57 protein-coding genes and 1 riboswitch (1 of these 58 only partly in view) are annotated in these 54504 nt (G+C 65.4%); of the genes, 22 read left to right on the forward strand and 35 right to left on the reverse strand.

Annotated elements, in window-relative coordinates; genetic code table 11:
* Positions 1-468: the final stretch of an AMP nucleosidase gene (locus tag ABIC76_RS03665; RefSeq protein ID WP_102066143.1), read on the forward strand. It extends 1014 nt beyond the left edge of the window; the window shows 468 of its 1482 coding nt (coding positions 1015-1482); its start codon lies off the left edge, out of view; it ends in the stop codon at positions 466-468.
* A 16-nt stretch (positions 469-484) separates the two neighbouring features.
* Here ABIC76_RS03665 and ABIC76_RS03670 read toward each other — a convergent pair whose 3' ends face one another.
* Complete coding sequence (locus tag ABIC76_RS03670) at positions 485-1402, reverse strand: LysR family transcriptional regulator (protein WP_102065845.1); 918 nt, start codon at positions 1400-1402, stop codon at positions 485-487.
* A gap of 206 nt (positions 1403-1608) precedes the next feature.
* Between ABIC76_RS03670 and ABIC76_RS03675 the strand changes: the two genes are divergently transcribed.
* Complete coding sequence (locus tag ABIC76_RS03675; protein WP_354533006.1) at positions 1609-3102, forward strand: M20/M25/M40 family metallo-hydrolase; 1494 nt, start codon at positions 1609-1611, stop codon at positions 3100-3102.
* Positions 3103-3150: 48 nt separating this feature from the next.
* Here the strand turns inward: ABIC76_RS03675 and ABIC76_RS03680 are convergent, their stop codons facing one another.
* The 11 genes from ABIC76_RS03680 to ABIC76_RS03730 all read right to left on the reverse strand — a co-directional run bounded on the left by ABIC76_RS03680 (position 3151) and on the right by ABIC76_RS03730 (position 12561).
* Complete coding sequence (locus tag ABIC76_RS03680) at positions 3151-4677, reverse strand: carotenoid oxygenase family protein (protein ID WP_354533007.1); 1527 nt, start codon at positions 4675-4677, stop codon at positions 3151-3153.
* Positions 4678-4696: 19 nt separating this feature from the next.
* Positions 4697-5137, reverse strand: a complete 441-nt coding sequence (locus ABIC76_RS03685) for a DUF2141 domain-containing protein (RefSeq protein ID WP_354533008.1) — start codon at positions 5135-5137, stop codon at positions 4697-4699.
* 224 nt (positions 5138-5361) lie between these two features.
* On the reverse strand, positions 5362-5583 hold the full coding sequence (locus tag ABIC76_RS03690) for a hypothetical protein (protein WP_354533010.1): 222 nt from the start codon (positions 5581-5583) through the stop codon (positions 5362-5364).
* Positions 5584-5680: 97 nt separating this feature from the next.
* Entirely contained in the window at positions 5681-6472 is a 792-nt protein-coding gene (locus tag ABIC76_RS03695; RefSeq protein WP_316882357.1) for a phytanoyl-CoA dioxygenase family protein, read from the reverse strand.
* A 125-nt stretch (positions 6473-6597) separates the two neighbouring features.
* Complete coding sequence (locus ABIC76_RS03700) at positions 6598-7605, reverse strand: glycosyl transferase family 90 (protein ID WP_354533011.1); 1008 nt, start codon at positions 7603-7605, stop codon at positions 6598-6600.
* 373 nt (positions 7606-7978) lie between these two features.
* Positions 7979-8302, reverse strand: coding sequence for a copper-binding protein (locus ABIC76_RS03705; RefSeq protein WP_354533012.1), 324 nt, complete (start codon positions 8300-8302; stop codon positions 7979-7981).
* A 37-nt stretch (positions 8303-8339) separates the two neighbouring features.
* The gene (locus ABIC76_RS03710) at positions 8340-8828 is read right to left on the reverse strand and encodes a cupredoxin domain-containing protein (RefSeq protein ID WP_354533013.1); all 489 of its coding nucleotides are present in this window, start codon (positions 8826-8828) and stop codon (positions 8340-8342) included.
* A gap of 47 nt (positions 8829-8875) precedes the next feature.
* Positions 8876-10174 (reverse strand): multicopper oxidase domain-containing protein, encoded by a 1299-nt coding sequence (locus ABIC76_RS03715; RefSeq protein WP_354533014.1) that lies wholly within the window; start codon positions 10172-10174, stop codon positions 8876-8878.
* Positions 10175-10176: 2 nt separating this feature from the next.
* Positions 10177-11586, reverse strand: a complete 1410-nt coding sequence (locus tag ABIC76_RS03720) for a TolC family protein (protein WP_354533015.1) — start codon at positions 11584-11586, stop codon at positions 10177-10179.
* 9 nt (positions 11587-11595) lie between these two features.
* Positions 11596-11934 (reverse strand): hypothetical protein, encoded by a 339-nt coding sequence (locus ABIC76_RS03725; RefSeq protein ID WP_354533016.1) that lies wholly within the window; start codon positions 11932-11934, stop codon positions 11596-11598.
* Positions 11935-12030: 96 nt separating this feature from the next.
* Complete coding sequence (locus ABIC76_RS03730) at positions 12031-12561, reverse strand: DUF2946 family protein (protein WP_354533017.1); 531 nt, start codon at positions 12559-12561, stop codon at positions 12031-12033.
* 44 nt (positions 12562-12605) lie between these two features.
* Between ABIC76_RS03730 and ABIC76_RS03735 the strand changes: the two genes are divergently transcribed.
* Entirely contained in the window at positions 12606-13109 is a 504-nt protein-coding gene (locus ABIC76_RS03735) for an acyl-CoA thioesterase (protein WP_354533018.1), read from the forward strand.
* 159 nt (positions 13110-13268) lie between these two features.
* On the opposite strand, the gene ABIC76_RS03740 is transcribed toward ABIC76_RS03735, so the two are convergent.
* The 5 genes from ABIC76_RS03740 to ABIC76_RS03760 all read right to left on the reverse strand — a co-directional run bounded on the left by ABIC76_RS03740 (position 13269) and on the right by ABIC76_RS03760 (position 16654).
* Complete coding sequence (locus ABIC76_RS03740; protein ID WP_354533019.1) at positions 13269-14078, reverse strand: alpha/beta fold hydrolase; 810 nt, start codon at positions 14076-14078, stop codon at positions 13269-13271.
* A 12-nt stretch (positions 14079-14090) separates the two neighbouring features.
* Positions 14091-14423 (reverse strand): hypothetical protein, encoded by a 333-nt coding sequence (locus ABIC76_RS03745; protein WP_102065833.1) that lies wholly within the window; start codon positions 14421-14423, stop codon positions 14091-14093.
* 128 nt (positions 14424-14551) lie between these two features.
* Positions 14552-14953, reverse strand: coding sequence for a carboxymuconolactone decarboxylase family protein (locus ABIC76_RS03750; protein ID WP_206272953.1), 402 nt, complete (start codon positions 14951-14953; stop codon positions 14552-14554).
* Between the two features lie 32 nt (positions 14954-14985).
* Positions 14986-15768, reverse strand: a complete 783-nt coding sequence (locus ABIC76_RS03755) for a sulfite exporter TauE/SafE family protein (protein ID WP_102065831.1) — start codon at positions 15766-15768, stop codon at positions 14986-14988.
* A gap of 97 nt (positions 15769-15865) precedes the next feature.
* A complete protein-coding gene (locus ABIC76_RS03760) occupies positions 15866-16654 on the reverse strand; it encodes an NAD(P)H-dependent oxidoreductase (protein WP_354533020.1) in 789 nt (262 codons plus the stop codon).
* Between the two features lie 87 nt (positions 16655-16741).
* Between ABIC76_RS03760 and ABIC76_RS03765 the strand changes: the two genes are divergently transcribed.
* A complete protein-coding gene (locus tag ABIC76_RS03765) occupies positions 16742-17635 on the forward strand; it encodes a LysR family transcriptional regulator (protein WP_354533021.1) in 894 nt (297 codons plus the stop codon).
* A 23-nt stretch (positions 17636-17658) separates the two neighbouring features.
* Here the strand turns inward: ABIC76_RS03765 and ABIC76_RS03770 are convergent, their stop codons facing one another.
* Positions 17659-18114, reverse strand: a complete 456-nt coding sequence (locus tag ABIC76_RS03770) for a hypothetical protein (protein ID WP_102065828.1) — start codon at positions 18112-18114, stop codon at positions 17659-17661.
* A gap of 313 nt (positions 18115-18427) precedes the next feature.
* Positions 18428-18508: riboswitch (cyclic di-GMP riboswitch) on the forward strand.
* A gap of 62 nt (positions 18509-18570) precedes the next feature.
* Here ABIC76_RS03770 and ABIC76_RS03775 point away from each other — a divergent pair.
* The gene (locus ABIC76_RS03775; RefSeq protein ID WP_102065827.1) at positions 18571-19425 is read left to right on the forward strand and encodes a spherulation-specific family 4 protein; all 855 of its coding nucleotides are present in this window, start codon (positions 18571-18573) and stop codon (positions 19423-19425) included.
* A 122-nt stretch (positions 19426-19547) separates the two neighbouring features.
* Positions 19548-20630 carry a calcium:cation antiporter gene (locus tag ABIC76_RS03780; RefSeq protein WP_354533022.1) on the forward strand — a complete coding sequence of 361 codons (1083 nt, stop codon included), beginning with the start codon at positions 19548-19550 and terminating at the stop codon, positions 20628-20630.
* A gap of 75 nt (positions 20631-20705) precedes the next feature.
* Here ABIC76_RS03780 and ABIC76_RS03785 read toward each other — a convergent pair whose 3' ends face one another.
* Together ABIC76_RS03785 and ABIC76_RS03790 are read right to left on the reverse strand one after the other, a co-directional pair.
* Positions 20706-22085, reverse strand: coding sequence for an FAD-containing oxidoreductase (locus ABIC76_RS03785; RefSeq protein ID WP_354533023.1), 1380 nt, complete (start codon positions 22083-22085; stop codon positions 20706-20708).
* Between the two features lie 165 nt (positions 22086-22250).
* Complete coding sequence (locus tag ABIC76_RS03790) at positions 22251-22685, reverse strand: hypothetical protein (RefSeq protein WP_316890138.1); 435 nt, start codon at positions 22683-22685, stop codon at positions 22251-22253.
* 197 nt (positions 22686-22882) lie between these two features.
* Between ABIC76_RS03790 and ABIC76_RS03795 the strand changes: the two genes are divergently transcribed.
* On the forward strand, positions 22883-23392 hold the full coding sequence (locus ABIC76_RS03795; RefSeq protein ID WP_354533024.1) for a DUF1697 domain-containing protein: 510 nt from the start codon (positions 22883-22885) through the stop codon (positions 23390-23392).
* Between the two features lie 16 nt (positions 23393-23408).
* On the opposite strand, the gene ABIC76_RS03800 is transcribed toward ABIC76_RS03795, so the two are convergent.
* Positions 23409-24269: a c-type cytochrome gene (locus ABIC76_RS03800; protein ID WP_354533025.1), complete on the reverse strand. Its 861-nt coding sequence runs from the start codon at positions 24267-24269 to the stop codon at positions 23409-23411.
* A gap of 91 nt (positions 24270-24360) precedes the next feature.
* Positions 24361-25698, reverse strand: a complete 1338-nt coding sequence (locus ABIC76_RS03805; protein ID WP_354533026.1) for an aminotransferase-like domain-containing protein — start codon at positions 25696-25698, stop codon at positions 24361-24363.
* Between the two features lie 87 nt (positions 25699-25785).
* On the opposite strand from ABIC76_RS03805, the gene ABIC76_RS03810 reads away from it, so the two are divergent.
* Both ABIC76_RS03810 and ABIC76_RS03815 read left to right on the forward strand, forming a co-directional pair.
* Positions 25786-26388 carry a DJ-1/PfpI family protein gene (locus tag ABIC76_RS03810; RefSeq protein ID WP_354533027.1) on the forward strand — a complete coding sequence of 201 codons (603 nt, stop codon included), beginning with the start codon at positions 25786-25788 and terminating at the stop codon, positions 26386-26388.
* Between the two features lie 74 nt (positions 26389-26462).
* The gene (locus ABIC76_RS03815; protein WP_102065819.1) at positions 26463-26930 is read left to right on the forward strand and encodes a lysozyme inhibitor LprI family protein; all 468 of its coding nucleotides are present in this window, start codon (positions 26463-26465) and stop codon (positions 26928-26930) included.
* 5 nt (positions 26931-26935) lie between these two features.
* Here ABIC76_RS03815 and ABIC76_RS03820 read toward each other — a convergent pair whose 3' ends face one another.
* Entirely contained in the window at positions 26936-27727 is a 792-nt protein-coding gene (locus ABIC76_RS03820; RefSeq protein WP_354533028.1) for a 5'-methylthioadenosine/adenosylhomocysteine nucleosidase, read from the reverse strand.
* 83 nt (positions 27728-27810) lie between these two features.
* Positions 27811-28497 (reverse strand): DJ-1/PfpI family protein, encoded by a 687-nt coding sequence (locus tag ABIC76_RS03825; protein ID WP_354533029.1) that lies wholly within the window; start codon positions 28495-28497, stop codon positions 27811-27813.
* A gap of 100 nt (positions 28498-28597) precedes the next feature.
* Here ABIC76_RS03825 and ABIC76_RS03830 point away from each other — a divergent pair, with 100 nt between their 5' ends.
* The 4 genes from ABIC76_RS03830 to ABIC76_RS03845 all read left to right on the forward strand — a co-directional run bounded on the left by ABIC76_RS03830 (position 28598) and on the right by ABIC76_RS03845 (position 31634).
* A complete protein-coding gene (locus tag ABIC76_RS03830) occupies positions 28598-29533 on the forward strand; it encodes a GlxA family transcriptional regulator (protein WP_206273981.1) in 936 nt (311 codons plus the stop codon).
* 141 nt (positions 29534-29674) lie between these two features.
* Positions 29675-29833, forward strand: a complete 159-nt coding sequence (locus ABIC76_RS03835) for a hypothetical protein (protein WP_180815225.1) — start codon at positions 29675-29677, stop codon at positions 29831-29833.
* 5 nt (positions 29834-29838) lie between these two features.
* Entirely contained in the window at positions 29839-30762 is a 924-nt protein-coding gene (locus ABIC76_RS03840) for an SIR2 family protein (RefSeq protein WP_354533030.1), read from the forward strand.
* Complete coding sequence (locus tag ABIC76_RS03845; RefSeq protein WP_354533031.1) at positions 30759-31634, forward strand: DUF72 domain-containing protein; 876 nt, start codon at positions 30759-30761, stop codon at positions 31632-31634. The genes ABIC76_RS03840 and ABIC76_RS03845 overlap by 4 nt, the downstream gene beginning before the upstream one ends.
* A gap of 28 nt (positions 31635-31662) precedes the next feature.
* On the opposite strand, the gene ABIC76_RS03850 is transcribed toward ABIC76_RS03845, so the two are convergent.
* Positions 31663-33003 carry a sensor histidine kinase gene (locus ABIC76_RS03850; protein ID WP_354533033.1) on the reverse strand — a complete coding sequence of 447 codons (1341 nt, stop codon included), beginning with the start codon at positions 33001-33003 and terminating at the stop codon, positions 31663-31665.
* Entirely contained in the window at positions 33000-33743 is a 744-nt protein-coding gene (locus ABIC76_RS03855; RefSeq protein WP_027679497.1) for a response regulator, read from the reverse strand. The genes ABIC76_RS03850 and ABIC76_RS03855 overlap by 4 nt, the downstream gene beginning before the upstream one ends.
* Positions 33744-33950: 207 nt before the next feature.
* On the opposite strand from ABIC76_RS03855, the gene ABIC76_RS03860 reads away from it, so the two are divergent.
* From ABIC76_RS03860 to ABIC76_RS03870, 3 genes are all read left to right on the forward strand, one after another.
* Entirely contained in the window at positions 33951-35720 is a 1770-nt protein-coding gene (locus ABIC76_RS03860) for a cytochrome c biogenesis protein DipZ (protein ID WP_354533034.1), read from the forward strand.
* Positions 35721-35924: 204 nt separating this feature from the next.
* Positions 35925-36341, forward strand: coding sequence for an organic hydroperoxide resistance protein (locus ABIC76_RS03865; RefSeq protein WP_102065813.1), 417 nt, complete (start codon positions 35925-35927; stop codon positions 36339-36341).
* Positions 36342-36429: 88 nt separating this feature from the next.
* Positions 36430-36984 carry a thioredoxin family protein gene (locus ABIC76_RS03870; RefSeq protein WP_354533035.1) on the forward strand — a complete coding sequence of 185 codons (555 nt, stop codon included), beginning with the start codon at positions 36430-36432 and terminating at the stop codon, positions 36982-36984.
* Between the two features lie 34 nt (positions 36985-37018).
* On the opposite strand, the gene ABIC76_RS03875 is transcribed toward ABIC76_RS03870, so the two are convergent.
* The gene (locus tag ABIC76_RS03875) at positions 37019-37822 is read right to left on the reverse strand and encodes an enoyl-CoA hydratase (protein WP_354533036.1); all 804 of its coding nucleotides are present in this window, start codon (positions 37820-37822) and stop codon (positions 37019-37021) included.
* Between the two features lie 277 nt (positions 37823-38099).
* Between ABIC76_RS03875 and ABIC76_RS03880 the strand changes: the two genes are divergently transcribed.
* Positions 38100-39026 carry an MASE4 domain-containing protein gene (locus ABIC76_RS03880; RefSeq protein ID WP_354533037.1) on the forward strand — a complete coding sequence of 309 codons (927 nt, stop codon included), beginning with the start codon at positions 38100-38102 and terminating at the stop codon, positions 39024-39026.
* Between the two features lie 26 nt (positions 39027-39052).
* Here the strand turns inward: ABIC76_RS03880 and ABIC76_RS03885 are convergent, their stop codons facing one another.
* Positions 39053-39493, reverse strand: coding sequence for an addiction module antidote protein (locus ABIC76_RS03885; RefSeq protein ID WP_081785360.1), 441 nt, complete (start codon positions 39491-39493; stop codon positions 39053-39055).
* Between the two features lie 5 nt (positions 39494-39498).
* Positions 39499-39795 (reverse strand): type II toxin-antitoxin system RelE/ParE family toxin, encoded by a 297-nt coding sequence (locus ABIC76_RS03890; RefSeq protein WP_354533038.1) that lies wholly within the window; start codon positions 39793-39795, stop codon positions 39499-39501.
* 162 nt (positions 39796-39957) lie between these two features.
* Here ABIC76_RS03890 and ABIC76_RS03895 point away from each other — a divergent pair, with 162 nt between their 5' ends.
* The 3 genes from ABIC76_RS03895 (at position 39958) to ABIC76_RS03905 (ending at position 42563) form a co-directional block, all read left to right on the forward strand.
* Complete coding sequence (locus tag ABIC76_RS03895) at positions 39958-41109, forward strand: ABC transporter substrate-binding protein (RefSeq protein WP_354533039.1); 1152 nt, start codon at positions 39958-39960, stop codon at positions 41107-41109.
* A 181-nt stretch (positions 41110-41290) separates the two neighbouring features.
* A complete protein-coding gene (locus tag ABIC76_RS03900; protein WP_354533040.1) occupies positions 41291-41809 on the forward strand; it encodes a hypothetical protein in 519 nt (172 codons plus the stop codon).
* Between the two features lie 121 nt (positions 41810-41930).
* On the forward strand, positions 41931-42563 hold the full coding sequence (locus tag ABIC76_RS03905) for a hypothetical protein (protein ID WP_354533041.1): 633 nt from the start codon (positions 41931-41933) through the stop codon (positions 42561-42563).
* On the opposite strand, the gene ABIC76_RS03910 is transcribed toward ABIC76_RS03905, so the two are convergent.
* Entirely contained in the window at positions 42560-44725 is a 2166-nt protein-coding gene (locus ABIC76_RS03910; RefSeq protein WP_354533042.1) for an EAL domain-containing protein, read from the reverse strand. The genes ABIC76_RS03905 and ABIC76_RS03910 overlap by 4 nt on opposite strands.
* Positions 44726-45011: 286 nt before the next feature.
* Between ABIC76_RS03910 and ABIC76_RS03915 the strand changes: the two genes are divergently transcribed.
* Positions 45012-46088, forward strand: a complete 1077-nt coding sequence (locus ABIC76_RS03915) for an FUSC family protein (protein ID WP_354533043.1) — start codon at positions 45012-45014, stop codon at positions 46086-46088.
* Between the two features lie 46 nt (positions 46089-46134).
* Here ABIC76_RS03915 and ABIC76_RS03920 read toward each other — a convergent pair whose 3' ends face one another.
* The 3 genes from ABIC76_RS03920 to ABIC76_RS03930 all read right to left on the reverse strand — a co-directional run bounded on the left by ABIC76_RS03920 (position 46135) and on the right by ABIC76_RS03930 (position 50606).
* On the reverse strand, positions 46135-48432 hold the full coding sequence (locus ABIC76_RS03920) for a LamG-like jellyroll fold domain-containing protein (RefSeq protein ID WP_354533044.1): 2298 nt from the start codon (positions 48430-48432) through the stop codon (positions 46135-46137).
* A gap of 177 nt (positions 48433-48609) precedes the next feature.
* A complete protein-coding gene (locus ABIC76_RS03925; RefSeq protein ID WP_102065802.1) occupies positions 48610-49155 on the reverse strand; it encodes a hypothetical protein in 546 nt (181 codons plus the stop codon).
* Between the two features lie 401 nt (positions 49156-49556).
* A complete protein-coding gene (locus tag ABIC76_RS03930) occupies positions 49557-50606 on the reverse strand; it encodes a helix-turn-helix domain-containing protein (protein WP_354533046.1) in 1050 nt (349 codons plus the stop codon).
* 355 nt (positions 50607-50961) lie between these two features.
* Between ABIC76_RS03930 and ABIC76_RS03935 the strand changes: the two genes are divergently transcribed.
* A complete protein-coding gene (locus tag ABIC76_RS03935) occupies positions 50962-51411 on the forward strand; it encodes a helix-turn-helix domain-containing protein (RefSeq protein WP_354533047.1) in 450 nt (149 codons plus the stop codon).
* 153 nt (positions 51412-51564) lie between these two features.
* Here ABIC76_RS03935 and ABIC76_RS03940 read toward each other — a convergent pair whose 3' ends face one another.
* Positions 51565-52077: a GAF domain-containing protein gene (locus ABIC76_RS03940; protein ID WP_354533048.1), complete on the reverse strand. Its 513-nt coding sequence runs from the start codon at positions 52075-52077 to the stop codon at positions 51565-51567.
* Between the two features lie 24 nt (positions 52078-52101).
* Positions 52102-53655, reverse strand: a complete 1554-nt coding sequence (locus ABIC76_RS03945) for a methyl-accepting chemotaxis protein (RefSeq protein ID WP_354533049.1) — start codon at positions 53653-53655, stop codon at positions 52102-52104.
* Between the last annotated feature and the right edge of the window lie 849 nt (positions 53656-54504).

A 54504-nucleotide genomic window follows, 5' to 3' on the forward strand; every position in this document is an offset into this window, starting at 1 on the left:
CTCGACCAGGATCTGCCCCCTTGGGTGCCCGTGCCGCCCATCGCCGAGATCCAGGTGGCGCTGCAGGAAGCGGTGGCGCGCATCACCGGGCTCTCGGGCGCCGACATGAAATCGCGCATGCGCACCGGCACGGTGGTCTCCACCGACGACCGCAACTGGGAGCTGAAGTATCAGGCGCTGTACAGCCGCTTCAACCAGTCGCGCGCGATTGCCATCGACATGGAAAGCGCGACCATTGCCGCCAACGGCTTCCGCCTGCGCGTGCCCTACGGCACCCTGCTGTGCGTATCGGACAAGCCGCTGCATGGCGAACTGAAGCTGCGCGGCATGGCCAACCTGTTCTACCGCCAGCGTGTCAGCCAGCATTTGGACATCGGCATGGAAGCCGTGCGCCTGTTGCGCGAAAGCGGCGTCGAGGCGCTGCACTCGCGCAAGCTGCGCAGCTTTGACGAACCCGCGTTCCGATAGCGCGGGTGAGCACCGGTTAGCGCGCGGGCTGCTCCGGCAGCGCCTCGCGCAGGAAGTCCAGAAACACCCGCACCACCTCGGGCAAGGTGCGGCCCGCCAGGGTCTGCAGTTCCACGGTCCGCCCACGCATGCCGCGCTCGCGGATTTCCGCGGCATGCAGCTCACCGCGCTGCACGCGCTCGCGCACGGTGATCTCCCCGGCAATGCCCAGGCCGCCTCCTTGCAGCACGAAACTCAACAGCCCGTCGAAGCGGTTGCTGACCAGCACCGGCTCGAACACGAGCCCGCGCTGACTGCAGCCCATGTCGAACAACTGGCGCACTGTGTTGTCCGGCCCGGAAAGCGCAATCGGGAATGGGTGCATCTGCGCCAGCGTCACGCTGCTGAACTTCGCCAGCGGGTGGTCGGGCCGCATGATGGCAAACACCGAGCCACGCTGCTGATACGCCACGCGGATGCCGTGCACGGCGGCACGGCTGTAGGTCAGCCCGATGTCCACGTCGCCACGCAAGACGGCCTCGGTCACGCGCATGGGCTCTTCGGCGCGCAGATCGAACTGAATGCCGGGATGCCGCTCGCGAAACGCCACGATGGCGCGCGGCACAAACTCGATCGCAAAGCCATCGGAACACGCAATGCGCACACGGCCGCGCTGCAGCCCTTGCAGGCGTTGGATATCCGACACCACGCGCTCCGCTTCCAGCGCTCCGCGCAGGGCATGCGCGGCAAGCAGCTCGCCGGCTGCGCTGGGTCGCATACCGCGCGGTTGACGTTCGAACAGCGGCACGCCGAGCAGCTCTTCAAGCATCGCCACCTGCCGGCTGATGGCGGAGGCGCTGACATGCAGGCGCGCGGCCGCCTCCGTCAACGAGCCCGTGCGCACGACCTCCAGAAAATAGCGGAGGGACGTCTCCTGCAGGCGATGAGATGACATAGGCGACGTAGGCGTGAGGCCCTTCTGCTTTGCATGAAACGCAAAGATATCCCAAGAAAATTCTAATGGTCAAAAAGGTGCGGTATGCGCAGACTCACCCGGAACTGTTCGACCAGCGGAGTGTCCTGATGTCCCCTCAGCAAGCAGCACGTCCATCTGCCGTCCCCCGCGCTTGCCATCGCCTCCTGGCGTTGGTGCCGACCCTCATGCTCGGAACTGCCGGCCTCGCTTGCGCCGCCGAGCTGTCTTCGGCAGACGCCGAGCGCCACGCGCAGGCAACCTACCGCGAATACTTCGAGCTGCTCTCCCTGCCCAACGACGCCATCGTGCCGGAAGACGTCCGCAAGAATGCCGATTGGCTGGAGCAGGCGTTCCGCAAGCGTGGCTTCACGACACAACAGTTGGCGAACAACGGCAAACCGATGCTCTACGCCGAGCTGCCGAACCCCGATGCCGCACGCAAGACCGTGCTGTTCTACATGCACCTGGACGGCCAGCCGGTGATTCCCGCGCAGTGGGCGCAGAAGAGCCCTTGGACGCCCGTGCTCAAGCACAAGACCGCTCAGGGCAACTGGGAAGAGATCGACTCGGCGCAGCTCTTCAGCGGCCCGCTGGACCCGGAATGGCGCGTTTTCGGGCGGTCGTCCGCCGACGACAAGGGCCCCATCATGATGATGCTGGCCGCCATCGACGCACTGAAAGCAAACGGCGCTCAGCCGGCCGTCAACGTGAAGATCATTCTCGACAGCGAGGAGGAGAAAGGCTCGCCGTCGATCAGCAAGGTCATGCAGGCAAACCGCGAGCTGCTGCGCTGCGACGCCATCGTCATCCACGACGGCCCGATGCATGCGAGCAACCTGCCGACGCTGGTCTTTGGCAACCGCGGCGCGGCCGAAGCGAGGCTCACCGTCTACGGTGCCAAGGTGCCGCTGCACAGTGGGCACTACGGCAACTACGCCCGCAACCCGGCCCAGCAGTTGGCCAACCTGCTGGCATCGATGAAGAACGACGCGGGCCGGGTGACGGTGCCGGGCTATTACGACCACGTGAAGATCAGCGCGGCCGACCGCAAGATCATGGCGGCGGTGCCCGACGACCAGGCCGCGCTCAACAAGCGCCTGGGCATTGCGCATGCCGACAAGGTCGGCGCCAATTACCAGGAGGCGATGCAGTACCCGTCATTGAACGTGCGCGGCATGGCGTCTGCGGCGGTGGGCGACAAGGTGGCGAACATCGTGCCCGACAAGGCCGTCGCCGAACTGGACCTGCGCACCACGCCCGACTCCACCGCAGGCTACCTCGGCAAACTCATTGAGCAGCACATCGAGCGCCAGGGCTACCACCTCGTCAAGAACGCCCCGACCGACGAAGAGCGCAGCCGCTACGACAAGCTGGCCACCTTCACGTATCAAAGCGAAGGCGCAGATGCCGCGGGTTCACCCATCGACTCGGCAGTGGGCACATGGGCCTACAAGTCGCTGACCGACACCTTTGGTGCGAACCCGGCGCCGGTCCGCATTCGCATGATGGGCGGAACGGTCCCCACGGCGGAAATCGTTGGCGTGCTGCAGGTGCCGTTCGCGATCATTCCTCTGGTCAATGCCGATAACAACCAGCATGCCGCGAACGAGAACCTGCGGATGGGCAACTACGTGAGCGGCGTGCGCACGCTCTACGGCCTGCTGACGCACCCGCTCTGACAGGCGGGCGCTTTAAGCGCTTTAAGCCCTTTAAGCCCTTCAACCCCTCTAAGCCGCACGAAACAAGCCATGCAGCCCGAGCGGCGCGACGCCGTTCAGGCTCGCCGTGGCGACGGGCCCTGCAGCAACATGCTGTGCATCGAAGGCCGTCAGCTTCGTGCAGCCGGCATCCACATCGAAGACCGTGCCGATCAGCCAGCCCTCGCCTTCGCGGGCGCTGGCCGATGCCGGCACGAACACGTGTTCCTCCACCAGCGTGCGGTGGCCGAAGCGGTATTGCTCGGTCTGCCCTGAATCGATGTCGACGCGCATGATGGTGTCAAAGGCGTGCAGCGCCTGCGGGCCGCCATCCGACGATGGCGCCGTGTGGGCCACCATGAACAACGCGCGATGGCGTTGCGCGGTGCGTCGCGTGTCGATCTTCGGGAATTCAGCAACGTGGTCGGTGCTGAACTGCTCGGCGCGGCCCGTTCGCAGATTCAGTTGCACTTGCGTCAGACGCGCGCCGGGCGATGGGCGAATTTGCCCGCGCATCAATTCACGCAGCGACGTGGTGACGACCGAGGCATCGTCCGAGCGGATGTAATCGAGATGGATCTCCTGTCCATCCGGCGACGACCACGCATTGCCCAGGTGGAAGACAAAGCCCGCCGGCAACGCCAACCAGCGCATGCGCGTGACGTCGTCCTTATCCAGCACCAGCACGCGCATGCCCAGCTCCGGCCGCCAGACATGTGAATCGAGAAACGACATGCCGGCGTGCGAGCGTTCAACGTCGTACACGAACGGCGGCAGCAGAAACACCAGATGGCGCTGCGTCACGGCAAAGTCGTGCACCATCGCCACGTCCGGCACCTTGATGGACTCCACGCGCTTGAGTGCGCCGTCTGCACCCACGCAGTAGACGGTCAGCAGACCGGCCGCGCTGCTCACGCCAAAATTCCACAGCGTGCCGTCGGGCTCGACCTTGGGGTGGGCGGAAAACGGCATGCCCTTGTAGTCGTCGCGCCAGATCTGCACGCCCAGCGTGCGCAGCGAATCCGGATCGACACGCGTGGCCGAGCCGCCTTCCCACAGCGCGAGCATCTCGTCGCCATGCATCACCAGGCTGGTGTTGGCAACGTTGATGCTGTCGGGCGAGGCCACCGGCTCCATCTCGGGGTTGGCGGTGCCGAACGTCGCGCGCAGCGGCCGGCCGGCGGTGGTGTCGGCGATGAACTTGTCGGTGCGCACGAACACGCCGCGGTGCGTCACGCCCTGATCGCTGATGTCGTAGCGCTGGATCATGCCGTCGCCATCAAACAGATGGTGATAACGCATGCCGCCGATCTCGTGCCGCGCTGGGCCGTTTCGATAAAAGGCGCCGCGCAACGCAGGCGGGAAGACGCCCTCCACCTTCAGCGCGCGGGTCGGCATGTCGGCGCCGACGCCCTGGTAACCGGCCAGCCATGGAGTTTGCGCACGTCCTGCGGCAAACCCGGCAGCCCACGGGTCGGGGGTGGCGGCCATTACGTCGGTCAAGGTCAAACCAAAGGGTGCGGCGCCCAAGGCCGCAAGAAAGGATCGGCGTTGCATGACGGGCCCTCGCTCAGCATCAGTGCAAGTGAATCGTCACGCGCTGGTCGCCCTGCACGTCGATGGCGGCATCGTCAAATGCGGGCGGCCCGAAACGGCCACGTGCATCCCGGCTGAAGCCGTAGGGCTCGATGGGAATGCCGGCCGGGTTGGTGCCAAGTTTGCCGTCGTTGTTGGCGTCATGGAAGACCGACAACGCGTAGCGCCCCGCCGGCAGATCCGGATAGACGAAGGTGACGTTGCTGCCGGACACGCTTTCGAGCGCCGCAATGTCAGCGCGGACGGCCGAATCGGGCTTCAGCCAACCGGCGGTGTCGCGGAACATCGCCGCGCGCACCGCGCCTTGGCGCCCTTGTGCGCCCTCCACTACCACGGTCAGCGTCGCGGCGGATGCGCTTGCGGCGAGCATGGTCGCCAACAGGGCCAGCGCAATGCGCGGCAGAGAAAGCATCGCAGTCATGAACGTCTCCTGAGTGGCCGGCGATGCGTTGATCGGCCGGCGGTCAGGAGGCAATGTAGTCGGCTGCCTTGCTGCAGTCAGCGAGCATGCGACGAAGTGCGGATGCCGGGGCGCAAACGGTCGCTTGCGGGCAATGAATGAATCACAGAAAGGTGAGCGACTCACGCCGGACGTGCTGACTAAAACGCCCGCCGGGGCGGGCGGGCGTTTCGTGGTGTGGGCTGCTAATGCGGCAAGCTGGACAGCCGATGGTCGGCCAGCAACACGCTAGCGCTCAAGGCGAGCTGAGCCGAGATGAATCCCTCCGGCATCTCAACGGCTTCCCAATCACACACAATGTGGCCTGCACGGCAGATCTGGAAGCGGGCCGTCCAGCGATGATCGTCGCGTTGCAGCGGATCAACGAAGATGACATGCGTGCCATGTGTCACTTCCTGAATCGGCATTGTGGTTCCCCGTCGTTGGTCATCGAGCATCCACCTTAGCAAAGCCCCATGACACAAATCTGTCCGCCGCCCACCTACAAATGGGGGAGGGGGCACCTCACCCGACCAGCGGATCGGGCCGCGCAGACGAGCGCGTGCCGGGCAGCGGATGGTTATTGGGGCCGTAATAGGTAAATACTGCCGAGAATTTGACCGCCCCCGTTTGGTTGGCGCGTGCAGCGTGAAAGGTGTTGCAGTGGAAAAGCAGGACATCGCCGGGCAGCAGCGGCACGGGGCGCGCGGTATCGATCAATGCGCGGTTTTCCGGCAGCTCCTGACGCAGAAACAGCTTGGCGTCGAACCGGTCGGCGGGCAGGTCAAGCTTGTGGCTGCCTGGAATGACCCACAGACAGCCGTTATCGACGGTCTCTTCCACCAGGGCCAGCCACGACGACACCAGTTCGTTCCGTTCGAACGACCAATAGCGGCTGTCGCGGTGCCAATGCGTGGCGGTGCCAAACGCGGGATGCTTCGTCATCACGCAATTGTGGTGCGCAAGCGAAAGGTGCACGGGGCCACCGATCAGTTGCGCAATCGCGCCGGCTACGCGTGGGTCGCGCGCCCATTCGGTATACGGCGTGCCGCGTGAATCGGCGTCGAGCAGGCGGCGCACTGTCTGGCCGCCCTCGGCGTCGCGCGAAAGGGGTGCGCCGGCATAGCCGACGTCGGTTTCCAGCTCCACCGGCGCCGCAGCGCGGGCCAGCCCGTCCTGCGCAGCCGCAAGCAACGCGGCGGTCACCTGCTGGCTGACGAAGCCGCGCAACACGACGTAGCCGTGCTCCTTGAAGAAGGCTTGTTGCTCGTCGGAAAGCGGGTGTGCGTGGGTGGCGGTGGGGGCAGACGCGGACATGGCAACAGGAGCGTACGGAGACGGCGAAAGACAACGAGTGTAACGCGCCGCCGTATGCGTTGCAGGCCCGACATACGGCGGGCCTGCTCAGGATCAAACGTGGGGTGTTCTGTCCTGCTGGAGCCTTACCAAAACGCCTGCTGGCCGGACAACCGGAAATACTTTGCGATCACCATCAAACCGAGCAGGCGCTCCTGGTCGCGATCCATGAACTGCGCCACCCACCGGTTGGCGTTGCGGACAATCGCCAATGCATCGCCGGGGTATTTCCGGTAATGCTCCATTTTCTCCTGAAGATCGGAATAATCGTCTTTCAGCAGAACATAATGCACATCGGGAATCAACCTCCCCTCCATGAACCACGTCTCATACCGGGGACGCCGCATGAAGCACAGCGAATTGGATGCCATGATCCATTTCAAATTCGTCGCAACGTCGTTTCCTTCGACGCTCACAATGAATTGATATTGCAATTGCTCCGCAATCGTCATGGGCGCTTTGTAAGTCGCCTTTCCAATTTCCGATTTCCGAGTATCGCCGATGTTGACGTGCGGCAGGTCATGGCACCGCTCCACAAAGGCTTGGCGGTGTTCCTGATGGCAAGGGCCACGGAACACCGCCATGGGCTTCTTGTCGTGAAAGTCGATCGTGTCGCGCGCCAGCGAAAAATGCCGGATGGCGTCGAGCTTCAAGAGAATGCCATTATGGGCGCTGCTCTTGATCGGCCGGCTTTTTACGAACGCCGGGTGGTTCGGCTCGGCCGTCACGTCGCCGCAGTCGTAGTCAAAACTGTAGCCCGGGCCGAAATAATCCATCAGGTCGACAAGATCATAGAAATAGGTGCTCCCGATTTCACAATCCTTGTCGACAATGGTGCTGGTAGAGGATTTCAGCAGGAACTTCGAATACTCCACGGCATTTCGACTCGGGTCGAATGTCTCCGAAATCGAGTTGTAATAGCTCAACCGATCAAAGACGTCCTGCATACGCCGCTGGCCATTTCTGCTTTTCAGAAGTCTCTCGGCCTTTCCATTTTTTGTAGCGGGCGCGAGAAAATGGCTTGAGGCATTCGAAAAGTAATACCAGAATTTTCTTGCAGAGACCCTGCTCAAGCGGTATTTGAGATGACGCATGAACCAAAAGATGCCGCGGAAATTAAACTCTGGGCGTCACTTTTCGGGGGAAAGTTCCGAGCCCATGTACAGAATAGGTGGCGCGTGAGCCACTTTTGTGTGCCGCTGATGCACGGTGTCGCCGATCGCGCTTCCTTTTTAGACAGCGCGGCGGCCCGGTGATGCTTCGCATCGGCGGCGGCCCTCACTTTACCGTAAGAATCTTGCGACTCATTCCAATTGTGGGCATCAGTCCGCCGGCTCCCGTACAGGGCCCGTTGCCCGCCGCATGACCGTTGTCATGGCGTCACACTTTTCAGCCACCCAGGCTGGAGCGCTTTTCCCTCTGACGGCATTGAAGACACGGGCAGGCGTGCGCCCGCCCGCCTTCGTGTTACTGCGGCACGTCCAAAACCGTTACGGTCAATGCACCGTTCACTTTCTCGGCGATAAACCGCACTTTGCTGCCGACCTCCACCTTGGAAAGCATGGCCGGATCCTGGACGCGGAAGACCATCGTCATGGGCTCCATGCCCAGGTTGTCGAGCGGGCCATGCTTGATGGTCAGCTTGCCGGCAGCGGTGTCGATCTTCTTGATCTCGCCTTCGGACATGGGGGTGGCAGTGGTGGCTGCAGGTGCGGAAGCAGCATCCTCGGCTGCGTGGACGAACGGTGCGCCGGCCAGCAGCGCAGTCAGTATCAGGGCGTGGCGAAACATGTGAGGCTCCTTGTCGAACGACACGATTGGGGCGGGGTCAGGACTTGTTGCCGCGCACCTGCACGGCGCCGCGCATGCCGGCCTCGAAATGGCCAGGCTGCAGACAGGCAAATTCCACCGAGCCGCTACGCGTGAAGCGCCAGACGATCTCGGCGCGCTGGCCTGGGTCTACGGTGACGGCGTTGGCGTCGGCATGCTCCATCTCGGGGTGCCGGCGCATCTGCTCGGCGTGGGCGACGAGGTCGGCCGGCGTGCCCAGCGTCATCTCATGCCGTACCTGGCCGCTGTTGACGACTTCGAAGCGGATGGTCTCGCCGCGCTGAACGCTGATCTGCGCGGGCGTGAAGCGCATGGTGTCGGTCATGTCGACGCGCACCGTGCGCGTGATCCGGGCGGCGTCGCCGGGTTCACCGATGGCGGCATCGCCATGGTCATGCCCGCCGGCGTGATCGCCGGATGCGTGCGCGATGGCGGCCATCGACATCAGCGCGGCCAGGAAGGTGGAACGGATCAGATTGCGTTGCATGTTTGGTCTCGGTCTACGTTTTGTATGAGATGTGGATTCAGCGTCGATCAGTCGTCGATGCCGGTACCCGTGTATTCGTAGGCAACGGTGCCCTTCGGGTGCTTGTACCAACCGGGGTCGGCATAGCTGTTGCGCGGCAGATCGCGGCGCACCTTCATCACGGTGAACATGCCGCCCATTTCGATGGCGCCGAACGGGCCCTGCCCCGTCATCATGGGCAGCGTGTTGTCGGGCAGCGGCATTTCCATCTCGCCCATGTCGGCCATGCCGGCCTGGCCCATGCCCATGTAGTCGGGCACCAGCGCGTTCATCTTCTTGGCGAGGTCTTTTTGCTGCACGCCGATCATGGTCGGCACGTTGTGCCCCATCGCGTTCATCGTGTGGTGCGACTTGTGGCAGTGGAAGGCCCAGTCGCCCGGGTTGTCGGCAATGAACTCGATGGCGCGCATCTGGCCCACGGCAATGTCCGTCGTCACCTCCGGCCAGCGCGCGCCGGGCTGGACCCAGCCGCCATCGGTGCCCGCCACTTCGAACGTATGGCCGTGCAGATGCATCGGGTGGTTCGTCATGGTGAGGTTGCCCATGCGGATGCGCACGCGGTCGCCCAGACGCACGGGCAACGGGTCGATGCCGGGAAAGACGCGGCTGTTCCACGTCCACATGTTGAAGTTGGTCATCTCGGCCACGCGCGGGGTGTAGGAGCCGGGGTCGATGTCATACGCGGCGAGCAGGAAGACGAAGTCGCGGTCGACGCGATGCTGCGTCGGGTCTTTCGGATGCACGACGATAAAGCCCATCATGCCCATCGCCATCTGCACCATCTCGTCGGAATGCGGGTGGTACATGAAGGTGCCGGACTTCTTCATCTCGAACTCATAGACGAAGGTCTTGCCGGTTGGAATGTGCGGCTGCGACAAGCCGCCCACGCCGTCCATGCCGGCGGGCAGGATCATGCCGTGCCAGTGCACCGTGGTGTGCTCGGGCAGCTTGTTGGTGACGAAGATGCGCACGCGATCGCCTTCCACGCATTCGATCGTCGGGCCGGGGCTCTGGCCGTTGTAGCCCCAGAGATGGCCCGTCATGCCGGGTGCGAATTCGCGCTCGACGGGCTCGGCCACGAGGTGGAACTCCTTCCAGCCGCCGCGCATGCGCCACGGCAGCGTCCAGCCGTTGAGCGTGACGACGGGGTTGTAGGGCCGGCCGTTGGGCGGCGCAAGCGGCGGCTGCGTGGCGGGCTTCGATTGCAGCGGTGCTTCGGGCAGCGAGGCCGCGCCGGCGCGCGAGACCATCGCTGCGCCCAGCATGGCCGCGCCCGTGCCGCCGAGAAATTGACGTCGGGAAACCATGTTCAATGTCCTTGAGGAGAGTTCGGCGCTGCGGTGGCCGCATTCGCTTCAGCCGGCGGCAGCTTGCCGCCCAGCGCCATCTGCAGATCGGTCTGCGCAATCCAGTAACCGCGCAGTGCGTCGATGTAGCCGTTCACGGCATTCACCTGCTCGCGCGCATCGGCCAGCAGTTCGAACACGCTCACGAGCATGCCGTTGTAGCGCAGCAGCATCTCGTCGGAGATGCGCTTGCGCACGGGCACGACCTCGTCGCGGTAGTGACGCGTGAGGTCATATGCCGTCTGGTAGCGCACGTACGATTCGCGCACTTCCGAACGCGCACGCACTGCCGTGTCGGCAAGCTGGTCGGCCGCCTGCATGTAGATCGCCTGCGCGCGCGCCACGCGGGCGCCGCCCCAGTCGAACAGCGGGATCTCGATGCTGATCTCGTAGCCCGTTTCACGTGGCTCGTTGGATTTGCTGTTGCGCACGTAGCCGAGGTCCAGCACGTTGATGAAGCGCGTGGCCTGCGTGAGCCCCAGCGACGATGCCAACCCCTCGACCTGCAACTTGCCCGCCTGGATATCGAGCCGGTTGCGCAACGCATAGGCCTCGATCTGCTGCAGTTCAGGGCGATCCTTCGGCAGGTCGGGCAGCCGTTCCGGCAGCTTGAAGTCGGTATCTGCGCCCCACACACCCAGCAGGCGGATCAACGCTTCGCGCTCGGCCTGCGCCTGCTGCCGCGCGCGCGCCAAGGTGGCGGTGGCCTCTGCATAGAAAGCGTGCTCACGCGCGCGATCCAGCTTGCTGAAGTTGCCCGCAGACGCCAGGCGCTTGGCGAACTCGGCCCCGGCTTCGGCAGCTTGCTGAACCTGCTCTGCATAGCGTGCAGATTGCTCCGCAGCGACGGCATTGACGTATGCGCGGCGTGTCTCTGCGGCCACCTGCAACATCTGGTTGGCGACCAGCAGCTTGGTCTGCTCGAAGTAACGGCCTTCGATGCGCGTGGCCATCGGCAGCGTCAGCAGGTTCAGGAACGACAGCGAGAACGTGCGCTCGATCGACACGTCGTCGCCGCTGCGCGTGCGCTTGAAACTGAAGCCGGGATTCGGCAGGCGGCTGGCTTGCACGAGCGCGGCTTCCGATAGCCCCAGCTCCGCATACGAAGCCTGCAGGCCACGGTTGTTCAGCAGCGCGATCTGCACGGCGCTGTCCATCGTCAGCGGCTGGGCCAGCAGCTCGCGCGTGCGTTGCGCGGCGCTGTCGCGTGCTTCCGGTGAACGCTGCCAGGTGGCGTCCTTGCCGAGCCGGTCGCGCGCCACATCGGCAACGGTCTTGAAGCCGCTGTCTTGCGTGACGGTGGCGCAGCCGCTCAGCAACAGTGTGCCCGCCAGCGCGCACACGGCGAGTCGGCGGTTGGAGAGTTTGAGCATGGCGCCTCCTCAGTGGTGGTGCATGCCGGGCATGGAGTCCGCGCCAGGCTTGTTGGAGGAGGCGGCCGGGGCGCTGGCGGGCATGCTGTGTCCCGCGTGGCCGCCATGCGCGGCGGCGCCCGGCTTGGGGCCCACGGCTGCGTTGGTCTCGCGCCAGGGCACAGGACCGGTATCGCGATACGCGTGGTAACTGTCGAATGTGCGCGGCGCGGCGACGGCCGGCACAGCGGCGTCCGCGTTCAGCGGATCAGGCGGAGATGCCGCCGGCGCAGATGCGGCACCCTGCGCGACTACCCATGGCACCAGCGCCAGCAGCGCGGCGGCCGCGAACCATCGTGTGAAAAGCATGAGAAACCTCGATCAAGCGTGATGACGTACGGCCGCATGCGGTGCATGGAGCCGTCAAACCAGAGGCCAGCCCGTTCTATGGACGGACTGGTGGCGTCAAACGCGAATCGAGGGTGGACGTTGCAGCGCTTCAGGAATGAAGCTGCGGAAGGAAACAGCGGGGCCGCGCGGCGCAGCGGCCGGCAGCTTGATCAGCGGCACGCCAAGGCTGGCGGCCAGGGGAACGACCGAACCGAGCGAACACGTCGCGCAGATCGGGCAGGTCTTGCAGTGCGACTGTCCCGGCGCTTTCGACTCGGCACCGGCGGCCATGGCGTCTTCCTGCTCATGGCAGGCATCGGACAGGACGGCGCCGTCATCCGGCGTTGCCAGGGCAACCATCGCGTCGTCCATTTCCATTGCACCGCCGCGCGCCATCATGGCCGTCGCGGCAAACCCTTGCAGGGGCAGTGCCAGGACGACCAGCCAGAGCAGGAGGCGGGTCAGCAATCGGTGCATGGAAAACAGGAGGGGCCTGAAAATCGGTTGCGGCGCAAACCGGTAGTGTAGCGCGATGCCATCAAATTTCACGCAATGCAGCACAACGTGCGCCGCGCACGGCACAATGGCTGCCTGCTGCGTACCCATTTCTGCGCGCCCTGCTTTCCCCATCATTCCTGCTTCAACGCCCCATGAATACGCAATCCCACCAGCTCAGCATGACCGTGCTGATGACGCCCGACATGGCGAATTTTTCCGGCAACGTACACGGCGGCCACATCCTCAAGTTTCTCGATCAGGTCGCGTATGCGTGCGCGAGCCGCTATGCCGGCCGCTATGTCGTCACGCTGTCGGTAGATCAGGTGGTGTTCCGCCAGCCGATTCATGTCGGTGAACTGGTGACGTTCCTCGCATCGGTCAACTACACCGGCCGCACCTCGATGGAAATCGGCATCAAGGTGGTGACGGAGAACATCCGCAACCAGGTCGTGCGCCATACCAACAGCTGCTACTTCACGATGGTGGCCGTGGACGACGACGGCAAGCCGGCCGACGTGCCGCCGCTGGTGCCCTCCAACGCCGAAGAACAGGAACGCTTCGAAGCCGCGCAGCAGCGCCGCGCCCTGCGCCAGGAAATGGAAGCGCGGCACAAGGCGATCAAGGCAACCTACGGCCCGTCCGGCACGCGCAACTAAGCGCGCGTTGAAATCGGCAGTGCCGCGACACCCGCGTCGCGCCTGCCTGCCTACGCAGTCAGCAAGGAACTGCGACCCGCGTGGTATCGCGGTCGCGCATTGTTATCCACAGGCTTACCCACTGTTTCTGTGGATAACGCGTGCGGCCCCCAACGCAACTTACGGCTGAGGCAACGCGTGCAGAAATGCGAGCACGGCCGCATTGAACAACGCGGGGCGCTGCAACGGAGCGAAATGGCTCACGCCCGGCAACGACACAAACTGCGCATCAGGAAGGGTCCTCGCCAGATAGTGTGCGTGCTCGGGCCGGATGAACTCGTCGTGTTCGCTCTGCACGATCGTCACCGGCACGCGCGTCGCGGCAAGCTCCGCGCCCGTGGCGTTGGGTTGCGTCTGCATCATTTCGGTGACGGCCGCGACGAATGCATCGAAATCGTCGGGCGTGGATGAGAGCGCGGTGTAATCCTTTCGATGGCGCTCGAAGCAGCGATCGATGACCGGCGTGGGCGAAAAGGGCCTGGCGCCGGTCGGGTCCATGTTGCAGCCAAAAAAGAACACGCCCGTGGCGCGTTCCGGCGTCTGCATGGCGAGGGTGAGTGCAACGCAAGCGCCGTCGCTCCAGCCGATGATGGCGGCGCGATCGATGTGCAATGCGTCCATGACGGCCCGCACGTCGGAGGCCATGCGCGTGTAGGCGTAAGGCTGCGCATCGCGCGTGCTGCGGCCATGCCCACGGCTATCGATGACGATGGGCCGGTAGCCGGCGCTCATCAGTACCGGGAGCTGATACCCCCAATTGCCGCTATGGCCGAGCCCGCCATGCAGCAGGATCACCGGCGTGCCGGCGCCGAAGGTGGCATACCAGATGCGGGCGCCGTCGTGCTCGACATGGCCTTCTTCAACGGCGGCCGGCAGCGGTTCAGCACCGTGGGCCGCAAACCGGGTCAGATCGTCGTCGAAAGGACCCATGTCGATCAGATGTCACGCCGCGTAGCCAAGCGCCGCAAACTGCTGCTTGAACCACCAGTAACAGAGCGCCGCAGCCGCCGCAAAAATGGCCACGAGCACCCAGCCGAGCGGCGTGAGGCGCTTGCGTTCGGCGTCACGATAGGCCAGCTTGTCGCCGCCCACCAGAAACGCCAGCCCGAACACCAGACACCCCGGCACGAGCACCATCGCCTTGAGCGAGTAACGCACCGTCGGCGCGCCCGCCTGCGCCTGATGCAGCGGGCCGAGGATGAAGAACCAGCCGATCACCGCGCCGAGGACGAGGATCAGCACGCCGCCCAGGCGGGTCTTGAGGTCTTGAGACATGGGAGTTCCGAGGGATGGATTGGCCAGCGCCACATCGGCGCCGGCGTGATCCCGCGAGAATAGGGAAGCCGCATCGGCCATGCAACTTGTGTTAAGCCCGTTAACACAAGCCGCCGTCCCGCGTCGGACTAGCGCGCCGCTTCGTCTTCGACTTGGATGCCGAGTTCATTGAGCACTTCGCGCGCGGATCGAAACGCTTCGATGGCCGCTGGCGCGCCGGCATAGATGGCGCTATGCAGTAGCACTTCGCGGATCTCCACCGCCGTTGCGCCGTTGTTGATGGCCCCGCGCACATGGCCCTTCAGCTCAGTGCTGCGGCCCAGGGCGGCGAGCATCGCGCAGGTGCACAGGCTGCGCGTCTTGAGGTCGATGCCGTCACGCTGCCACGTGCTGCCCCAGGCGTGTTCGTTGAGCCAATCCTGCAGCGGTGCAGAGAACGCATCCAGCCCGCTCATCGCGCGTTCCACGAACGCGTCGCCCATCACCTGCGCGCGGCGTGCGCGCCCGGCCTGCTTGTCTTGTTCCGACACGATGCCCTCCTCCGTTCTGAAAAATCAGTCAGTCAAGCTGGCTTGACCAGCAGCATCATCAACGCGGTACCCAGCAGCACGGCGCAGAAGGCCAGCCGCAGACGCCGCGCTGAAAACCGATACGCCAACGCCACACCCCACGACACGCTGGCAATACCACCGGCGGCCAGCGGAATGCCCGTTCCCCAATCCACATGGCCCGCATGCGCATACGTTGCAAGCGCGATAAGCGAGCCGGGCACCACCAGGGCGAGCGCCATGCCCTGGGCGCGTGTCTGCGGCATACCGAAGAACGTCACGAGCGCCGGCACCACCACCAGCCCGCCGCCCACCGTGAAGATGCCCGACATCGCCCCGCTGGCAACGCCCATCAATGGCAAGGCTGCGGCCGGCATGGCGCGTGGGGCGGCGTGCGCCGCATCACCGGCATTCGGCTTTTCTTTGAGCTGTGAGGCAAAGTACACCGCCAGCGCGATCAGGAATACGGCAAACGCCGTATGCAGCAGATGGGCGTCGAGCCCCGCGGCAAAACGCGCGGCAACGTAGGTCGCCGCCATCGAGAACACGCAGATCAGCGCGACGGAACGCAGATGCACCGGATGCCGCTGGTGATACCGCCAGAAGCCGATCAGCACGTTGGGCGCAATCATCACCAGCGCGGTGCCCTGCGCCAGATGCTGGTCCATTCCGTACAGGTAGCCGAGCACCGGAATGGCGATCAGCCCGCCGCCAATGCCGAGCAAACCGCCTGCAACGCCAAGGCCCATGCCGAGCAGCAAATTGACCAGACCCGTGAGAACCGCGTGAGACGCCATGCCGACAAGAAAGGAGGGACGAGAAACAAACGCGGCGGCGCGCTGTATCTGCTACAGCGCGCCGCCGGAAGTGAAGCCCAGATTGTAGCGCCCGCCGTTACGCCGGGGTCTCGGCAAGGTGCGCAGCGAAGCCCGATTTTCCGGGTGCGATTTCGGCCCGCAGCGTGAGCGCCGGGATCTCGTAATCACCGGCGTTCTGCCGACGGAACGGGATCGGCGAAGTGGTGAACAAGGTGTCGAGCCGCTCGCCCAGTGCGCGCGTCGTCTGCGCAAAGCGCGCCTCGTCCATGCGGCCCGTGCGGTAGCTCACGAACGGCGGCACCACATCGAAACCGGGGTAGTACAGGATGCCGTGCTGGATCGGGAACAGGATGTCGTCGATCGGGCCGTTGATGCCGCGTGGGCTGTAGTGCGACTCCCACCCGCCGGTCGTCACGATCAGCATGGCGCGTTTGCCGGCGAGTGTGCCTTCGCCGTAGCGGTCGCCCCAGTGGGTGTCGGAGTGCTCGCCAACGCCATAGGCGAAGCCGTACGCATAGACGCGTTCGACCCAGCCCTTGAGGATGGCCGGCATCGAAAACCACCACAGCGGAAACTGCAGGATCACAGCATCGGCCCAGCGCAGCTTGGCTTGCTCCGCGGCGATGTCCGGGGCCTGCAGGCCGTTCTCGAAGGCGTACTTGGAATCCAGCGACGGGTCGAAACGCGAGCCCACCGGCGCGACACTGCTGTCGCTGGCATCAAGCACGGCCTTCCATTGCATGGCGTACAGATCCGACACCTGTACGGTGTGGCCGGCGGCCTGCAGACGCTCGACGGCAAAGTGCTTGAGGGCACCGTTGAGCGACTTGGGTTCAGGATGGGCGTAGACGATCAAGACATTCATGGTGGCAGCTCCAAATGAGGAATTGGCTCCAGAATGCGGTCCACCCAGGTATATTGGAAATGAATTGTTCATATTCCAGGCATAGTCATGAATAATCTCAGACGGTTGGACCTGAACCTGCTGGTGACACTCGATGTGCTGCTGACCGAGCACAACGTCACGCGTGCGGCGGAGCGGCTGAACTTCTCGCAGCCTTCCGTGAGCGTGCATCTGGCCAAGTTGCGCGCCATCTTCGGCGACCCGCTTTTGCTGCCGGGCCCGCGCGGTATGCGCCCCACCGCCCGCGCTGAAAGCCTGCGCGAGCCCCTGCGGCTGGCGCTGGAAGCACTGGAGCAGGCGGTCGCGCCCGCCAGCCCGTTCGACCCGGCACATGCCACCAACACGTGGCGCGTGGCGGCCACGGATTACGGCGAATCCACCATCGCGCTGCCGGCGCTGAACACGCTGCGATCAAGCGCACCGGGCACGCGGCTCGCCATACTGGAGCTGGTCCCTACTCGCCTGGAAAAGCAAGCCGAGCAAGGGGAGATCGATCTCGCGTTCCACACCACAGACGGCGCGCCACCGGGCCTGCGCCGCCGTACGCTCTTCACTGAACGCTATGTGCTGATCGGCCGCGCAGGGCACCCGCGCCTGAAGCGCAAGCCCACACTGGCGCAGTTCTGCGCGCTCGATCACGTGATCGTGTCGCCCGATGGCGGTGGCTTCTTCGGCGTGACAGACGAAGCCCTGGCGGCAGCCGGTGCCACGCGGCGCGTCGTGCTCTCGGTGCCGCACTTCCTGTTTGTGATGACAGCGGTGGCGAGCACTGACATGGTCGCCATGCTGCCAGAGCGGCTCGTGCGCGGCGCCAGCGCGCTGCAGGTGGTCGAACCGCCGGTGGAGGTGCCCGGCTATGAGATGTCGATGCTGTGGCATGAGCGCGTGCATCGAGACCCCGGACATCAGTGGTTGCGGGATGTGATTGCAGGCGCGGTCTGAAGAACCGCGCCGCCGCCGTTCCCCTACTTGCACTGCTGCTTCTTGATAGACACCTCCTCCAAATCTGCGGCGGTGTAGAGCGCCGGCACGTTCGGGTCGCCGGCAGCCGTCATCGCCGCGTGCAGGTTCGCCAAGGCCTGGAGGTGGCCGGGCTCGCCGCTTGCAAAGCGCTGCTGCTCCGATTTCGATGCGCCGTACATGCCGTTGCACAGCAGCGCCTTGCGGAAGATTTCCAACACCGCGATCCGCGCAAAGTATGTCTCGCGCCGCTCCGACGCAGTGGCGGGCGCGTGGTTGATCTTGGCGTAGTGGTTGGTGCACTGCGTGCCGAGAATCGGGTAAGCCTCCTTGATGCCGTCACAGGAGGCGACCTTCGCGGGCGGTGCAGCCAATGCGGCGGCGGCCGCCAGCGATGCGATCAGGGACACCAACGCCAACAACGCGATGCGGATGACGGGCACATTCGAGCGGATGTTCATTGCAGGTTCTCCTCAGTCAGATACGTGGGCAAGAAACACAGCGGCAACCGGTAGCGCTGCGTGAACTGACGATACGGGGGAGGTCTGTGGCGGCGGAATGCACCAGACGTTCTGGCGCAGCCCAGGGGAAACGCGGCATGGGAGAAATGGGCCAAGCCGCCCCAGGTGCATTTGACGGCGATGGTTGATTGCCATGGCAACGCGCAACGTGGGCTGCCCACAACGCTTCATGCGGCTGCCAGCCCGTTTGCGCAATCTCCGTTTGCCGGGCTGGCGCGGCCCCGGTAGAGTCTTTCCCCAATGGGTTCACACCCAGAGGTCTGGGCAAAACCGGAGTGATCCGGCGACGCAAAGCTATAGGGACTTCGCTGGACGAAGTCAGCCAGTTGCCCGCCAACCCGCAACGGGAGCGGGCCTGATGACACACGCAAAGAACGGCGTGGTCGGGGGCACATAATGAAAACGATACAAACGGGGGGGCGTTCGCCCGCATCCGCCACGCTGGCCGTGGCATCGCAAACGGGCAACGCAAAGCGCAGGTTCGCGCGGGCCGCCTATGCCGCATTCGCCCTGGTGTCGGGTGCGCTGATGGGCGCATCGCATGCCAGCGCTGAAGGGCTGCTGGTGCCGTCGTACATCTATCCGTCAGGCACAGGCGCAACGCAGTGGAGTGCGCTGGCCACAGCGGCAACGTCGGTACCCACCACGGTCATCCTCAACCCGAACAGCGGCCCGGGCACCACGCAGGATGCCAATTATGTTGCCGCCGTCGCCAAGGTCCGTGCCGCGGGCGGCAAGGTGATCGGGTACGTCTCCAGCTCGTACGCCAACCGGTCGTTGTCGGCCGTGGTGCAGGACATCAACACCTACCAGGCGCTGTATCAGGTCGACGGCTTCTTCATCGACGAGATGACCGCCGACAGCACGACCGCGCACATCCAGTTCTATCAGTCGGTCTACAACTACATCAAGGGGCTGTCGCCCAACTACACGGTCACGGGCAACCCGGGCACCAATGTGCCGGAGATCTACGCCAGCCTGCCGGTGGCAGACCAGCTCGTGGTGTTCGAAGACAGCGCCAAGCACTACGCCAGCTATGCGCCGCTGGCGTGGCAGGCCAACTATCCGAAGGCGCGCTTTGCGCACATCGTCTACGCCGCGTCGGCCACGCAGATGCAAACGTTCGTTCGTAACGCGTCAGGCAAGGGCGCTGCTGCGGTGTTCATCACGAACAAGACGTTGCCGAACCCGTATGGCGCGCTGCCGACTTACTGGAGCCAGGAGGTGTCTGCCACGGCCGTTGCCCCGTGACCGCGCGGGCGTGACGCACGCCGCATGTGCGGGCTGATGCTCCGCACATGCTTTATATTCGGGCCACACTGCATCCCCCCTTCGCCGCCTGCCGGCGTCGAGGCAACAACAAGGAGAACCCCGTGGCCCTTTCTTCCAACAAGCTGCCCCCCTGGACTATCGCCGCCCCGCTGCTCGCGTGGGTGGTGCTGGTCGGCGGCTCGTTCATGACGCCCCCCGGCTGGCTCATCGCACTGATGGCGCTGGCACTGGCGGGGGCCGTCTTCGCTGCCGTCCACCATGCCGAAGTCGTCGCGCACAAGGTGGGCGAGCCCTTCGGCACGCTCGTCCTGGCAATCGCCGTGACCGTGATCGAAGTGGCGCTGATCGTGTCGGTGATGCTCTCTTCCGGGCCGGAGAAAGCAGGCTTGGCGCGCGACACCGTGTTTGCCGCGGTCATGCTCATCTGCAACGGGATCGTGGGCGTGTGCCTGTTCGTGGGCGGCCTGCGCCACCGCGAGCAAGCCTTCCAGGCGCCGGGTGCCACCGCCGCGCTGGCCGTGCTCGCTGCACTGGTCACGCTGACCATGGTGCTGCCCAATTACACGAGTTCCACGCCGGGGCCGGTCATGACCTCGTCGCAGTTGGCCTTTGCCGGCGTGACCTCGCTGGTGCTGTACGGCTGCTTCGTCATCGTGCAGACCATCCGCCACCGCGACTACTTCCTCGTCGACAGCGCCAACGAAGACGTGCACGCCCCGCCGCCGCCCGCACGCGTGGCGGCGCTCAGCGCGGTGTTGCTGATGGCGTCGCTGGTAGCCGTCGTCGGGCTGGCGAAGGTGCTGTCGCCTTCGGTGGAAGCTGCCATCCTGAATGCCGGCGCGCCGCCCGCCACGGTCGGCATCGTCATCGCCGCGCTGGTGCTGCTGCCGGAATGCCTGGCCGCCCTGCGCGCCGCCAATGCAGACCGCATCCAGACGAGCCTGAACCTCGCGCTGGGCTCGGCGCTGGCGAGTATCGGCCTGACCATCCCGACCGTGGCCGCCGTGTTCATCTGGATCGGCCGCCCGCTCGAACTGGGCCTGGGGCCGAAGGAAATGGTCCTGCTGTTCCTCACGCTGATCGTGTCATCGCTCACGCTGGGCAAGGGCCGCACGACCATCCTGCAAGGCGTCGTGCACCTGGCGATCTTTGCGGCGTACCTGTTTCTCTCGATCGTGCCCTGAGCGGCGCGCACGATAACGAATCGATGTGTGGGGCGCCTGGTGGGCGCCCTTCTTTTTTGGGCGCCACGTCTGGCGTTATTGCACCGACTCCATGCTTTGCAGCAATGTGGGAATCAACTCCGACACCGTCGGGTGAATGTGCATGGCGCGGCTGATGGTGGTGTAAGGCGCTTTCGCATACATCACGTCGAGGATCGAATGCATCGCCTCATCGCCGCCCACACCGAGGATCGACGCGCCCAGGATGTCGTGCGTCTGCGCATCGACCACCACGCGCATGAAACCCTGGCTCTCGCCCTTCTCCACCGCACGGCCAACGCGCGTCATCGGGCGGTTGCCGACCAGCAGCCTGCGCCCGGATTGCCTCGCCTCCGAGAGCGACATGCCGACGCGCGCAAGCGGCGGGTCGATGTACATGGCGTACGCCTGAATGCGGTCCGACACCTTGCGCGGGTCGTCGTCGAGCAGATTGGCCGCCACGATCTCGTAATCGTTGTAGGCCGTGTGCGTGAAGGCGCCGCGGCCGTTGCAATCGCCCAGGGCCCAGATGCCGGGCACGTTGGTGCGCAGCTGATCGTCCACGCGGATATTGCCCCGCTTGTCGACGTCCACACCGGCCTTGTCGAGACCGAGATCACCGGTATTGGGCACACGCCCCACGGCCATCAGCAGATGCGAGCCCGACACCTCCCGCGCGCCGCTGCCGCACTCCAGGCCGACCACGACGTTGGCGCCGTCGCGTCGCACGCTCAGGCAGTCGGCGTTGACCTGCACGTCGATGCCTTCCGCTTCCAGAATCTCGCGCACCGCCTGCGATACGTCTTCGTCTTCACGCGCGATCAGGCGCGGGCCTTTCTCGACAATCGTCACGCGCGATCCGAAGCGACGGAACATCTGGCCGAACTCCAGCCCGACGTAGCTCCCGCCGATCACGACGAGATGCTGGGGCAGGAAGTCCACGTCCATCATGGTGGAGTTGGTGAGGAACGGCACCTGATCGAGCCCGGGCATGGGCGGCACCAACGCCCGACCGCCGACGTTGATGAAGATGCGCTCGGCTTCGAGCAGCGCGTCGCCAACGCGCACGGTGCGCGCGCTTTCGAAGCGGGCATGGCCCTGGAAGACCGTGCAGTGCTCCAGGCCGCGCACCCATTGCTCCACGCCGTGGCTGGAGCGGCCGGAAATCTCATCCTTGCGGGCCTTCACGCGCTGCATGTCGACGGTGACACCGCCGTCGATCATCACGCCGTATTCGGCCGCACGCTGGGCCATGCGCGCTGCATAGGCGCTGGCCACCATGGCTTTCGTGGGGATGCAGCCCGTGTTGACGCACGTACCGCCAAAGCGGCCGCGCTCGACGATGGCGACTTTCATGCCGGCGCCCGACAGGCGCGCCGCCAGCGGAGGGCCGGCCTGGCCGGTGCCGATGATGATGGCGTCGAAGCGTTGCGTCATGGCGCTCTCCTTCGTGTGGTTGCCGACGGCAGCCGTCTCGCTATGGTAGGCGGCGCACGTGGCAACAGCGAGTCGCGACGACCGGTTTTGCCGACCGCGCCGTCGCCGGAAGGAAAGCAAGAAAGTGGCCGGTGCGCTCAATGGCGAGCGCACCGGCACATCAGATCAGTGGTGGTGATGGTGCTTGCCGTGGCGACGGTAGCCGCGGCCGCGGTCGTCGCGGTCGGAGTACGAATTGCGCTGCACGTTGCCGCCCAGTGCTGCACCCGCACCGCCACCCAAGCCGGCGCCCACGATGCCGCCCGTGGGGCCGCCCATGGCGTTGCCTGCAGCCGCGCCCACGCCGCCGCCCAATGCGCCGCCCACGATGGCGCCCTTGCGCTCGCGGCCGTTGGCCGTCAATGCGCCACCCGCGCCGCCGCCGATCGCCCCGCCGATCACCGAGCCGGTCTGCCCGCCGAGTGCGCCGCCCACGGCCGCGCCGCCAGCGCCACCCAGCGCGCCGCCCAGGGCATTGCGCAGGTCATCCGCCGCTGCGGGCAACGCCGTCAGGCCGGCGAGCGTTGCCACAATCAGGGCCGGTGCAATTTTCTTCAACATGGTGTTCTCCTTATGCGCAAATGCAGGATGCGGCACTCGCCTCAATGAGGGGCCGATCCGGGCTCGATGAGTTCGGAGCGGAGAATACAAGTCGCGCAACGGGGCGGGTTAAACACATTCGTCAATCTCGTAACAGAATGTTGCCGGTTTGAGCCCATCCGTAAGCCGTTGATAAGACAGACAGAACAGGAGAACCCATGCCCAGCTACATCGCCTTCCTCCGCGCCGTGAACGTGGGCGGCACCGGCAAACTGCCCATGGCCGAGTTACGCGCAATGTGCGAATCGATCGGCCTGACCGGCGTACGCACCTACATTGCCAGCGGCAACGTGGTTTTTCAGAGCCGGCTGGCGGAAGCGACCATCAAGGCGAAGCTGGAACGCTGCCTGGAGGACTACGCCGGCAAACCCGTGGGCGTGCTTGTGCGCACGGGCGCCGAACTGGCGGCGGTGCTGGAAGGCAATCCGTACAAGACGGCGGCGCCCAACCGGACAGTCGCGATCTTCCTGGATACCCCACCGCCGCCCGATGCATTGGCCGCCGCCACCGGCGTTCGGACGGAACAGATGGCCCTGGGCACGCGCGAAATCTACGTGCACTACGGCGACGGCATGGCCGATTCCAAGCTCAAGATCCCCGCCGCCAAGACGGGGACGGCGCGCAACATGAACACCATCGCCACGCTGGTCGACTGGGCCGCCGAATAGCGGCCCTCAGCGCCCGTCATTGCGCTGCCGATTTGCGCTTGGTCATGTGGTGAAAATACGCCAGCAGATCGTTGAGCTGCGCATCGGACAGCGTCTTCTCGTCGATGGCCGACATGCGCGCGTTGGGCCACCAGCGCAGGGATTGCGGATCGCGGATCAGGTGGCGCAGTTTCTCGTCGCCGAGGTATTCCACCGGGCTGTACGGCACGTTCAGGTCGGGACCCAGGTTGGCATCGCCGGCGCGATTGAGGGTGTGGCACGAAAAGCAGACGCGCTGGAACGTGGCGAAACCGCGCATGACCGGGCCGTCTGCGGGCAGCCCCGCGGCGGGCCGGATGGCCGCGAAGCGCTCGCCTGGCAGCGCGGCCACGTCGATGCGCACGATGCTGTACGTCCACAGGCTTTCGTTCACGACCGACGCCTTGGCCGGCGGCGCCGTCCAGATCAGCCGGAACGGGCCAATGTCCTGGCCCTTGAGCGTCGGCCACGGCGCGGCGGGGTCTTCCACGGCCAGCCAGGCGCGCGGGCCGTCGGCGCGATCGCCCAGCAGCAGGCGCATCGGCAGGTGCGAAACGTAGCCGTCGCTGGCGGCGGTGGTGGCACTGGCCTCGGGGCTGACCGCCTGCCCTTGGAACAGCGCCGTCACCGGGATCGCCTTGAAGGTCAGGCGGCGCTTCAGGTTCTGGTCGTCCACGGTCACGCTGGTCAGGTGCGGATCGCGCAGCAATGCCTCGCGCGACAGCGTGCGGTGCTCGGTGCCGATGTTGACGGTCAGCGTCGCGCCGTCATCGGGGGCATCGGCCGCATGGGCGGCGCTGCCGAACGCCACGCATGCGCAGAGCGTCCATCCAGCGATCGTCGCAAGCCAGGTCTTCATGGGGTCTCCTGTCGGCACATCGGGCCGGAAATCGGGTCATTTCGTTGCGACGAGAGTGTAGGCAAGCGCACGAGGTTTGGCACGGTTTTCGTTATCGATCCACCTGCGCCTGCACGTGCTGCTTGACGGTCTGCAACGCGGCGTCGAGCCGGTCGAGCGCGACGGAGCCCAGCGCCAGCCGCAACGCATGCGGTACCTGCTTCGATGTCGCAAACGGCTCTGCGGTGGACACGGAGATGCCGTCCTGCTGCAGCGCCACCGCAACGCGGTCGGCGCGCACCTCGGGCGGCAGCGCAAGCCAGACAAAGTACGAGGTTGGATGCGTGACCAGCGTCAGCCCGGCCAGCGCCTTGCGGGCAATCGCCTGACGGGCTGCCGCATCGCGCCGTTTCTCGGCCTCCAGGCGCTCGACGGTGCCGTCGTCCAGCCATGCGCAGGCGAGGCTCGTGACAATGGCCGGGGTGTTCCACGTCGTGGCGCGGATGGCGCGTTCCAGCTGCGGCATCCACGCTGCGGGCGCGGCAACGAAGCCGAAACGCAGGCCGGTGGCCACGCTCTTCGAGAGGCCGGAGATGTAGACCGTCGATTCCGGCGCCAGCGCGGCCAGCGGCGCGGGCGGGTTGTCTTCCAGAAAGGCGTAGGCCGCGTCTTCCATGGCAATCAGGCCGTGGCGACGCACGATGCCCGCCAGCTGGCGCCGCCAGCCGATGCCGCTCACCCAGCCGAGCGGGTTGTGCAGCGTCGGCATGACATAGACGGCGCGCACACGGCGGCGTGTGCACAGCCGCTCCAGTGCATCCAGGTCCAACCCTTGCCCGGCGGCCGGCAGCGGCGCCAGTTCCAGGTGCAGCATCTCGGCGACGACCTTGAAACCGGGATACGTCAGCGCGTCCACCGCCACCACATCGCCGGGCTTGAGCAGCGCCATCGCCGTCACAGCCAGACCGTGCTGCGCGCCGTCGACCAACAGCACGTTGTCCGGCGCGACAGGCAAACCGCGCCGTGCCAGATGGCGCGCCACGCAGGCGCGTTCATGCGCTCGGCCGCCATGCGGTGCATAGCGCAACAGCGCCTCCAGATCGCCTCCGGCGGCCAGCTTGCGCAGTGCGCGGCTCAGCAGCCGGGCTTGGCCGGGCAGCGACGGGTAGTTGAAGTTCAGATCCACCACCCCCGCCGCTACGGCCTGCTGGTCGATACCGAGGCCGCGCGGCAGCGTGTTTTCGCGCACGAACGTGCCACGCCCCACTTCGCCGCTCACCAGGCCCATCGCTTCGAGTTCGGCATACACGCGCGTGGCCGTGACCAGCGCAACGCCGTGGCGCTGCGCCAGTTGCCGGTGCGTGGGCAGGCGTGTGCCGGGCGGCAGATGGCCGCTGCGGATCTGCGTGGCCAGTTCGTCGACGAGCGGCTGGTAGCGGGCCTGGGTCATTTCCGGGGTGTACTAAGGACAATTTTTTGATTGTATTGCCCCGTGCGCCTAGCATGCGATCTATTCCAACGCGGCCACACACGGATCATGCACATCGCCATCCTGACCTTCGATGGATTCAACGAACTGGATTCGCTCATCGCCTTTGGCGTGCTTCACCGCATCAAGAAACCGGACTGGCGCGTGAGCCTGTGTTGTCCGCACACCGAAGTCACGTCGATGAACGGCGTGACGATGCATGCGCAATCGATGCTGGAAGACGCCCGCACCGCAGATGCCGTGCTTGTCGGCAGCGGTATCCGCACGCGCGATGTGGTGGCCGATCCGGCGGTGATGGCGCGACTGGCGCTCGATCCGGCACGCCAGTTGATCGGCGCGCAGTGCTCCGGCACGTTGGTATTGGCCAAGCTGGGGCTGCTCGGCAGCGTGCCGGCCTGTACGGACCTGACCACCAAACCCTGGGTGCAGGAAGCCGGCGTGGAAGTGCTGAACCAGCCGTTCTACGCCAACGGCAATGTGGCGACGGCAGGCGGCTGCTTTGCTTCGCCGTACCTGGCGGCATGGGTGATTGCGCGCACGGAAGGCATTGACGCCGCCGCAGAAGCCCTGCACTACGTCGCGCCCGTCGGCGAGAAAGAAGCCTACGTGGAAAACGCCCTGCGCAACCTGCGGCCTCACCTGCCTGGCTGATCGCGGTGGCGCGAGCGGGCCGATAGTCTGGTGGGCCCTTCACGCATCGCAGATACGCGATCAGGAGTCACTTCTTGAACACGCTGACGACACTGAAGACGCTCGCCCTTCCTGTTGCGCTGCCCGTTGCCGTGGCGCTGCTGGCCCACAGCGCCGGTGCGTTTGCCGCTGAAAGCCTCGCCAACGGCGTCAAGCGCCGAGCGCCGCAGGGCATTTCCACCAGGCTGTACGCCTGCGTCGACAAGGCGCCGGACAACGCCGACGCGATCGGCGCATGCCTCGCTGCAGAAAAGGCCGCGCAGGACGAGCGCCTGGACCGTACGTACAAGACACTGCTCGGCGCATTGAACGGCAAGGCGAAAGACGCCCTGGTGAGTTCTCAGCAGGCGTGGCAGGACTTCCACGCCAGAACTGCGGCTTTCGAGACTGTCATCTATGGCAAGGGCAAGCTTGACGATCTGCAGCGCCAGGAGAACGAAGTCTTCCGCCTGAGCGAGCGCGCGAACGCACTCGACAAATACTTGGCCGCGAAAGGCCAGTAAGCCGTTCAGGCGTCAGCCGTCGCCGACAACCAGTTGCGCAGGATCGCCACGCTGTAGCGCGAATCCACCTGCGCGATGAACTGCGCAAAGTCCACGCTGGCTGCGTCATCCGCGCGGTCGGAAATCGTCCGGATCGCGGCAAACGGCACGCCCCACTCGTGGCACACCTGCGCCACGGCGGCGCCTTCCATCTCGACGGCCAGGGCGTCGGGCAACGCCGTACGCAGCACCGCGCTTTCTGCCGAGGTGCAGACAAAGCGGTCTCCGCTGACGATCAGGCCACGATGCACCTGCGGCGCCGCAATCCCGAACGCGCGCATGACATCCGGGCCGAGCAGGGCATGCGGGTCGGCCAGCACCGTGCCGGCGCTTTCCAGCAATCCGTTGGCGAGCGACGTATCAGCGGGGAAACGCGCCATGCCGGTCAGCGGAATCTCCCAGCGCGGAAACAGCGGCGACGCGTCCACATCGTGCTGCAGCAGTTCTTCCGACACCACGACATCGCCCACCGCCACGCCCGGAGCCAGCGCGCCGGCCACGCCGGCAAACACCACCGCGCGGACGTTGAATTGCGTGATCAGCACCGCCGTGGTGGACGCCGCCGCGACCTTGCCGACGCGCGACAGCACCACCACCACCGCATGCCCATCCAGCCGGCCCGTCCAGAAATCGCGGCTGCCGATGTGGATGCACTGCGCATCGGACAGACACGTCAGCAGTTCGTTGATCTCTTCATGGAGGGCAGCAACGATGCCGATCGGGCCCCGGGTGTTGGACTGGGAAGACGGTGTGTTCATGCAGGATGCGGCGCCGGCTTGGGGCGTGGATACGTCGAAAGACGCCATTGTCGCCGCAATCCGGCTCGGCCCAGCGCAGGCGCTCAGAGGCGCTGCGCTGCCCGTTGCACGGCGTCGTGGCGATCCGCGCGCAAGCGGTCCAGCCGCGACGTCACCGCTTCGAGAATCTCCGGTGCTGCGCGCTCAGGCCGGCCGCAATCGAACGGCGGCGCGGGGGCGTATTCGATACCAAGCTGCACGGCCTGCGCATGCTCGGCACCGGCAATGTCGGCCATGACGGTCAGCGCCATGTCGATGCCGGCCGTCACGCCGCCGCCGGTGATGAGGTTGCCGTCACGCACCACGCGGGCTTCGTCCACGGTGGCGCCAAACGCGGGCAGCAGGTTGCGCCATGCCCAGTGGCAGGCCGCGCGCTTGCCCTGCAGCAACCCCGCCGCGCCCAGCACCAGCGAGCCACTGCAGACGGACGTGACATAGCGTGCGCCGGCGGCCAGCCGCCGCACCTGGCGCACGAACTCCGCGTCTTCCATGGCTTCGATCACGCCAAAACCGCCGGGCACACAGATCAGGTCGGCCTGCGGAATATCGGCCAGCCGCTGCACGTTCGAGATGGTGAGACCGCCATCGGCATGGATGTCGCCGCCGGTTGCGGAAGCCACCACGCATTGCGCGCCGGGCAGCCGCCAGAACACTTCGTGCGGGCCGGTGAAATCGAGCTGGGTGACGCGGTTGTACACCGCAAAGACAACGATGAACGGGGAAGTCGTCATGGTTTGGCTCTCCTGAACGTAATGTGATGGCGGGTTGACGCTTCACAGGATCGCGCTCTATCGTGTTGGCAGCAATGACCTGTCTCCCACTTTTTCTGCCATGGCCCACCGCATCGCTGTGCTGATCTTTCCGGACTTCCAACTGCTCGACGCCGCAGGCCCGGTGGCGGCGTTTGAAGTCGCCAGCCGGTATCGGGACGACCACTACGCGCTGCGCACGATCGCCGCGCAGGCCGGCCTTGTCCGCAGTTCTTCCGGGGCGCGGTGGGACGCCGACGCCCTGCCCCCGGCCAGCCAGGTCGACACGCTGCTCATTGCCGGCGGCGACGGCGTGGACGCGGCCATGGCCGATGCGCGCACGCGCCGCTTTGTGCAGCGCTGCGCGGCCCGCGGCGCGCGCGTCGCCAGCGTGTGCTCGGGCAGCCTGCTGTTGGCCGCCACAGGTTTGCTGAACGGCCGGCGTGCCACCACCCACTGGAGCCGCAGCGAACAGTTCGCGCGCACGTTTCCGCAGGTGCAGCTCGAACCCGATCACATCTACGTGAACGACGGCCCGATCTGGACCAGCGCCGGCATCAGCGCCGGCATCGACCTGGCGCTCGCGCTCATCGCCGACGACCTGGGCGAGCGCCTGGCGCGCGCGGTCGCAAGGCAGCTGGTCGTGTACTACCGCCGGCCGGGCGGACAGTCGCAGTTTTCAGCGCTGAATGAGATGGATTCGGCACGCGGCCGCTTCAAACCGCTGCTCGACCACGTGCGCCGCAACCTGGGCGCACCGCATCGCGTGGGCGATCTGGCCGAGCACGCCTGCATGAGCCCGCGCCATTTCGCGCGCGCGTTCCAGGTCGAGACCGGTCTCACTCCTGCAAAAGCCGTGGAAAAATTGCGCGTTGAGGCGGCCCGCGCCGCGCTGGAAAGCGGGGCCGTCTCCATGCAGCGGGTGGCCGCCGAATGCGGTTTTGGCGATACCGAGCGCATGCGGCGCAGTTTTCAGCGCTTGCTGGGCGTGCCCCCATCATCGTTGCGCGCACGCTGACACCGCTAAAACCCGCGCCATTCCGCCATCTGGCCTCCTCAGGTCCGAACTTTGCGTCCAAGCCCCGCGCCGCCCGATATCGACAAGAAAGGGCGGGAGCCACGGACACAAGCAACGTAAGGAGCAAGGAGGAGGATGCAAATGGACACTCGGGAAATGCTGGCCATCGTGGGGGTCACGCTGGCCGTGATTACGGCGTATTCGCTGGCCCGCGACCTGACCGACGAGCCGCTGGGCCTGCGGGCACCGCAAACCGGCCTCGTGCACGCGCAAGCCCAGGTGAGTGCGCCGCATCAGTGACGCGCATGGGGCGCAAGGGCCAACCCGCATCCCTGATCGAATGGCCGCCGCGCCTGGTAGAAGACATCGCCCGGCGCCGCGCGGTGCTCTTCTTCGGCTCGGGTATTTCGGCCAACGCCCGTTCTGCAGATGGCACGCGGCATCCGCCCACCTGGGCGGAGCTGCTGTGCCTGGCCGCAGATGCCATCGCCCCCCGCGCATCAAGACTGGCGGAGGAGGTTCGCGCCTTTGTCGCGCGCGGCGATGTCCTGACCGCCGCAGAAATCGTGCGCCGCGTCCTTGGCCAGCGCCGGCTGACCGCGCTGTTGCGCCGGGAGCTGGTCACGCCGCGCTTTGAAGCGGCACCCATCCACGACGCGTTGCTCGCGCTCGATTTCCGCATCACGCTCACCCCCAACTTCGACACGCTGTACGAAGCGCGAGCCCATTCGCACGGCACCGCGCCCGTCGTGGTGTGCGACTACAGCAACCCCGCGGTGGCGGCGCGGGTGCGTGAAGACTGCAACCTGATCATCAAGACGCACGGCTCGATGAGCCACCCGGCCTCGCTGATCTTCTCGCGTTGCGACTATGTCCGGGCGCGAGCGCACTACCGTGCCTTCTACGACCTCGTGGAGGCATTGCTGCGCACGCATACCTTTCTGTTTATCGGCTGCGGCATCGACGACTCCGACATGCGCGCGCTGCTCGAAGCCTACGGCGCCGAACACCCCGGGGCCGAACGCCATTACTTCGTGACCGCCGCCGACACGTTCTCCGACGTGACCGCCGCCGTGCTGGAAGACGCGCTCAACCTGCACGTGCTCCGCTATCAGGCGCAGGCGTCGGACCATTCAGCGCTGCTCGCCGCTGTCCGTGCACTCGGCACGGCGGTCCAGCGCGAGCGCACGACCATGCGCGGCCATCACCCGCGCGGCGCCAAGCGATGACGATCCGTATCGGCATCTCGGGTTGGCGCTACGAGGGGTGGCGTGGCGTGTTCTATCCAGAAGACCTGGCACAGCGCCGCGAGCTGGAATATGCGTCGCGCCAGTTCGACACCATCGAGATCAACGGGTCGCACTACTCGCTGCAGTCGATCACCAGCTGGCAGGCCTGGCATGACACCGCGCCCGACGGTTTCGTTTTTGCGGTGAAAGGACCGCGCTACCTGACCCACATGCTGCGCTTCCGCGACGAGACCGCGGTGCCGGCGCTGGCGAATTTCTTCGCGTCTGGAGTGCTGGCGCTGCGGCGCAAGCTCGGGCCGTTCCTGTGGCAATTTCCGCGCAGCTACCGGTTCGATGCAGAACGGTTCGAGCGCTTTCTTTCGCTGCTGCCAAGCGACACGTCAGCCGCGCGGGCGTTGGCGCGGCAGCACGACGGGCGCGTCAAGGCCCCGTGGTTTGCCACGCGCGATCAGCAGCCCCTGCGCCATGCGGTGGAAGTGCGCCACGACAGCTTCTGCACGCCGGAATTTGCCGCGCTCCTGCGTCGGCATCACGCTGCGCTGGTGGTCTCGCATGCGATTGCGGATTGGCCCTACTTTGAAGACGTGACGAGCGATTTCGTCTACCTGCGCCTGCACGGCGCCGATGCGCTCTACACCGGCGCCTATGCCGATGCCGCACTGGACCGCTGGGCCGATCGCATCCGCCAATGGGCTGCAGGCCGTGAGCCGCCCGATGCGCAACGCGTTGGCGCACCCGCCAAACAGCGGCGCGGCGGCCGCGACGTCTATTGCTACTTCGATAACGATAAAAAGGTCGAAGCGCCGTCCGATGCGCGACGCTTGCTCGAACGGTTGCAGCGTGCCGAGTAAGACGGCGGCTCAGGGCGAGCGCAGTGCCTTATTCGCGTGACGCCGACGCAGCCGCCTGACCGAGCCTGACCTCCGCCACCAGACCACCGCCCTCGCGATTGCGCAACGTGAGCCCACCTCCTGCGGCCGCGGTCAGTTGCTGCGCAATCGCCAAGCCCAGACCCGTGCCGCCCGTCTCGCGGCTGCGAGAATTCTCCAGCCGCACAAACGGCTGCAACACCGCCTCAAGCTTGTCTTCGGGAATACCGGGCCCGCGGTCGCGCACCTCGATCACCACGGCGTCGCCGTCGCGACGCACATCCATTTCGGCCGCGCCGCCAAACTTGATGGCGTTATCGGTCAGGTTGGTCAGCACGCGGCGCAATGCGTGCGGGCGCGTGACGATCGCGCCGGTAGCGTGCTGCTCCAGCGTGACGGGCTTGCCGGTGTCCTGGTAGTCGTACACCAGGCTTTCGACAAACGATCCGACATCGATGCGCGACGGTTTTTCACCATCGCCATGCGCGCTGCGAGCATAGGCCAGGCCCTCGCGCACGAGCGTTTCAATCTCGGCCAGATCGTTCAACAGCTTGCGCTTCTCTTCGGAGTCTTCGGCCAGTTCGGCGCGCAGCTTCATGCGCGTGATGGGCGTCTGCAAGTCATGCGAAATGGCGGCCAGAATCTGCACGCGCTCTTCCACAAAGCGGGCAATGCGCTGGCGCATGGCGTTGAACGCGTGCGCGGCGCGCGCCAGTTCGGTCGGGCCGTTCTCGTCCAGCGGCGGCGTCTGCGCGTTGGGGTTGAGTGCATCGGCGGCATCGGCCAATGCCACGAGCGGCCGGATCGACAGCCGCACCGCAAACCAGCAGCACACGATCAGCAACAGCAATTGCACCACCAGCACATACGGCAGCCACTGCGCGATGGGTGTCATGCGCGGATGCACGTCAATGGTGAGCGTGCTGCCGTCGCTCAGTGTGAGATGGGCTTGCAGTTGCTTGCCGTCGCCGGGAATCGACTCCACCGTCACGGGAAAGCGGCCGCCGCTGGCCTCGCTGATGCGCGCGGCGATGTCCTTGCCACGCTGCGTCATCTCCGGCACGCCGGGCAAGCCCGGGCCGAGGATGTACTGATAGTTGCCGCGATTCAGACGCGGCAGCCACTGCGGGCGCTCGTCGGCAGGCAGGCGGTCGAGGATGGCGATGGCGGTGGACACATCGGTTTCCAGCGTGCCGAGCATCACCTCGCGCGCGCTCATGTAGCGCTCGGAAAACAGCACGGCAAACGACAGCGCATACGCCACCACTAGCCCCGCCAGCAGAATCACGAACAGGCGCGAGCCCAGCGTCCGTGGCCATGCCCAGGCACGCGTGCTCAGAGTTGCGGTCATTGGCGTGCCTCCTTGATCTCCACTGGCTTGGCAAAGACATAGCCCTCGCTGCGCACGGTCTTGATGTAGGCCGGATCGCGCGCATCGTCATTCAGGCGCTGGCGCAGACGACTGACCAGCAGATCGACGGACCGCTCGAACATCTCCGCCTCGCGGCCCTGCGTGAGGTTGAGCAGTTGATCGCGGTTGAACACGCGCATCGGGTGGTCGACAAACACGCGCAGCAGCCGGTATTCCGCGCCGCTCAGCGCGACGATGGTGCCCTCGGCATCGATCAGGTGGCGCGCGGTGGTATCGAGCTGCCAGTCACCAAAGGCCAGCATCTGGCCCGCTTCGGAAATCTGCAGGTTGGGCGGCAGCATGCGCGTGCGCCGCAGCACGGCCTTGATACGGGCAAGCAGTTCGCGCGCGGCAAACGGCTTGGCCAGGTAATCGTCGGCGCCCATTTCCAGGCCGATGATGCGATCGGTCTCGTCGTCGCGCGCGGTCAGCATCAGCACGGGCGTGGCCTTGTGCTTGCCGGCGCGCAGTTCGCGGCACAGCACCAGGCCGTCGTCGCCGGGCAGCATCAGGTCGAGCACGATCAGGTCGACGGTGTTGGCTTCCAGGAACGCACGCATGTGGCGCCCGTCGGGGGAGGCGGTCACCCGCAGGCCGTTCTTGGTGAGATAGGTCGAAACGAGTTCGCGAATCTCGCGGTCATCATCGACGATCAGGATGTGGTCGACGTGGGCGTCCATGGGGGTGACCTCGGCACGATGGAAGGTGGAAGGAAGGCGCCATTTTGCGCCTCTCCGAGTGACGCAGCGAGCCCGTGTTGTATCGCAATGCATCTGGCGGATGCGTTTGTACAGTCCGATACAAAGTCGCCCATGCGGCGATACATGCCAGCTACGCGCGCGGCGTCTGATGGAGCCATCCCGATCCCTTGCCAAGGAATGTCGAACATGAGCCTGCTGATACTCGCCTACCTGGGCGGCGCGCTGACCATCCTCAGTCCGTGCATCCTGCCCGTTCTGCCGTTTGTGCTGAGCCGTACCAACCAGCCCTTTGTGCGCGGCAAGCTGCCCATGCTCGCCGGCATGGCCCTCACCTTTGCCGGCTTTGCGACGCTGCTCTCGGCCGGTGGCGCGTGGGCGGTGCGGGCCAATGAAGTCGGCCGCTTTGCGGCGCTTGCGCTGCTGGCTGTGTTCGGGCTGTCGCTGCTGTGGCCCAGGCTGGCCGATCTGATGGCCCGGCCGGCGGTGGCGCTGGGCAACCGGCTGGCGGGGCAGGCGTCGACCGGCGGCGCCTCGGCGGAACCTTCGGTGGCGGGCTCGCTGCTGCTGGGTGTGGCCACGGGGATGCTGTGGGCGCCGTGCGCCGGCCCGATCCTCGGTTTGGTGCTGACTGGCGTGGCGCTCAATGGCGCGAGCGTCTCCAGCGCGCTGGCGCTGGCGGCCTATGCGGCGGGTGCGGCCACGTCGCTGGCGGCAGCGTTGGGGCTGGGCGGCCGGGTGTTCAGCGCCATGAAGCGGTCCATGGGCCTGGGCGAGTGGGCGCGTCGCATCATGGGCGCCAGCGTGCTGGGCGGCGTGGCCCTCATCGGCCTCGGGGCAGATACCGGCCTGCTGGCGCGCCTGTCTTCCGGCGGCACCACGCAGCTTGAGCAGGCACTCGTCAACGGGCTGGGTGTGAACCGGCCCGTGCCGCAGGCCAGCCTCAACGTAGTGTCCGAAGCCGACGCCGCACCCGCGGCCAAGCCCAGCGGCTTGCCCGTGGAGGGCCGCCTGGCCTCGTTCGACGGTGCGGTGCAGTGGCTCAACTCCGGGCCGCTCACGGCCGATCAACTGCACGGCAAGGTTACGCTGGTCTATTTCTGGACGTACTCCTGCATCAACTGCATCCGCACGCTGCCGTACCTGCGCGCGTGGGCTGACAAGTACAAGGACCAGGGCCTGACCGTGGTCGGCGTTCACACACCGGAATTCGCCTTCGAAAAGGCGCCCGAGAACGTCGCCCGCGCCGTCAGCGGCTTCCGCGTCAATTTTCCGGTCGCCATCGACAGCAACTACCGCATCTGGAACGCCTTCCACAACAGCTACTGGCCCGCTGCGTACTTTGTCGATGCGCAAGGCAACATCCGGCACCACCAGTTTGGCGAGGGCGATTACGCCGGCTCCGAGCGCGTCATCCAGGCGCTGCTGGCGGAGGCAGGCAACCAGCAGGTGGCGGGCGGCGTGGTCGCGCCCGATGCGCCCGGGGCGCAAGCCGCACCGGACCTCGATAACGTCCGCTCACCGGAAACGTACGTCGGTTACGCGCAGGCCACGCGTTTCGCATCACCGGGCGGTGCGCAGCTCGGCACATCGCATGCCTACAGCGTCGGCAAGCTCGGCCTGAACGATTGGGGCTTGTCGGGGCAATGGACCATCGATGCCGAGCAGGCCACGCTCGACCGCGCTGGCGGCGGCATCGTCTACCGCTTCCACGCGCGGGATCTGCACCTCGTGCTCGGGCCCGCCGCCGATGGGCGCGCCGTGCGCTTCACCGTCACGATCGACGGCAAGGCCCCCGGCGACAGCCACGGCGCCGATACCGATGCCCACGGCAACGGCACCGTCACGCAAACGCGCCTCTACCAGCTCGTCCGGCAAGCCGGCACGGTGGGCGAGCACACCTTCGAGATCCGTTTTCTCGATGCCGGAGCGCATGCCTACGCCTTCACCTTCGGATGAGGCCGCCCTTTCCTTTTGTACGCGTTTGTATCCAGCCGCGACACAGATACGTACCCAGACAAAACGGCCCTTCCACGCTACTTCAGGGATACGTCGGGCTTCTTTAATACGTCTCGTGGCCCCGGCAACAAGCGAACACCAAACCGCCCAAGCCGGGACGCAAATCCAACCCCAGTCTTTCCCTTTCATCAAAAGGAGATCACCATGACCCGCATCGAAAACGTTCTGTACACCGCCAAGGTCAACGTCACCGGCGGCCGCGACGGCCAGGCGCACAGCGACGACGACCGCCTGAACCTGAAGCTCTCGCCCCCGGGCAGCAGCGGCCGCGGCACGAACCCCGAGCAACTGTTTGCCGCAGGCTGGTCGGCCTGCTTTATCGGTGCGATGGGCCGCGCGGCCAGCCAGATGAAAATCAAGCTGCCGGCCGATCTGTCCTTGAACACCGAAGTCGACCTCGGCACCACCGACGATGCGTTCTTCCTGCAAGCGCGCCTGAACGTGAGCCTGCCCGGCCTGGATCGCGACGTGGCGCAAGCCGTGGTGGAAGCCGCCCACCAGCTCTGCCCGTATTCGAAGGCCACGCGCGGCAACATCCATGTCGAGCTGAACCTAGTCTGACGCACCCCACGGCCCGCCGCCCGCCGTACGCCACACGACATCAGCGGCCTGCGGGCCTTCGCTCTCAACCTTTTACGGACTCCACATCATGCGCACAACGTTCCGCGCCGCCCTTGCGGCACTGGCCATCGGCGCCGTCTACTTTGTCGGGACGGGCGCGCCCGCCTTCAGCCAGACCGCAGCCACCGGCGCCGCAGCACCAGAATTCACGGGCATCAACCAGTGGCTGAACTCCCCGCCGCTGTCCATGAAAGACCTGCGCGGCAAGGTCGTGCTGGTGGATTTCTGGACGTACTCGTGCATCAACTGCCTCAACACGCTGCCGCACGTGAAGCAGTGGTACGACAAGTACAAGGATCAGGGCCTCGTCGTGGTGGGCGTGCACACACCGGAATACGCGTTCGAAAAATCGACCGCCAACGTGCAGGAAGCGCTCAAGCGCCTGGACGTCCGCTACCCGGTCGCGCAGGACAACAGCTACGCCACGTGGTCGGCCTTCCACAACCAGTTCTGGCCGGCGCTGTACCTGATCGATGCCGAAGGGCGCATCGTCTATCAGCACTTTGGCGAAGGCCGCTACGCCGAGACGGAAGCGGCCATCCAGAAGCTGCTCGCCAATCAAAAGCCGCAGAAGCCCGCGTGACGGCGCCGCGCGAGACAACCCGCCCCAACGGCGCTTACGAGCGCCAGCGGGCGGGGCGTTTTTCCAGGAAGGCGTCGATGCCTTCGCCGGCGTCTTCTTCCATCATGTTGCGCGCCATGACGTCGCCTGCGTACGCATAGGCATCGGCAAGCGGCATCTGACGTTGCCGGTAGAACATCGCCTTGCCGTAGCGGATGGCGGTGGGGCTCTTCGACACGATGTCCGCCACCTTGCGGGCGACCGCGTCATCCAGCTCCGCCGCAGGCACGGCCTCGTTGATCAGGCCCCAGTCGGCCGCCGTGGCCGCATCGATAAAGCGCCCCGTCACCAGCATGTCGAACGCGCGCTTTGGAAGCACGTTGCGCGACAACGCCACCGCAGGCGTTGAACAGAACAGGCCGACGTTGATGCCCGACACCGCAAACCGCGCCGCATCCGAAGCGATGGCCAGGTCGCAGCTGCCGACCAACTGGCAACCCGCCGCAGTCGCCACGCCATGCACGCGCGCAATGACCGGCACTGGCAGCGCCTGGATCGCCTGCATCACCACGCTGCAGCGCGCAAACAGCGCCTGGTAATACGCAAGCTCCGGCGTGCCGCGCATTTCACGCAGGTCGTGCCCGGCACAGAACGCCTTGCCCTCGGCGCCCAGCACCACGCAGCGCACCGTCGCATCTTGGGCAATGTCGTCCAACACGCGCTGCAGCGCATCGAGCATGGCTTCAGACAACGCGTTGAACTGCAGCGGCCGATTCAGCCGCAGGGTGACGACGCCGTCGCGATCATCGCGCAAGACAGGCGGTTCGACGGCAGTCTGGGTGGTGGCTTGAGGTTGCATGCGCACTCCTTTGCAGGGTGGTGCCCTGGGGTGGGCACCAGTCTATTCCGGCACAGCGCGGGCCGCACTCGGGCGTTCCCCGTAACACCCTGCTGGCCCCCGGCGGCACCCGGCCTGAAAGTTCTACCCCTTTCGCCGCGTTGACATCGGGCGGGCCGCTGACTATCACGCGTCTATAGCGAGGGTTGCCTCGGGGCAACGCAATCGCAGCACAGTCGCACGGCAAGTCACACCACAAGCGAACGGGTGACACTGTCACCGCAAGGGGGCCAACGTGATGTCGGAAACGCTGGACATGCAGCGGGGGTTGTTGCTGAGCCTCTCCCCAGGACGCCGGACGTACTGGATGGCGCAAGCCGTGGCCGTACTGTCCCTAGTGGTGCTGCTGTCCGCCGTGCCGTTTGCGAAGGTGCAGCTGGCGCAACTTCCGTCGTTCGTACCGATTTACGAATCGGCCCTCATCCTCAATGACCTGATTACCGCCGCGCTGCTCTTCGGGCAATTCGCCATCACGCGGTCGCGGGCGATGCTGGCGCTCGCCAGCGGCTACCTGTTCACGGCCGCCACGGCATGGGGGCATCTGCTGTCGTTTCCGGGGCTGTTCGCCCCTGGCGGCCTACTGGGGGCGGGGCCGCAAAGTACCGCGTGGATCTACATGTTCTGGCACGCGGGCTTTCCGCTGTTTGTCATCGCGTACGCCGTGCTCAAGGGGCGCGAAGAGCGCGAGCCCGACCGCTTCCCGGCCTACACGCTGACCCGACAGACTGCCCTGCGCACCGTGGCCGCCGTGCTGTGCGCATCGGCCGCATGCGTGGCACTCGCCACCGCCGGCGAGCACCTGCTGCCGCCCATCATGGCCGCCAACCGCTACACGCCCACCATGGCAATCGTGGCCGGCAGCACCTGGTGCATTTGCGTGGCTGCACTGGTCGTACTGTGGCGTACCCGTCCGCACCTCACGCTCGATGTCTGGCTGATGGTGGTGCTGTGCGTGTGGATCTGCGATGTCGCGCTCAGCACCGTGTTCAACGGTGGGCGGTATGACCTCGGCTTCTATGCCGGCCGCGTGTTCGGGCTGCTGGGCGCGAGCTTTGTACTGCTGTCGTTGTTGATCGAGAACACCGTGCTGCATTCCCGGCTGGCCGCAGCGCGGGCGGAACTCAAGCAGCTTGCGGCGGGCAACGTTGGGGATCGGCAAGGGTAACGGCTGGGTCTTCCCTTTACATGCTGCTATGCCCGCTCTAACGGAGCAGAGCCCCGCTTGGTACGAGTCGCCGGCTTCCTGCTTGTAACCTTCTTTGCACCGCCATTTCGGGACGCGCTCACCTTTGCAGCTTTCACTTTGGCGTTGGCTCCACGCTTGCCGACCTTCATATTTTCTTGGGAAACGGCCGGCTTGGCCTGCAAGTGCAACCCAAGTGCCTTCATGACCTGCAGTACTGTCGAGAACGCCGGATTTCCCCCTGCGCGCAGTGCCTTGTACAGGCTTGTACGTCCAAGGCCCGTTTCTTCTGCAATTTGAGCGATGCCCTTCGCTCGAGCGATCACGCCGATCGACTCCGCAATAAAAGCGGCATCCCCCGTTTCGAGCGCCGCTGACAAAAATTCGGCCATGGTCTCTTCACTGTCCAGGTATTCGGCAGCGTCAAACTCTCGCGTTGCGATACTCATGGTGCTCACCCTTCAATCTGTTTGGCCATTTCTCTGGCCTTATTGATGTCTTTGCTCTGGGACGCCTTGTCACCTCCACAAAGCAAGATATACACGGTGTCGCCACGTTGCGTGTAGTACACCCGGTAACCGGGGCCGTGGTCGATTCGCATTTCGCACACGCCTTCCCCCACGGATTTCCAATCACCAAAATTTCCGCTCCTGGCGCGCTGGATGCGGGAAGCAATGCGGGCGCGAGCTAACCTGTCAGCCAAGCCCTGAAGCCAGTTGGCGAATGTCTCGGTCTCATGGATCGTATTCATTCGCAAAATTGTATCCGTCAGGATACAGACAAAAGTTGCAAATTGTCGAGTTCCTATGATTCGGGCGACGCCGCGATATTGGGGTAATCCGCCATTTCGGCCAACGCCCACCTTTTCGACACTCCTGCCACACCACCAAAAAAACAAGGGGCGGAGACAGGTATGGACCGGAGGCAATTCGTACGGAGTTCAGTAGCACTGGGCGGCGCAATGATGCTCACGCCCCTGGCGCGCGCGGCGGAAGCCGGCGTGTTTGCAGACAAGATCGTCTTTGGGCAGACGGTCGGGTTCGACAGCGTATGGGGCGGGCTGTACAAGAACTACACCAACGGCCTGCTGGCCGGGTTCGAGCAGGTCAACGCCCAGGGCGGCGTGGCCGGCCGCAAGCTGGTCGTCAAGCGGCTGGAAGACAACTACCTGCCTGACAAGGCGGTAGCCAACGTCAAGGCACTGGTGCAGGAAGGTGTGTTCGGCCTCGTGTGCATGGGCGGCACCGGCAACACCATCGCCGCCTTGCCGCTGCTGGAGCAATACCGCCTGCCGATGGTGGGCGCCATGACGGGCGCTGGCGCCGCGCGCAAGCCCAGCGCGCCGCTCTTCCACACGCGCGCCAGCTACGCAGACGAAGTCGCGAAGATGGTGCAGCACGCCACCACCATCGGCCTGAAACGCGTGGCCGTGGTCTACCAGGACAACCCATTCGGCTCCGGCAATGCCGACGCTGCCAAGGCCGCTGCGGCCAAGTTCGGCGCGCAGATTGTGGCGCTCATCCCGCACAACGCCAAGGGCGACGACATCGACATGGTGGTCGACAAGATTGCCGCCGCCAACCCGCAGACCACGCTGCTGTTCACGTCGCCTGCATCCGTCGCCGACATGCTCACGCGCTATCAGGCCAAGCACGGCCCCGTGCCGCTGCCGCAGCCGTGGATCCTGTCCGTCACCACGCCCAAGACCGTGTTCGAGAAGGCGGGCCCGCTGGCCCACGGCGTGGCCGTCACGCAGGTCATGCCCGGGCCCAATGCACGGACCCAGCCACTGGTGCGCGCGTTTCGCGAAGCCAACGACAAGTTTGGCGACCACAACAACCAGACCTACGAAGCGGTGGAAGGCTTTCTCACCGCCCGCGTCATCGTGGAGGGGCTGCGCGCCTGCGGCAGCAACCCCACGCGCGACGGCTTCATCCAGGCGCTGGAAGGCTTCGGCACACGCGACTTTGGCGGCGTGCGCGTCCACTACGACCGCACCAACCACGCCGGGCTGGACTACGTAGACGTCACGATGATCGGCAGCAACGGCCACCTCGTCGGCTGAGCGGGGCGCAAAAAAGCCAACAAGGCAACAAGGCAGTGCGCAGCGGATAGCGACTGCAAAAAGGTTGGAGCGGCGGCGTAGAATCCGCTTGCCACGGAAGCCCCGCCCAACCATGCCCGCCCGCGCCATCGCAATACGCTGCGTCGCAATCCTCTGTGCCATTGCGCCTCTTGCAGGTTGCGTGAGCTATCAAGACCCGCGCACGCCCGAACAGCAGAAGCTTGCGCTGCAGCAGGCCGCCAATGTACTGGTCGGCCGCTACACCATCACAGACAGCCGCAACGACGATGGCCGCGGCTACACGCAAGCCATCGTCAGCAGGCAAGACGGCTCAGACCAGCTCAGCCTGCAGTTGATGGGCCCGACCACCGGCGCCGTCACGTTGGCCGGTGCCGACTGCCGAGGCTGGTATGTCGACAACCACCGCTATACCGCCATGCAGTGCGATGCGCTGACGGGCGAGGTCAACTTCTTCGCGCTGATGCGGCAGGCCAACCCGGCGCCCGTGAACTCCGGCACCATACCGGCTTCATTTGCGACGATGACGGTTCCGGAAGGCGGCTACCGCTTCGACATTGCGGACCGCGGCGGGCGGTATCACCACTACGTGTTGACGAAGACACCGCTGCAGCAGCTGACCGAAGCGCCCGGGGCCCTGCGGCGATGGCCGGCACCGCCAACGTCACGCGCATTGCACTAGGCATCGCCGGCTTAGCATTCAGAACACAACACAACGCAACGCAACAACGCACGTTTCAAAGGGGTAGGAGTTGTCGAAAAAGATCATCTCTCTGGTCTTGGCCTGCGCTTGCAGCATGAGCATGAGCCAAGTGGCCTTCGGACAAATCTCGATGGAGGCGCCGCTGACGGACGCGCCGCCAACCGAAGCGCTGCAGACGGAAATCCTTCAGGCCGGCACACCGCAGGCAGACGCACCCAAGGTTGAAGCAGCGCCGCAAGCAGAAGCGCCCACCCCCGAGCCCACGCCAAGGGTGGAGCCCGTCGTGAAGGTAGAACAAAGCTATTGGGCGGCCGAAGGCCTGAGCGCGCGCATGCGCAAGGCGCACTCGATCACGCTGTATTTGATGGACCCCGCCCTGGCGTCGCTCAAGGCCGTGGATGAAGCGCACCTGAAAGACGCCGGCTGCGAATACCGCACCGAAGACGCCGCGCTCATCGCCAGCTTTGCCGATGCCGTGGAAAGCACCACCGTGCGCAGCAGCTCGTTCTCACTGCAGTTCGAGCCGCGCGAAGCCGTCTACCTGGCGCTGGGCGGCGGTAGCGAGATGAAGCTGCTGTTCGAGAAGCCCTACCCGAATCAATCGGAAGTGCTGGGGCAGATCAACGGCCAGCCGGTCTCGGCCAGCAAGAGCCTGGTGGAAGGCCTCTATCGATGGGCCGCGAAGGTCGGGCGCGTTCGGCGGTGCGAGGGCTTTGTGGGCCGATACCGTTAAGCCACCCACGCCCGCAGATTGGCCTCCAGCACAAACCGCTCACACACGCTCGGCGCCAGCGGGCGGCTGAAGAAATATCCCTGAAACCGGTCACAGCCCAGCGCCGACAGGCGCTTGAGCTGCTGCTCGGTTTCCACGCCTTCCACCACCGTCGACAGGTTCAGCGTGCGGCTCAGGCTGGCAATGCTGCGCACGATGTGTTCGTTGACGCTGCCCGCGCTCACGTCGGCAAGCGACCGGTCGATCTTTACGGTGTCCAGCGGCAGCTCGCGCAGGTAGTGCAGCGACGTATGGCCCATGCCGAAATCGTCGAGCGCGACTTTTACGCCGGCCTCGCGCAGCTGCTTCAGGTTGCCGATGGCGTTGATGTCCGGCAGCAGCATTGTCGATTCAGTGATCTCCAGTTCAAGCTGCGTGGGCGACAACCCCTCGCGATGCAGGATGTCGAGCACGTTCCGGTACAGCCTGCAGTCCAGCAGCTGCCGTGGCGACAGATTCACGGCGATCACGAAATCGTCTGGCAAGACACCGCGCCAGGCCGCGCGCTGCTGGCACGCGAGCGACAGAATCCGTAGGCCCAGCTGATCGATCTTGCCAATGTCATCCGCCAGCGCCACGACGATGGGCGGGGCCACGCGCCCCAGCACCGGATGCTGCCAGCGCAGCAGCGCCTCGGCGCCGAACACGCGCCCGGTTGAGCAATCCACCTGCGGCTGAAACTCCAGGAAGATCTGCCCTTCTTTCTTGATGGCGTCTTCGAGGTCGCTGGCGAGTGCCACCGCCATGCGGCCCTCGTCGCCGGGCAGGTCCAGACAGCGCTTGCCCTTCAGGCTCACCTCGGCCGACTCGGCAATCTGCAGCAAAGACGCCAGCACATCCTGACTGCGCCGTGCAGACAGCACATCCGACATGCGGACGAACGGCAGGTAAATCGCCGTCCCCACCACCAAACCGACGAGCTGCACCACCGCGCCCCACACCGAGCCCGTGGCCGCGTAGCCGCTGAACAGCGCCGGCGTGGTCCACGCCACGGGGTAGCTCGTCTTGGGCAGCAGGTCGGCAATGGTGGCCGCATAGGCGATCAGGATCTGCACCAGCGGCGTGAGCAGGAACGGAATCGCATAAACCGGGTTGAGTACCAGCGGCAGCCCGAACAGCAGCGGCTCGTTCACGTTGAACAGCGCCGGCAGCATGACGACCAGCGCCATCTTGCGGCCGCGCAGCGTGCGCCTGGACATCAGCAGCGCCAGCATCAGGCTGAGCGTGCCGCCCGAGCCGCCCATGCGCGCAAACACCGCGAAGAAGTGATAGGTAAAGATGAACTGCGGCTGCCCGCCCCCCGCCACCGCCGCCGCATTGGCCTGCGTGGCCGGCTCCAGGATGTGCTGGTGCACCGTGTACAGCGCGTTCGGCCCGTGGATGCCAAACAGCCAGAGCACCTGCGCCAAGGTTTCGTAGCCCAGGCCAAACGGCAGGCTGTTGGCGACTTCCGAATACGGCGCTGCCAGCAGCGCATCGCATGCGGCCATCAGTTGCGACCAGCCGGCCCACGCCACGCCGGCTTTGAGCAGCGCAAACGCGAGGATCGTCAGCATGCCGGCTGGCACCACCGACAGCACGTCGCCCACCAGCAGATCGTTGCTCAGATGGTGGGAGGGAATGCGCAAACGGCGGATGCTGCACAGCTTTAGAAACAGCGTGCCGCCCAGCGACGCCACCACCAACGCGCCAAACAGCCCCTGCCCCAGCGAAAGCCACGGCATCAACGATGCATCCGTACCCGGCGCAATGAGCGTAAAGAAGCACGACACCACCACCACGGCCGCCACCGTGGGATTGACCACGCGGTGCCCGGCGCGCTGGTTGTGCAACTGCGCCAACACATCGGCAAACCCGAACAGCGCGACCAGCGCGCCGATGCCGATCGTGCCGGCCAGCACGCTGTCGCAAAAGGCATCGAGCCCGGGGCCGAAAGCCTGCAGCAGCAGGTGGCGCATGCCGGCGGTGGGCGGATTGCGCAACAGCAGCGCCACCGCGGCCACCATGATGAGCGGCAACGAGAGCGCCAGCCCGCGCCGGATGGCAATGAAATAGGGCCCACGGTCGAAGCGCTCGGCAGCGCTCAACAACCTCAGCCAGGGCGATAGCGCCTGCGTCGTCATAGGACTCGATCTTGGTTCGAGGTGGATCGGCAAATCCCGGGGCAGCCCGAAGTGTTGCCTATGGGGCTACGAATCCTAATCGACATGACCCGGCGTGCACTTAAGTGCCCGTTTGCGCAATACGCAAAAAGGTCATCCGCCCATGGCAAGCTTTGTGCAATACCTAGGGGAAACCCGGAGTCTTGCCGTGCCCATCGCCCCTAAAGCGCACCACGGCAAGGCATCGGCACCAACGTGGCGCCCCTCCTGTGTACGGCGCGCCCCAGAATCTGCAACGATCTTGCTTATGTCGATTTCCCTTCGTGCGCCCCGCACTGTGAAACTCCCTGCACCCTTTCTTTCGCTGCTCCGCCTCGCGCGCGATCCGCACCGTCGCTATCGGCACGCGCGGTACATCCATGCCACGCGCGTCGGCCTGGGCGTGCTGCTCTCCATTGCCATCACGGCAGGCTTTGGCTGGCCGCATGGGGAGTGGGCGACCATCTCGCTGTTGATCGTCATTGCCGGCCTGCAGCACCACGGCAACATCCGCAAGCGCGCAGCGGAGCGCGCCTGGGGCACCCTGATCGGCGCCGGGGCGGGGCTGTTGATCATCGTCCAGCAGGAGTGGCTGGGGCACCTGCCGCTCACTTATGGGCTGACGGCCATTGCGTGCGGCATCTGCGCGTACCACGCCATCGGCAAGGGCGGCTATATCGCGCTGCTCGCCGCCATCACGCTCGTCATCGTGGTCGGGCATGGTGACAACAACCTGCTCGACGGCGGCTGGCGCACGCTCAACGTGCTGGTGGGCATCGCGATTGCGCTGCTGTTCTCGTTTGCGCTGCCGCTGTATGCCACCTACTCGTGGCGCTACCGGCTGGCCGATGCGCTGCGCGAATGCGCCCGGGCGTATGCCAACCTCGGCCAAGCAGGTGAAGCGTCCAACGAGCGCAGCAAGCGGCTCGGCAAGCTCAATACGCTGCTGGTGCAGCTGCGCTCGCTGATGCCGTCGGTGTCCAAAGAGATTGACGTGCCGCTGGAGCGCCTGGAGAACATCCAGCGCAGCCTGCGCATCTGCATCAGCACGCTAGAGCTGCTCAACGCAACGCGCGGTGCGCCGGGCCAACCGAGCCCAGCCGCACTGCCCGCCGCCGGTGCCGGCGCCCGACGCACTCGCGACACGCTGATCGGCATGTCGCGCGCGTTGCGGTATGGCACGTTGGCGCGTCTGGCACGGTCGCCCGCCGCCGACTCCGCCGACGTCAGCCACGCCCCCGGCACGCCCACCGTGGAAAGCGCGCTGGCCGACGGCTTTGCCAACGAGATCGAGAACCTGCGGCGGCAACTGCTGGCGATTGCGCCGCAGTGGAATATCGGGTGAAGCGCGGGCGCCCGGCCAGGCCCGCCCCAACTCACATCACCTCAGATCACTGGGCCAGCGCCGCCACCTCCGCCGCACTCAATGCGCCCGCTTGAACGCGGAAGTCCTGAATGCGGCCGTTGAACGACGGGTGCGCCCAATTGCGGCCCAGGAAGGTGACCTGATCGCCCACCTGGCGCGGCGACAGCAGCATGTCGTCGGACTTGCCCACCTCAGTGCCGTCAACGTACAGGCGGCAGGTATTGCCCTGCAGGGTGACCGCCACATGGACCCAGCGGCGAATCGGCATGGCCCAGGGCGCTGCCACGACCTGCGCGTCGTTCGCTCCTGCGCCGAAGATCCCGAAACGCAGCACGCCGCTGCCGGACTGGGGGGCGATGAACATGGAGCTGAACCCATCCTGCCCGGCGAAGAACATGCAGGTGTCCCAGTGCAGTCCATTCGCGTAGGCCCAGAAAGACAGGCTGAAGTCGTCCAGGTCGCTGAACACGCCGGCTGGCAGTTGCAGGCCGGCCTTCTGACCGTCGAACGCGATGGCCTTGTCGCCGCGGTGCCCGTCGCCCCAGGTTGCGCCGTCCAGCAGCGTGCCCTCCACCAGCGTCGTGGTGCCAGCCGGGGTGAGCAGCGCGCCCACCGTGCCGGTGCCGTTCGGATCATTCAGCGGCATCGACAGGCGCACCTCACCGGGCACGGCAATGCGTGCCACGTTGGAGCCGGCGCCCGAGGCACCGGTGCCCTGGGCGGTGACCTGATAGAACCAGACGCCGTTGGGCGGGGTATCGCTGTAGGTCAGCAGATCGCTGGCCGACACGGTGCCCAGCAGGTTGAAGGGGCCGCTGGCCTGGCTTGCCCGCTTCACCGCATACGAGGTGGCCCCGACGCTGCCCCACCACGACAGCACGACGCGGTTGCCGCGCAGGTAGGCCGTGAGGCCAGACGCCGGCTTCATGGGGCCAGCATAGTCCGGGCGGCGATGGATCAGTGTCGGCCACATGACGTCGTCGCTGCTGCCGCCGTACTTGGGCTCGACCAGCTTCACGATGCGCGAGACGTTGGGCGCCGCCAGCCCCAGGCGGTTGACGTAGTGGTTGTAGATCGGCTCCCAGGCGTTGCGGCCGTGCTGGAACGACTGGTTCACCTGCGTCCACAGGTTCGTGTGCGGCTGCGACGGATCCTGTTCTCGCGCATAGGGCATCGGGTAGGTCTTGCCGTTCTCGTCCAGCAGGTTGGAGCGCGCCACGTATTCGGCGGCGGCAAGGAAGCGGTTGTTGTGCAGGCTGTAGAGATCGTCGCCCTGATTCCACGCCATCTCCAGCAAGTCACCGCCCAGCGACATGCCCAGCGTCGAGTGCCCCTGGTCGCGGCCGCTCTCCTCCCACTGCCCGAAATGGCCCGGGTGCATGAAATAGACGCTGTGCACGATGGAGCCGTTGCCGAACATCTTCAGCGTGCCGCGGTTGTTGCCCGCGTAGTAGTCAAGGGCCAGGCGATAGAGGTCGGGCCGGTCGCAGAACACGCCAATCGCCAGGGCGCCGCACAGCGATGCCATGTCCCAGTTGGCGTGGGACCCCAGCGCCGCGTTGTTGAGACGGTTTTGCGAGATACCGGCAAAGACGTTGAGCAGCATGTCCTGAAAGCGCTTCAGGCGCTCCGGCGCCCAGCCGGAGTACGTACGCAGAACCTCACCGATCTGCGCCAGCTGGTGCCCCTGTATGCCGGCCAGGATGATGAAGGTGTGGTCGTCATGCGCGGTGGAACCGGGCGGCACCGTGCCCACTTCCTTGAGCGTGTTGGCCCAGGCGTCCAGGAACTCCGCCGCCTTGTCGGCATAGCGGTTGTCCTGCGGGTCAGACAGCTTCCAGCGCAGTACCAGCGTCCAGGCGTGCCAGATGTCGCCATACAGTGCGTACTTGGTACTGTCGGCCCGATACACCGCGGGCTGCGGATTGGGCTTGGCGGTCAACGAGGCATTGGGCTCGGCGCACAGCTTGGTCCACCAGCCCGCCCATGGCTCCTGACCGGCCTTGATGAGCGCGCGGATGCGGGTGAAATCGTCTTCGGTGGCCAGCAGGCCCGGGTGGCGGAAGACGCCGCTCTCTGAAGCCGGCACGGGCGCAGGCGCCGGTGCCGGGGCGCCAGGTGCCGGCGCCGGCGTCGCGTCGCCTCCCCCGCCTGTCTTCTCCTGCGTCTGACCCAGCCCCTTTGCAGAGGCATCGTCCACACCCGCGCCGCACCCCGGCAGCAGCGGCAACATGGGGAAGAGCCCCAGACCCAATGACAACGCCCGACGCACGGGGTTGGGCACCGCGCCGGCGCGCGCGTGCTCCACTGATTTTTTGGACATCTTGATTGACCCGACTGTTTTTTTATGTGGCGCAACCGTAGGCCAGGCAGCAAACGCGCGTCAACGCCATCGCCCAGTCGGTGAGTATTTTTGAGTCTTCGTCCGCACGTGCACGCCGCAAGGAATCAGAGGCGATCACGGCCCACCTGGCAACCGCGAGGCCCCCTCGCCAGCCGTTCACTCCACCACTTCGGCAATCTCGTCCACGTCGAGTGTCCGGCCGAACTTGTTCTTCAAGCCCTGCCCCCACGCATGCACGTGCGCGCCGGGTGCGAGGTATGACGCCAGCTCTGCTGCCGCATGGGGTGGCATGCGCAACGAGGTGCCGTCGTCCAGCAACGCGCCGCGCAGTTCGCCCTTCGGCCCAAACAGCGACAGCTTCACCTGCCCCGTGGCTTCCATCGGCCGGCGCACACCGGCACGCTTGGCAGGCTTGTCGCCCTTGGCGGGCGGGCCTTCATCGAGGATGACCTTGCCGCTCTCTGTGGTGAGTGAGATCGCCGCGATCATGTCGGCGCCTCGCGGCTTCACGCCGCGTATGCGGACTTTGTCGCCCGGCGCAACATGCCGGGCCAGATGACGCGACAGATGCGGCGGCACGTGAACCTGCCGAAGTGTGCGGCCACCCAGCACAAACCCGTCGACATCGCCTTCAGGGTTGAGAAGGAAGTTGCGGACCGTGCCGCGGACTTCCGGAAGACTTTCAGGATCGATCCAATGCATTGCTTACCCTCGTTGTGCTCGCTGTGAGACGGGTAGGAAACGCCGCAACCATCATGCCCATGCGCTGCAGCCCGCAGCTGTGTGCGGGGCGCTGACTGCCCTGCGCGGCGATACGCATTCCTCAATTATTCTCACCAACGCATGCCGGCTTGGGGCACATCGGTAGACTCGCCCGTAGCCATCTGTTCACGAGCCTCCGTGAAGAAAGTGGTCGGGGAGCCCCGGGGATTGACCACCCCGGGGCTTTTTTTCTTCCTGTGTGGGGTTGCCGGACATGAGCGGCGGGCAAGGCTCCGCGCGAACCCGCCGGCGGGCCGGCCTTTGAGGATGGTTGAATTTCCGGCCAACACACTGTTGCCGCAACGGCACACCTTGCCGCTACCTTGCTGCATGCGCGCCGATTACTTTGGTGTGTCGCTTGCGTTGGCGTTGAGCGCCGCAAGGCCGATGGCGCAGCGTGAGTCCACACCGACCTTTCTCATGATGTGCCCGACGTGGGTGCGCACCGTCCAGTAACTGATGTTCAGGGCCAGCGCGATCTGCTTGTCTGACATCCCCTTGAGCATCAGGTGGCAGACCTCGCCTTCGCGCGCAGTCACGCCAAACCGCTGCTGGAACCATGCAGACGACCCCACCGCCCGGGCGATCAGGTGAACCCGAACCATCGGTGCGGCGTTGCCGTCCTCTGCTGGTCGCTCCACACACAACCCGAAGCCATTCCACTGCACGCCGCGCGATCCGTTGGCCACCGCAGCCAATGCGGCGTAAAGCGCGTCACGCTCCTCGCTGCTGAGGCCGGCCAGGATGGCGCGCGCCTTGGCGTTGGGCTGGGGTTCCGCCGCGCCGTCCAACACGAATGTCGGCATGTGCATCTCGGCATCGGTGTCGGTGTCGGTGTCGGACTGTGCGCCGGCCTCCTTCCCTTCCTGAATCACGCGAAGCTGCTGGGCATTCAGCAGATGCGGCTTCAAGAGGTTGAGCAGCAAGGTCTCTCGGTCGCCAAAACGCTTGTTGGGGTCGCTGGTGCTGAATCGATAGTCGAGCAGCATCCCGTTGGCATCGGGCACGCGCAGGCTGATACCCGGATACGCCTGATGGCGATAGAGATAGTCGGTGAAGTATTCCGACTGGCCCCATTCCGAGCGCGCGATCTTGTGCTCGATCACCACGGGTTCAAAGCTGTCTTGCAGCAGCTCCGCAATGCAATCGACCGCGTGAAAGTAGTGCCGATATTCCACCCGCATGCCCTGGTCCCGGCCCCACAAGGCGCTGGAATGCGGATGGTGCGCACCGCCCGGCCACCAGAACAACTGCGCCATGAGATCCACATGCAGCAGCGCCCCGAGCTTTTGGGCCAGTTCGGGGCGTTCAACAAGGCTGCGGCTCGAGGGCTCATGAAGACGCCCCGTGATATCGAGCAGCGCGCGCAATTCTGCAGTGGAGAGATCCATCAATGAGTGGGCCGGCGTGCTACCGGCAGCTGGCTATCGGCGGTTGGCTATGGCAATCCGTTGTGGTGGTCGAGTCACGTCGGTCAGTACCCGTGCAAAGCGCTATATCGGCATGACGGCGCGGGGCTATAGCCGATGCACTGTCGTGGTGCCAAAGCGCCGCCCGTGTCAGGTCAAAGCAGGATTTGGCCCACGCGCGTAACGCACCCGCGCCATGCTGACCATCGCTAAGGATAGCGATGGTTGCCCGCCGCCCGCCTTTGCGATAGTGCGCCTGCGGAGGCCAGCCAGCCGCCTGCAAGCCGCGCCGCCGCATCAATACACGTTGCACATTGCCCTTGGAAGAGGAACCCGCATGCCAGAGCGAACGCGATTGCCAACCAGTCCGCCAGACACATGCCGCCCCAACCTCGCATCGACCGCCCTGGTGGCGCGTTGGGACGATGCTCCCACCCCACTGGCGGTGATCTTTCTCGACACCTCGCTACTGAACGATTCCACCTGGCTGCCTTCCACGCCCACGTTGCAGCCCATGGCGCTGGAGGAAGTGCAGGAGATGTTGAGCGGCACGTTGAAGGCGCTGCTGCCCGCCAACCCCGCGCCCACCACGCCCGAGCCCAAGCCCCTCACCCGCCGCCAGTGCGACGTTCTTCAAGAGGTGGTGTGCGGCCGCTCGAACTCAGAGATTGCGGAACGGCTGCATATCAGCGTGGAAACCGTCAAAAGCCACATGCGCCAACTGCTCGTGCGCATGGGGGCGCGCAACCGCACTGAGCTGGCGACGCTTTATCAGCGCAGCCGGTAGGCGAAGCGGCGTATAGGGAAGCAGCGGCCGAGGCTCCGCCTGCGAAAAAAACGCTCGCAAAGAGGCGAGCGGAAGGTCCGCGGCGGAGGGGGCCGTGCGGACGCAGGGTTACCAACTGCAGGAAGCTGACGAGCCACCGACCCACTCACGGCATTACGCAGAGACAGCGGCGCTCGCGCCCGCGTCAGACGTGATGAGGTGCGAGCAGAGGTGGGCGAGGTCTTGCAGGTCGGCAATCTGTGCGGCATCGATCTGCCTGGGCACCACATCGAGCACGCACAACGTGCCCAGGGCATAACCGGATCGATCGAGCAACGGTACGCCCGCATAAAAGCGGATAAACGGATGCCCCGTCACCAAGGGGTTGTTTGCGAACAGCGGATCGGCGGCGGCGTCTTCAACGATGAACGGCTCGGTCCCCTGGATGGCGTAGGTGCAGAAGGCCCAGTCGCGCGGGGTCTCGCGCACGTCCAACCCGTGGCGGGACTTAAACCACTGGCGCCGATCGTCAACAATCGACACCAGGGCCATCGGGACGCCCAGCGCGTGGCAGGCAAGCCGCGTGAACCGATCGAACTTCGGGTCATCGGCGGTATCGAGGATGCCGCAAGCCAGCACCGCTTGTACACGCGCGCGCTCGCGTGCGTCTGCTGAATGGTCATTCATTCGTGTCTCCTTGGGGCCGGTCGTCTATGCCACCTGGAAGCTCTGCACCGAGTGGGCGAGCGCCTTGCCCTGTTGTTCAAGTGCTTGCGACGCGGCCGCAGCCTCTTCAACCAGCGCGGCGTTGCGCTGTGTCATTTCATCCATCTCTGACACGGCAATGTGAACCTGTGCGATGCCCTGGCTTTGCTCCGTGCAGGCCGCCGCAATCTCTTCGATCAGCGACGTCACGGCGGCCACGGAAGCGGTAACCGATTCCATCGTCTTGCCAGCGCGATCCGCCACGATGGCACCTTCCTTGACGTGCTCGCGCGACGATTCAATCAGCTCCTTGATTTCCTTTGCGGCCGTGGAAGAGCGCTGCGCCAAGGCGCGCACCTCGCTGGCCACCACGGCAAACCCCCTGCCCTGCTCGCCCGCGCGTGCGGCTTCCACCGCCGCGTTCAACGCCAGGATGTTGGTCTGGAAGGCAATGCCTTCGATAAGGCCGGTGATCTCACCAATGCGGGCAGAGCCGTCGCTGATCTTGGTGATGACGTTGACCACATCGCCCACATCGGTGCTGCCCTGTTGGGCGATGCTGGACGCGTTGGTTGCCAGCGCGGCCGCCTGCTGCGCATGGGCCGCATTCTGTTGCACGGTAGTGGTCAGCTCTTCCATGCTGGATGCCATTTCTTCGAGCGCGGAGGCTTGTTCTTCCGTGCGGCTGGAGAGATCAACGTTGCCGCTGGCAATTTGCGTGGAACCGGAGGACACGGAGTGCGCGGCCTCGCCCACCTGCCCGATCAGCGTGCCCAGCCCATCGCAGATCGTCTTCATAGACGCCAGGACACTGCCCGGATGCGCCAGCGCAAAACTGGCCTGCGGACGGAAGTCACCCCCTGCGATGCGGGTTGCCGACACTGCCAACGCCGCCGGTTCAGCGCCCAGCGAACGCAGCAGGCTGCGGGCAATGGCCCAGCCCAAGATGCCGGCAAGCGCGAAACCGAAGAGCCCAGCACACACACCCACCCAGACCCCAGAAGCGGCATAGGCTTGCGCGCTTTCCACGGCCTGCGTGGAGCGTGCATTGGCGTAGTCCTCAAACTCCCGGACGGCGGCGCGCAGCGCAGCCAGCAGGGGTATGCAATCGCGGTTGATCATCTCGACCGCTGCATCGCGTTGGCCTGCCCGAGCCAGCCGCACGATTTCAAGCACGACCGGCCCATACCGCGTTTCAACAACACGAATGGCAGCGATCAGCTTGCGAGCCGTTTCCGTCACGTTCGGGCCGTTCTGCGCTTCGGCCTCCAGCTTTGCGAGCTGTTGCTCCACATCGGCGTGGGCTTTCTCGGCCGCTTGCAGTTCCTTTGCACGAGCGGACTCGTCCGAGGCGAGCACCGCATTGCGCGCCGCAATGGCGCGCTGGTTCACCGCCGACCGTACGGAGACAGCAAGCTTTGATCTGAGATACAGCCCGCGCTCGAAATCTCGGAACTGGTTCCCAAGCGCGTTCAATTCATAGCAACCGATTGCGGCAACAACCGCCACCAGAAAAGCTAGCGCCCCGAACGCGCCGGTCAGTTTCGCCTTCACCGTCATAGAGCTCCCCGCTCAAAGTGCTTCTTCATGAAGCTTGTTTTGCCGAAGCGTAAAGGGGCTCGCAGCCGCACACGGAGGCCAAAGCGATCTAAACCGAAAGGTTTATTTCTTGCGAAATACAGGTGAGATGGCGCAACACCAGCCTCTTTATTGCTTTGCATAACAACTCACTGCGGCGACGCACGGCAGCCGGCTTCTTTTTTGCACCCCACGAGGGAAGGGGGGCTGTGGAAAACCGCGTTTCAATATGAACGCAAGCGGCGCAGAACGCGGATGCCGGATTACTCCGTTTGAGGCGGCCGCCCGACGATCATCACCCCCCTCGATGCGGCAAAAACGCCACCAAGAGGGGGAAACGGACCGCGCTTTCTTTGCTTTGCGTTCCGAGCTTCGAGCTCTGAGCTCCACGTGTCGAGCTCTGAGCTCCACGCGCCGAGTTCTGAGCTCCACGCGCCGAGCTCTGAGCTCCACGTGTCGAGTTCTGAACCTCACGCTTGGACCTCTGAGCCTTACGTTTGGAGTTCAGAACCTCACTCTTGGAGTTCCGAACCCCATGTTTGAGGCTCAGAACCCCACGTTCGGCCCTCAAAGCTCCGATGTATCGGACCTCAGACATCCGCGCTCCGCCCTCTGAGGGCCACGTTCGGCTGTATTAGGTCGACACACGGCGCTCCAAGCTCGGCGCGCGAGTGTTTGAGGTCGAAAATTTGAATGTCTGCGAGCGGCGCATGGAGGTTGGCGCTCGGCGTTTGGGCCCCAGACCTTGGCGGTCGGGCCTTGGAGGGTCGCGTTTGGCCCTTTGGGCTCGGCACGCGAAGGGTTGGGCGTTGTGCCCCGACATAGCGCCCC

Origin of the sequence: Ralstonia sp. 1138 (genome assembly GCF_040544795.1) — a bacterium.
Taxonomy (GTDB): domain Bacteria; phylum Pseudomonadota; class Gammaproteobacteria; order Burkholderiales; family Burkholderiaceae; genus Ralstonia; species Ralstonia flatus.

Bases quoted from the DNA above. Each gene is read 5' to 3' on its own strand.
- ABIC76_RS03670 (WP_102065845.1), bottom strand. From the start codon at position 1,402: ATGTCATCTCATCGCCTGCAGGAGACGTCCCTCCGCTATTTTCTGGAG.
- ABIC76_RS03675 (WP_354533006.1), top strand. From the start codon at position 1,609: ATGCTCGGAACTGCCGGCCTCGCTTGCGCCGCCGAGCTGTCTTCGGCA.
- ABIC76_RS03680 (WP_354533007.1), bottom strand. From the start codon at position 4,677: ATGCAACGCCGATCCTTTCTTGCGGCCTTGGGCGCCGCACCCTTTGGT.
- ABIC76_RS03685 (WP_354533008.1), bottom strand. From the start codon at position 5,137: ATGACTGCGATGCTTTCTCTGCCGCGCATTGCGCTGGCCCTGTTGGCG.
- ABIC76_RS03690 (WP_354533010.1), bottom strand. From the start codon at position 5,583: ATGCCGATTCAGGAAGTGACACATGGCACGCATGTCATCTTCGTTGAT.
- ABIC76_RS03695 (WP_316882357.1), bottom strand. From the start codon at position 6,472: ATGTCCGCGTCTGCCCCCACCGCCACCCACGCACACCCGCTTTCCGAC.
- ABIC76_RS03700 (WP_354533011.1), bottom strand. From the start codon at position 7,605: ATGCGTCATCTCAAATACCGCTTGAGCAGGGTCTCTGCAAGAAAATTC.
- ABIC76_RS03705 (WP_354533012.1), bottom strand. From the start codon at position 8,302: ATGTTTCGCCACGCCCTGATACTGACTGCGCTGCTGGCCGGCGCACCG.
- ABIC76_RS03710 (WP_354533013.1), bottom strand. From the start codon at position 8,828: ATGCAACGCAATCTGATCCGTTCCACCTTCCTGGCCGCGCTGATGTCG.
- ABIC76_RS03715 (WP_354533014.1), bottom strand. From the start codon at position 10,174: ATGGTTTCCCGACGTCAATTTCTCGGCGGCACGGGCGCGGCCATGCTG.
- ABIC76_RS03720 (WP_354533015.1), bottom strand. From the start codon at position 11,586: ATGCTCAAACTCTCCAACCGCCGACTCGCCGTGTGCGCGCTGGCGGGC.
- ABIC76_RS03725 (WP_354533016.1), bottom strand. From the start codon at position 11,934: ATGCTTTTCACACGATGGTTCGCGGCCGCCGCGCTGCTGGCGCTGGTG.
- ABIC76_RS03730 (WP_354533017.1), bottom strand. From the start codon at position 12,561: ATGGGTACGCAGCAGGCAGCCATTGTGCCGTGCGCGGCGCACGTTGTG.
- ABIC76_RS03735 (WP_354533018.1), top strand. From the start codon at position 12,606: ATGAATACGCAATCCCACCAGCTCAGCATGACCGTGCTGATGACGCCC.
- ABIC76_RS03740 (WP_354533019.1), bottom strand. From the start codon at position 14,078: ATGGGTCCTTTCGACGACGATCTGACCCGGTTTGCGGCCCACGGTGCT.
- ABIC76_RS03745 (WP_102065833.1), bottom strand. From the start codon at position 14,423: ATGTCTCAAGACCTCAAGACCCGCCTGGGCGGCGTGCTGATCCTCGTC.
- ABIC76_RS03755 (WP_102065831.1), bottom strand. From the start codon at position 15,768: ATGGCGTCTCACGCGGTTCTCACGGGTCTGGTCAATTTGCTGCTCGGC.
- ABIC76_RS03760 (WP_354533020.1), bottom strand. From the start codon at position 16,654: ATGAATGTCTTGATCGTCTACGCCCATCCTGAACCCAAGTCGCTCAAC.
- ABIC76_RS03765 (WP_354533021.1), top strand. From the start codon at position 16,742: ATGAATAATCTCAGACGGTTGGACCTGAACCTGCTGGTGACACTCGAT.
- ABIC76_RS03770 (WP_102065828.1), bottom strand. From the start codon at position 18,114: ATGAACATCCGCTCGAATGTGCCCGTCATCCGCATCGCGTTGTTGGCG.
- ABIC76_RS03775 (WP_102065827.1), top strand. From the start codon at position 18,571: ATGAAAACGATACAAACGGGGGGGCGTTCGCCCGCATCCGCCACGCTG.
- ABIC76_RS03785 (WP_354533023.1), bottom strand. From the start codon at position 22,085: ATGACGCAACGCTTCGACGCCATCATCATCGGCACCGGCCAGGCCGGC.
- ABIC76_RS03790 (WP_316890138.1), bottom strand. From the start codon at position 22,685: ATGTTGAAGAAAATTGCACCGGCCCTGATTGTGGCAACGCTCGCCGGC.
- ABIC76_RS03795 (WP_354533024.1), top strand. From the start codon at position 22,883: ATGCCCAGCTACATCGCCTTCCTCCGCGCCGTGAACGTGGGCGGCACC.
- ABIC76_RS03800 (WP_354533025.1), bottom strand. From the start codon at position 24,269: ATGAAGACCTGGCTTGCGACGATCGCTGGATGGACGCTCTGCGCATGC.
- ABIC76_RS03805 (WP_354533026.1), bottom strand. From the start codon at position 25,698: ATGACCCAGGCCCGCTACCAGCCGCTCGTCGACGAACTGGCCACGCAG.
- ABIC76_RS03810 (WP_354533027.1), top strand. From the start codon at position 25,786: ATGCACATCGCCATCCTGACCTTCGATGGATTCAACGAACTGGATTCG.
- ABIC76_RS03820 (WP_354533028.1), bottom strand. From the start codon at position 27,727: ATGAACACACCGTCTTCCCAGTCCAACACCCGGGGCCCGATCGGCATC.
- ABIC76_RS03825 (WP_354533029.1), bottom strand. From the start codon at position 28,497: ATGACGACTTCCCCGTTCATCGTTGTCTTTGCGGTGTACAACCGCGTC.
- ABIC76_RS03830 (WP_206273981.1), top strand. From the start codon at position 28,598: ATGGCCCACCGCATCGCTGTGCTGATCTTTCCGGACTTCCAACTGCTC.
- ABIC76_RS03835 (WP_180815225.1), top strand. From the start codon at position 29,675: ATGGACACTCGGGAAATGCTGGCCATCGTGGGGGTCACGCTGGCCGTG.
- ABIC76_RS03840 (WP_354533030.1), top strand. From the start codon at position 29,839: ATGGGGCGCAAGGGCCAACCCGCATCCCTGATCGAATGGCCGCCGCGC.
- ABIC76_RS03845 (WP_354533031.1), top strand. From the start codon at position 30,759: ATGACGATCCGTATCGGCATCTCGGGTTGGCGCTACGAGGGGTGGCGT.
- ABIC76_RS03850 (WP_354533033.1), bottom strand. From the start codon at position 33,003: ATGACCGCAACTCTGAGCACGCGTGCCTGGGCATGGCCACGGACGCTG.
- ABIC76_RS03855 (WP_027679497.1), bottom strand. From the start codon at position 33,743: ATGGACGCCCACGTCGACCACATCCTGATCGTCGATGATGACCGCGAG.
- ABIC76_RS03860 (WP_354533034.1), top strand. From the start codon at position 33,951: ATGAGCCTGCTGATACTCGCCTACCTGGGCGGCGCGCTGACCATCCTC.
- ABIC76_RS03865 (WP_102065813.1), top strand. From the start codon at position 35,925: ATGACCCGCATCGAAAACGTTCTGTACACCGCCAAGGTCAACGTCACC.
- ABIC76_RS03870 (WP_354533035.1), top strand. From the start codon at position 36,430: ATGCGCACAACGTTCCGCGCCGCCCTTGCGGCACTGGCCATCGGCGCC.
- ABIC76_RS03875 (WP_354533036.1), bottom strand. From the start codon at position 37,822: ATGCAACCTCAAGCCACCACCCAGACTGCCGTCGAACCGCCTGTCTTG.
- ABIC76_RS03880 (WP_354533037.1), top strand. From the start codon at position 38,100: ATGTCGGAAACGCTGGACATGCAGCGGGGGTTGTTGCTGAGCCTCTCC.
- ABIC76_RS03885 (WP_081785360.1), bottom strand. From the start codon at position 39,493: ATGAGTATCGCAACGCGAGAGTTTGACGCTGCCGAATACCTGGACAGT.
- ABIC76_RS03890 (WP_354533038.1), bottom strand. From the start codon at position 39,795: ATGAATACGATCCATGAGACCGAGACATTCGCCAACTGGCTTCAGGGC.
- ABIC76_RS03895 (WP_354533039.1), top strand. From the start codon at position 39,958: ATGGACCGGAGGCAATTCGTACGGAGTTCAGTAGCACTGGGCGGCGCA.
- ABIC76_RS03905 (WP_354533041.1), top strand. From the start codon at position 41,931: ATGAGCCAAGTGGCCTTCGGACAAATCTCGATGGAGGCGCCGCTGACG.
- ABIC76_RS03910 (WP_354533042.1), bottom strand. From the start codon at position 44,725: ATGACGACGCAGGCGCTATCGCCCTGGCTGAGGTTGTTGAGCGCTGCC.
- ABIC76_RS03915 (WP_354533043.1), top strand. From the start codon at position 45,012: ATGTCGATTTCCCTTCGTGCGCCCCGCACTGTGAAACTCCCTGCACCC.
- ABIC76_RS03920 (WP_354533044.1), bottom strand. From the start codon at position 48,432: ATGTCCAAAAAATCAGTGGAGCACGCGCGCGCCGGCGCGGTGCCCAAC.
- ABIC76_RS03925 (WP_102065802.1), bottom strand. From the start codon at position 49,155: ATGCATTGGATCGATCCTGAAAGTCTTCCGGAAGTCCGCGGCACGGTC.
- ABIC76_RS03930 (WP_354533046.1), bottom strand. From the start codon at position 50,606: ATGGATCTCTCCACTGCAGAATTGCGCGCGCTGCTCGATATCACGGGG.
- ABIC76_RS03935 (WP_354533047.1), top strand. From the start codon at position 50,962: ATGCCAGAGCGAACGCGATTGCCAACCAGTCCGCCAGACACATGCCGC.
- ABIC76_RS03940 (WP_354533048.1), bottom strand. From the start codon at position 52,077: ATGAATGACCATTCAGCAGACGCACGCGAGCGCGCGCGTGTACAAGCG.
- ABIC76_RS03945 (WP_354533049.1), bottom strand. From the start codon at position 53,655: ATGACGGTGAAGGCGAAACTGACCGGCGCGTTCGGGGCGCTAGCTTTT.